The 57,671-nt window shown below is 56.4% G+C and carries 50 protein-coding genes, 1 tRNA gene and 1 other RNA gene (1 of these 52 running past the window's edge); 26 read left to right on the top strand and 26 right to left on the bottom strand.

What is annotated here, in order from left to right:
- From SM753_RS19885 to SM753_RS19875, 3 genes are all read right to left on the bottom strand, one after another.
- On the bottom strand, window positions 1-473 hold the 5' portion of the coding sequence (locus SM753_RS19885; RefSeq protein ID WP_138797166.1) for a DUF2110 family protein. The gene continues 202 nt to the left of window position 1, outside the view; 473 of the gene's 675 nt are visible here — the first part of the coding sequence; it begins with the start codon at window positions 471-473; its stop codon lies beyond the left edge, outside the window.
- A complete protein-coding gene (locus tag SM753_RS19880) occupies window positions 473-991 on the bottom strand; it encodes a transcription factor (RefSeq protein ID WP_135533220.1) in 519 nt (172 codons plus the stop codon). Before SM753_RS19880 ends, SM753_RS19885 begins: the two co-directional genes overlap by 1 nt.
- Before the next feature lie 101 nt (window positions 992-1,092).
- Window positions 1,093-1,629 carry a tRNA (cytidine(56)-2'-O)-methyltransferase gene (locus SM753_RS19875; RefSeq protein WP_135533221.1) on the bottom strand — a complete coding sequence of 179 codons (537 nt, stop codon included), beginning with the start codon at window positions 1,627-1,629 and terminating at the stop codon, window positions 1,093-1,095.
- Between the two features lie 237 nt (window positions 1,630-1,866).
- Between SM753_RS19875 and SM753_RS19870 the strand changes: the two genes are divergently transcribed.
- Complete coding sequence (locus tag SM753_RS19870; RefSeq protein ID WP_323192830.1) at window positions 1,867-2,796, top strand: NAD-dependent epimerase/dehydratase family protein; 930 nt, start codon at window positions 1,867-1,869, stop codon at window positions 2,794-2,796.
- A gap of 138 nt (window positions 2,797-2,934) precedes the next feature.
- On the opposite strand, the gene SM753_RS19865 is transcribed toward SM753_RS19870, so the two are convergent.
- The 3 genes from SM753_RS19865 to SM753_RS19855 all read right to left on the bottom strand — a co-directional run bounded on the left by SM753_RS19865 (window position 2,935) and on the right by SM753_RS19855 (window position 4,894).
- Window positions 2,935-3,231: a hypothetical protein gene (locus tag SM753_RS19865; protein ID WP_138797163.1), complete on the bottom strand. Its 297-nt coding sequence runs from the start codon at window positions 3,229-3,231 to the stop codon at window positions 2,935-2,937.
- A gap of 102 nt (window positions 3,232-3,333) precedes the next feature.
- Window positions 3,334-3,663 carry a BsuPI-related putative proteinase inhibitor gene (locus SM753_RS19860; RefSeq protein ID WP_323192829.1) on the bottom strand — a complete coding sequence of 110 codons (330 nt, stop codon included), beginning with the start codon at window positions 3,661-3,663 and terminating at the stop codon, window positions 3,334-3,336.
- A gap of 79 nt (window positions 3,664-3,742) precedes the next feature.
- Window positions 3,743-4,894, bottom strand: a complete 1,152-nt coding sequence (locus tag SM753_RS19855) for a S8 family peptidase (RefSeq protein ID WP_323192828.1) — start codon at window positions 4,892-4,894, stop codon at window positions 3,743-3,745.
- A gap of 239 nt (window positions 4,895-5,133) precedes the next feature.
- On the opposite strand from SM753_RS19855, the gene SM753_RS19850 reads away from it, so the two are divergent.
- The 3 genes from SM753_RS19850 to SM753_RS19840 all read left to right on the top strand — a co-directional run bounded on the left by SM753_RS19850 (window position 5,134) and on the right by SM753_RS19840 (window position 6,928).
- On the top strand, window positions 5,134-5,937 hold the full coding sequence (locus tag SM753_RS19850) for a DUF2797 domain-containing protein (protein WP_369335386.1): 804 nt from the start codon (window positions 5,134-5,136) through the stop codon (window positions 5,935-5,937).
- 56 nt (window positions 5,938-5,993) lie between these two features.
- Entirely contained in the window at window positions 5,994-6,449 is a 456-nt protein-coding gene (locus SM753_RS19845) for a hypothetical protein (protein WP_135533226.1), read from the top strand.
- Between the two features lie 233 nt (window positions 6,450-6,682).
- Entirely contained in the window at window positions 6,683-6,928 is a 246-nt protein-coding gene (locus SM753_RS19840; RefSeq protein WP_135533227.1) for a hypothetical protein, read from the top strand.
- On the opposite strand, the gene SM753_RS19835 is transcribed toward SM753_RS19840, so the two are convergent.
- Window positions 6,910-8,013, bottom strand: a complete 1,104-nt coding sequence (locus SM753_RS19835; RefSeq protein ID WP_323192826.1) for a glycosyltransferase family 4 protein — start codon at window positions 8,011-8,013, stop codon at window positions 6,910-6,912. The genes SM753_RS19840 and SM753_RS19835 overlap by 19 nt on opposite strands.
- 355 nt (window positions 8,014-8,368) lie before the next feature.
- Here SM753_RS19835 and SM753_RS19830 point away from each other — a divergent pair, with 355 nt between their 5' ends.
- Genes SM753_RS19830 through SM753_RS19820 form a run of 3 tightly spaced genes read left to right on the top strand, consistent with a single transcriptional unit; the run spans window position 8,369 to window position 9,822 of the window.
- Window positions 8,369-8,641 (top strand): ribonuclease P protein component 4, encoded by a 273-nt coding sequence (locus SM753_RS19830; protein WP_323192825.1) that lies wholly within the window; start codon window positions 8,369-8,371, stop codon window positions 8,639-8,641.
- A gap of 57 nt (window positions 8,642-8,698) precedes the next feature.
- Entirely contained in the window at window positions 8,699-8,944 is a 246-nt protein-coding gene (locus SM753_RS19825; protein ID WP_135533230.1) for a YhbY family RNA-binding protein, read from the top strand.
- A complete protein-coding gene (locus SM753_RS19820) occupies window positions 8,944-9,822 on the top strand; it encodes a mechanosensitive ion channel family protein (protein ID WP_323192824.1) in 879 nt (292 codons plus the stop codon). The genes SM753_RS19825 and SM753_RS19820 overlap by 1 nt, the downstream gene beginning before the upstream one ends.
- A 193-nt stretch (window positions 9,823-10,015) precedes the next feature.
- On the opposite strand, the gene ffs is transcribed toward SM753_RS19820, so the two are convergent.
- Window positions 10,016-10,327, bottom strand: an RNA gene (gene ffs, locus SM753_RS19815) — signal recognition particle sRNA.
- Window positions 10,328-10,402: 75 nt separating this feature from the next.
- The gene (locus SM753_RS19810) at window positions 10,403-10,822 is read right to left on the bottom strand and encodes a hypothetical protein (protein ID WP_323192823.1); all 420 of its coding nucleotides are present in this window, start codon (window positions 10,820-10,822) and stop codon (window positions 10,403-10,405) included.
- A gap of 83 nt (window positions 10,823-10,905) precedes the next feature.
- Between SM753_RS19810 and SM753_RS19805 the strand changes: the two genes are divergently transcribed.
- Both SM753_RS19805 and SM753_RS19800 read left to right on the top strand, forming a co-directional pair.
- Window positions 10,906-11,253, top strand: a complete 348-nt coding sequence (locus SM753_RS19805) for a DUF5798 family protein (protein WP_323192822.1) — start codon at window positions 10,906-10,908, stop codon at window positions 11,251-11,253.
- Window positions 11,254-11,362: 109 nt separating this feature from the next.
- On the top strand, window positions 11,363-12,343 hold the full coding sequence (locus tag SM753_RS19800) for a PLP-dependent cysteine synthase family protein (RefSeq protein ID WP_138797156.1): 981 nt from the start codon (window positions 11,363-11,365) through the stop codon (window positions 12,341-12,343).
- On the opposite strand, the gene SM753_RS19795 is transcribed toward SM753_RS19800, so the two are convergent.
- From SM753_RS19795 to SM753_RS19785, 3 genes are all read right to left on the bottom strand, one after another.
- The gene (locus SM753_RS19795) at window positions 12,340-12,747 is read right to left on the bottom strand and encodes a CoA-binding protein (protein ID WP_135533235.1); all 408 of its coding nucleotides are present in this window, start codon (window positions 12,745-12,747) and stop codon (window positions 12,340-12,342) included. The two genes, SM753_RS19800 and SM753_RS19795, sit on opposite strands and share 4 nt — an antisense overlap.
- A gap of 166 nt (window positions 12,748-12,913) precedes the next feature.
- Window positions 12,914-13,549, bottom strand: coding sequence for an ATPase domain-containing protein (locus SM753_RS19790; protein WP_323192821.1), 636 nt, complete (start codon window positions 13,547-13,549; stop codon window positions 12,914-12,916).
- A 161-nt stretch (window positions 13,550-13,710) separates the two neighbouring features.
- Window positions 13,711-14,547 carry a geranylgeranylglycerol-phosphate geranylgeranyltransferase gene (locus SM753_RS19785; protein WP_323192820.1) on the bottom strand — a complete coding sequence of 279 codons (837 nt, stop codon included), beginning with the start codon at window positions 14,545-14,547 and terminating at the stop codon, window positions 13,711-13,713.
- A gap of 95 nt (window positions 14,548-14,642) precedes the next feature.
- Here SM753_RS19785 and SM753_RS19780 point away from each other — a divergent pair.
- Both SM753_RS19780 and SM753_RS19775 read left to right on the top strand, forming a co-directional pair.
- Window positions 14,643-14,717, top strand: a tRNA-Arg gene (locus SM753_RS19780).
- Window positions 14,718-14,976: 259 nt separating this feature from the next.
- Window positions 14,977-15,171 (top strand): hypothetical protein, encoded by a 195-nt coding sequence (locus tag SM753_RS19775; RefSeq protein ID WP_323192819.1) that lies wholly within the window; start codon window positions 14,977-14,979, stop codon window positions 15,169-15,171.
- Between the two features lie 215 nt (window positions 15,172-15,386).
- Here SM753_RS19775 and SM753_RS19770 read toward each other — a convergent pair whose 3' ends face one another.
- Complete coding sequence (locus SM753_RS19770; protein WP_323192818.1) at window positions 15,387-16,826, bottom strand: site-specific integrase; 1,440 nt, start codon at window positions 16,824-16,826, stop codon at window positions 15,387-15,389.
- Window positions 16,827-17,013: 187 nt separating this feature from the next.
- Between SM753_RS19770 and SM753_RS19765 the strand changes: the two genes are divergently transcribed.
- Window positions 17,014-18,438, top strand: coding sequence for a hypothetical protein (locus SM753_RS19765; RefSeq protein WP_323192817.1), 1,425 nt, complete (start codon window positions 17,014-17,016; stop codon window positions 18,436-18,438).
- A gap of 62 nt (window positions 18,439-18,500) precedes the next feature.
- Here SM753_RS19765 and SM753_RS19760 read toward each other — a convergent pair whose 3' ends face one another.
- Complete coding sequence (locus tag SM753_RS19760) at window positions 18,501-18,863, bottom strand: hypothetical protein (protein WP_323192816.1); 363 nt, start codon at window positions 18,861-18,863, stop codon at window positions 18,501-18,503.
- 163 nt (window positions 18,864-19,026) lie between these two features.
- Between SM753_RS19760 and SM753_RS19755 the strand changes: the two genes are divergently transcribed.
- Window positions 19,027-19,848 (top strand): hypothetical protein, encoded by an 822-nt coding sequence (locus SM753_RS19755; RefSeq protein WP_323192815.1) that lies wholly within the window; start codon window positions 19,027-19,029, stop codon window positions 19,846-19,848.
- Between the two features lie 150 nt (window positions 19,849-19,998).
- Here the strand turns inward: SM753_RS19755 and SM753_RS19750 are convergent, their stop codons facing one another.
- Genes SM753_RS19750 through SM753_RS19740 form a run of 3 tightly spaced genes read right to left on the bottom strand, consistent with a single transcriptional unit; the run spans window position 19,999 to window position 25,662 of the window.
- Window positions 19,999-23,475 carry a UvrD-helicase domain-containing protein gene (locus SM753_RS19750; RefSeq protein ID WP_323192814.1) on the bottom strand — a complete coding sequence of 1,159 codons (3,477 nt, stop codon included), beginning with the start codon at window positions 23,473-23,475 and terminating at the stop codon, window positions 19,999-20,001.
- Window positions 23,468-24,706: a hypothetical protein gene (locus SM753_RS19745; RefSeq protein WP_323192813.1), complete on the bottom strand. Its 1,239-nt coding sequence runs from the start codon at window positions 24,704-24,706 to the stop codon at window positions 23,468-23,470. The genes SM753_RS19750 and SM753_RS19745 overlap by 8 nt, the downstream gene beginning before the upstream one ends.
- Window positions 24,703-25,662 carry a hypothetical protein gene (locus SM753_RS19740; protein WP_323192812.1) on the bottom strand — a complete coding sequence of 320 codons (960 nt, stop codon included), beginning with the start codon at window positions 25,660-25,662 and terminating at the stop codon, window positions 24,703-24,705. The genes SM753_RS19745 and SM753_RS19740 overlap by 4 nt, the downstream gene beginning before the upstream one ends.
- A gap of 1,366 nt (window positions 25,663-27,028) precedes the next feature.
- Here SM753_RS19740 and SM753_RS19735 point away from each other — a divergent pair.
- The gene (locus SM753_RS19735; protein WP_323192811.1) at window positions 27,029-27,298 is read left to right on the top strand and encodes a hypothetical protein; all 270 of its coding nucleotides are present in this window, start codon (window positions 27,029-27,031) and stop codon (window positions 27,296-27,298) included.
- A gap of 16 nt (window positions 27,299-27,314) precedes the next feature.
- Window positions 27,315-28,124: a hypothetical protein gene (locus SM753_RS19730; protein WP_323192810.1), complete on the top strand. Its 810-nt coding sequence runs from the start codon at window positions 27,315-27,317 to the stop codon at window positions 28,122-28,124.
- A 20-nt stretch (window positions 28,125-28,144) separates the two neighbouring features.
- Here SM753_RS19730 and SM753_RS19725 read toward each other — a convergent pair whose 3' ends face one another.
- Window positions 28,145-29,362: a hypothetical protein gene (locus SM753_RS19725; RefSeq protein WP_323192809.1), complete on the bottom strand. Its 1,218-nt coding sequence runs from the start codon at window positions 29,360-29,362 to the stop codon at window positions 28,145-28,147.
- A gap of 1,195 nt (window positions 29,363-30,557) precedes the next feature.
- On the opposite strand from SM753_RS19725, the gene SM753_RS19720 reads away from it, so the two are divergent.
- The 4 genes from SM753_RS19720 (at window position 30,558) to SM753_RS19705 (ending at window position 34,944) form a co-directional block, all read left to right on the top strand.
- Window positions 30,558-31,226 (top strand): recombinase family protein, encoded by a 669-nt coding sequence (locus tag SM753_RS19720; RefSeq protein WP_323192808.1) that lies wholly within the window; start codon window positions 30,558-30,560, stop codon window positions 31,224-31,226.
- Window positions 31,227-31,311: 85 nt separating this feature from the next.
- Window positions 31,312-32,541 carry an AAA family ATPase gene (locus SM753_RS19715; RefSeq protein WP_323192807.1) on the top strand — a complete coding sequence of 410 codons (1,230 nt, stop codon included), beginning with the start codon at window positions 31,312-31,314 and terminating at the stop codon, window positions 32,539-32,541.
- Window positions 32,541-34,298, top strand: coding sequence for a restriction endonuclease (locus SM753_RS19710; RefSeq protein WP_323192806.1), 1,758 nt, complete (start codon window positions 32,541-32,543; stop codon window positions 34,296-34,298). The genes SM753_RS19715 and SM753_RS19710 overlap by 1 nt, the downstream gene beginning before the upstream one ends.
- A 7-nt stretch (window positions 34,299-34,305) precedes the next feature.
- Window positions 34,306-34,944 (top strand): hypothetical protein, encoded by a 639-nt coding sequence (locus SM753_RS19705; protein WP_323192805.1) that lies wholly within the window; start codon window positions 34,306-34,308, stop codon window positions 34,942-34,944.
- A gap of 60 nt (window positions 34,945-35,004) precedes the next feature.
- Here the strand turns inward: SM753_RS19705 and SM753_RS19700 are convergent, their stop codons facing one another.
- Together SM753_RS19700 and SM753_RS19695 are read right to left on the bottom strand one after the other, a co-directional pair.
- On the bottom strand, window positions 35,005-35,388 hold the full coding sequence (locus SM753_RS19700) for a hypothetical protein (RefSeq protein ID WP_323192804.1): 384 nt from the start codon (window positions 35,386-35,388) through the stop codon (window positions 35,005-35,007).
- A 183-nt stretch (window positions 35,389-35,571) separates the two neighbouring features.
- Window positions 35,572-37,701 (bottom strand): DUF262 domain-containing protein, encoded by a 2,130-nt coding sequence (locus SM753_RS19695; RefSeq protein WP_323192803.1) that lies wholly within the window; start codon window positions 37,699-37,701, stop codon window positions 35,572-35,574.
- 103 nt (window positions 37,702-37,804) lie between these two features.
- Between SM753_RS19695 and SM753_RS19690 the strand changes: the two genes are divergently transcribed.
- Window positions 37,805-38,602 carry a hypothetical protein gene (locus SM753_RS19690; protein ID WP_323192802.1) on the top strand — a complete coding sequence of 266 codons (798 nt, stop codon included), beginning with the start codon at window positions 37,805-37,807 and terminating at the stop codon, window positions 38,600-38,602.
- A 991-nt stretch (window positions 38,603-39,593) separates the two neighbouring features.
- Here SM753_RS19690 and SM753_RS19685 read toward each other — a convergent pair.
- Both SM753_RS19685 and SM753_RS19680 read right to left on the bottom strand, forming a co-directional pair.
- The gene (locus SM753_RS19685; protein WP_323192801.1) at window positions 39,594-42,260 is read right to left on the bottom strand and encodes a DUF1156 domain-containing protein; all 2,667 of its coding nucleotides are present in this window, start codon (window positions 42,258-42,260) and stop codon (window positions 39,594-39,596) included.
- A gap of 120 nt (window positions 42,261-42,380) precedes the next feature.
- Window positions 42,381-42,659 carry a hypothetical protein gene (locus SM753_RS19680; RefSeq protein WP_323192800.1) on the bottom strand — a complete coding sequence of 93 codons (279 nt, stop codon included), beginning with the start codon at window positions 42,657-42,659 and terminating at the stop codon, window positions 42,381-42,383.
- Window positions 42,660-43,111: 452 nt separating this feature from the next.
- Here SM753_RS19680 and SM753_RS19675 point away from each other — a divergent pair, with 452 nt between their 5' ends.
- Together SM753_RS19675 and SM753_RS19670 are read left to right on the top strand one after the other, a co-directional pair.
- The gene (locus SM753_RS19675) at window positions 43,112-44,950 is read left to right on the top strand and encodes a DUF262 domain-containing HNH endonuclease family protein (protein WP_323192799.1); all 1,839 of its coding nucleotides are present in this window, start codon (window positions 43,112-43,114) and stop codon (window positions 44,948-44,950) included.
- Between the two features lie 83 nt (window positions 44,951-45,033).
- Entirely contained in the window at window positions 45,034-45,246 is a 213-nt protein-coding gene (locus SM753_RS19670) for a hypothetical protein (protein ID WP_135829422.1), read from the top strand.
- 11 nt (window positions 45,247-45,257) lie between these two features.
- Here the strand turns inward: SM753_RS19670 and SM753_RS19665 are convergent, their stop codons facing one another.
- Window positions 45,258-48,464 (bottom strand): DUF499 domain-containing protein, encoded by a 3,207-nt coding sequence (locus SM753_RS19665; protein WP_323192798.1) that lies wholly within the window; start codon window positions 48,462-48,464, stop codon window positions 45,258-45,260.
- 143 nt (window positions 48,465-48,607) lie between these two features.
- On the opposite strand from SM753_RS19665, the gene SM753_RS19660 reads away from it, so the two are divergent.
- Complete coding sequence (locus SM753_RS19660) at window positions 48,608-50,362, top strand: SNF2-related protein (RefSeq protein ID WP_323192797.1); 1,755 nt, start codon at window positions 48,608-48,610, stop codon at window positions 50,360-50,362.
- Window positions 50,355-51,521 carry a hypothetical protein gene (locus SM753_RS19655; protein WP_323192796.1) on the top strand — a complete coding sequence of 389 codons (1,167 nt, stop codon included), beginning with the start codon at window positions 50,355-50,357 and terminating at the stop codon, window positions 51,519-51,521. Before SM753_RS19660 ends, SM753_RS19655 begins: the two co-directional genes overlap by 8 nt.
- A 55-nt stretch (window positions 51,522-51,576) precedes the next feature.
- Here the strand turns inward: SM753_RS19655 and SM753_RS19650 are convergent, their stop codons facing one another.
- The 3 genes from SM753_RS19650 to SM753_RS19640 form a co-directional block, all read right to left on the bottom strand.
- Complete coding sequence (locus SM753_RS19650) at window positions 51,577-52,596, bottom strand: hypothetical protein (protein ID WP_323192795.1); 1,020 nt, start codon at window positions 52,594-52,596, stop codon at window positions 51,577-51,579.
- A 408-nt stretch (window positions 52,597-53,004) separates the two neighbouring features.
- Complete coding sequence (locus SM753_RS19645) at window positions 53,005-53,559, bottom strand: hypothetical protein (protein WP_323192794.1); 555 nt, start codon at window positions 53,557-53,559, stop codon at window positions 53,005-53,007.
- Between the two features lie 23 nt (window positions 53,560-53,582).
- Window positions 53,583-54,689 carry a site-specific integrase gene (locus tag SM753_RS19640; RefSeq protein ID WP_323192793.1) on the bottom strand — a complete coding sequence of 369 codons (1,107 nt, stop codon included), beginning with the start codon at window positions 54,687-54,689 and terminating at the stop codon, window positions 53,583-53,585.
- A 615-nt stretch (window positions 54,690-55,304) separates the two neighbouring features.
- On the opposite strand from SM753_RS19640, the gene SM753_RS19635 reads away from it, so the two are divergent.
- Window positions 55,305-55,886 (top strand): hypothetical protein, encoded by a 582-nt coding sequence (locus SM753_RS19635; RefSeq protein ID WP_323192792.1) that lies wholly within the window; start codon window positions 55,305-55,307, stop codon window positions 55,884-55,886.
- A gap of 147 nt (window positions 55,887-56,033) precedes the next feature.
- Window positions 56,034-57,221, top strand: coding sequence for a DUF5797 family protein (locus tag SM753_RS19630; protein ID WP_323192791.1), 1,188 nt, complete (start codon window positions 56,034-56,036; stop codon window positions 57,219-57,221).
- Window positions 57,222-57,671: the final 450 nt, after the last annotated feature.

The raw sequence follows: 57,671 nt of genomic DNA, 5'->3' as shown, positions 1-57,671 counted from the left end.
CCGGTCCCGCGAGTCCATTCGTACAGCCGGTCGCGCTCCTCGTCGGCGAGACGGTGAGGCTGGTCCTCGGTACCGTACACGAACGTCATCGGAAGGTGCTGGACCAGTCCGAACCGTTCGCGGACCTGGTCGGGCGACCCCGGTCCGAGGTCTATCTCGCTCGTCGGGATACGGATCGCTTCGCCGGCGTCGAGTACGAACCCGTCGTCGTCCCAGCGTTCGAGCGTCCCGACGTACGTCTCACCGGGTTCGAACTCGCCGGTGATCTCGCCCCACTCCTCGCGCAGCAGGTTTCGCGCGACAACGGCGTCGTCGCCCTCGACCGTGATAGACGGGAAGTCGTCGTGGCGGATCCCAACGTCGTACGTGACATCGAGGTCGCCGAGGGTGTTCCCTACGAGCGACCGGAGCGAGTCTAGCGACCGTTCGCGCGCGTCGCCCTCGACGTAGAGTTTTGTTGCGAGTACAACCATTATGCCTCGACGTTTAACTCGTCGCGAAGCGCATCGATGCGTTCGTCCATCGAGTCGACGAGCCGCGTGTTCTCCATCGCTTCCAGCGGCGACCCGCACTCGGGACACTCGAAGCCGAAGTCCATCGCCTCGCCGAACTCGAACCGGATGGAGTCGACCTCGCAGAGGTAGAACTCGTGGTTACGCTCGTACTCGCGGCGGTCGTCGAGCGCGTCGAGCAGGCGGTGCATCTCCTCTTCGAGGTTTTCCGGGATGTTCTCGTACTGGAACGTCCAGAGGTAGGTCAACCACCCCGAATCCTCGTCGCGGAGCCGTCGGTACGTCGCCAGGTCGTTCTCGTAGAGTATAAATAGCGCCCGGCGAACGTCGTTGAGTTCGAGGTCTAGCTCTTCTGACAGCTCCTCGTCCGTAACCTCGCCGTCCGGCGGGGCGGCCGCGACCGGCATCCCCTTCGGTCCGACGAGCTCGTGAAGGTACTTCTGGATGACGGGGTCTTCGAGTAGATCCTCAAAAGCCATTACCAAAGAATCGTAGCGTGAATCGTTTAAACCCTCCGGAATGCTCACTTCGTTCGCATTCCGAGGCTCGCAGACCTGCGGTCTGCTCACCACCGAATCCCTCACTCGTCGGTCGGTTCGACCTTCTTGCCGGTCTCCATCGGAATCACGCGCTGGTCGGCGTCCGCCCACTCTCGGTCTAATTCGCGGCCGTCGAACAGGCGGTCGAGGAAGACGGCCAGCCCCGCGACCTCGGAGTGTGGTTGGTTGGTGACGCCGACGTTCCAGTCCGCCGCCTCGTACACGTCGAACGATACCTTCTCCGCGCCGACGACGACGAGGACCGGTTCGTCGTCGTGCGCCGCCCGGACCTCGTCTTCGACGTCTTGGACGCGTTCGCCGTACATCGTCAGGTGGACGACCCGCCCGGGCCAGTCGCGGATCGTCGCCTTCGGCGAGTCGGTCAGTTCGGCCTCGAACGGACCGCCGAAGCGGTCGGTGATGTCCCGGATCGTCTCCCGGGCCTGCGACGACCGAGTGAGAACGACGCGGTCGGCACCGAGCGCGCGAGCCGTCAGTCCAACGTGCGTTGTCATCCGTTCGTCGCGTCCTGGCCGGTGGCCGAGCCGCAAAACGGCGACCTCGGGTTCCCCCTGCATGGTCGGACAGTGTCGGAGCGAGGGTTAGGGGGTTTCGCTTCCGCGACGCTCCGGAGCGCTGCGACTGTCTTGTTTGCTCGTGATCCGCTGGGCCGGTCCAATGGATCGGCTCACTGATCGATGGACGACAGTATAGCACTCGGGTGCATCGGAAAACCCCCGAGTCGCCGACACGGGTAGCCTACCAGCGGGAGTAGGGACCACAAACTAATGTCCCCGAGCGGTCAAAGGCGAGGCATGGACCTCTCCGGACAGCGAGTTCTCGTCACGGGCGGTGCCGGCCTCGTCGGCTCACACATGGCTGCGCGACTGGTCGACGACAACGACGTCCTCGTCGCGGACGACCTCTCGAACGGTCACGTCGAGTGGGTCCCCGACGCCGCATCGTTCGCGGAAGTCGACCTCACCGACCCCGAACAGGTCGCCGAAGTCCTGACGCCCGACGTCGACGTGGTCTTTCACTTCGCGGCGTCGAAAAACGTCAACACCGACCGCCCTCGCGCGCAGTTCGAGTCCAACAACGCGATGACGTACAACCTCCTCGAACGGATGGACCAGGTCGGCGTCGACAGCATCGCGTTCACGTCCTCCTCGACGGTGTACGGCGAGGCTCCCCGCCCGACGCCGGAGGACTACGCCCCCCTCGAACCGATCAGCATCTACGGCGCGAGCAAACTCGCCGAGGAGGGCCTCCTCTCCACGTACGCTACCGCCCACGGTCTGACGGTCTGGACGTTCCGTTTCGCAAACATCCCCGGCCCGGCGTTCGACGGGTCTGTCATCCCGGACTTCGTCGAGAAACTCGACGCGAACCCCGAGAAACTCACAATTCTCGGCGACGGACGACAGGAGAAGTCGTACCTCCACGTCGAGGAGTGCGTCGACGCTATTCGCCACGCCGTCGAACACGCCGACGACGCGCACAACGTGTACAACCTGGGCACGCGGACGACGACGTCCGTCAACCGAATCGCTGACATCGTCGCCGACGAAATGGGCGTCGACCCGGAGTACGAGTACACCGGCGGCGACCGCGGATGGACCGGCGACGTGCCGAAGATGCGACTCTCCGTCGAGAAACTCTCCGCGCTCGGGTGGGAGCCGCCGCTCTCCAGCGACGAATCGGTCCGGAAGGCCGCGCAGCAACTGGTCGACCAGTTGGACTGAGACTGTCGGCTGTACTCCCATGAAGAATTTCGGCCCCGGGATCCGAGTATCGTTCCGAAATTACAGCCGACAGTGTGAGATGCCGTTACTTTGAATCGTCACTGCGCCCGGTTCGGCGTTCACTCCTGATTCGACGCTTCACCACACGTTGATAACGACGAAAGCGACGGTCAGCACCGCGGCGAGGGCGACTGACGTGACCGTCAGGGTGCGACGGTCACCGTCAGAGAGACCGAAGCGCCGACCGGCCCAAACGGTGTTGAAGATGCCCGCAAGCGCGAATGCGACTCCTATGGCGGCGATCCAGGCCCCGCCGAGTAGCGATTGCGGAACGAGCAGGAGTCCGTAGCCGACCACGAACAGTCCGATGAGGACGGCGGTGACGGAGACGTATCCGAACGACCGGTCAGATTGGGTGCTAGAAGCGGTATCCATACGAACAGGTACGCGCTGCATAAATATAGCCGTAGTGTGACCAGTGATACACCGTGTTCCGGTCCCGGACGGCGATTCCATATGAAGGGCGAACACCGACCGTTACACCGAAAACTCCGCCCGGGCCTCGCACTCCGTCTCGTTCGCTTCGAGCGTCGCTACTGCCGTGTACGACCCCGAGTCCGGGTCGTCCCACGTCGCCTCGTAGGTGGCGGCACCGCCGGGGTCTAACGTCTCCGATCCGAGCATTTGAGCGAACATACGGCCCTCGCTGAAGCGCCAACGCTCCGACCCGTCGTCGAGGACGGCGAAGTCCGCTTCGAGCGCGTCGGAAAAGGAAAGGTCGACGGGGTCAGCGCCAGAGTTAGTGACGGTGAAGGTGAACTGAACGTCCCGATCCGTACTCACGTCGAGGGAACTGTCGAGTGGCATACGGCGTGGTACCGAGTGGGAGAGTATAGACTTTCTGCAGCGAGAGAACAGGGGAACCGACAGCGGCGGCCGGCGGTCGTCAGTCGTCGCTGGAGTCGAGCCCCAGCGCGGCGGCAACGTCGAGCAGGCCGGCACCCTGCTCGTTGTCGCCGAGGCCGATGTCCTCCGCAGTGTCTCGCAGGCGCTGTCGGGCCTCGTCGTTCGTGTAGCCGTTGGCCATTAGCTGTCCGCCGGCACCGGCCACGTGGGGACAGGCCATCGACGTGCCGGAGAACGTGTCGTACCCCCCGGGTATCGACGAGTAGACGTCCTCGCCGGGGGCGGCGAGTTCCACTTCGGCCCCCGTCGATGAGAAGTTCGCCAGCGAGTCGTCCTCGGACGTGGCGCTGACGGCGACGACGGTGTCGTACCCCGCGGGATACCCCACGCAATCCGTACAGGGGCCGTCGTTGCCCGCCGCCGCGACCAGCAGGACGCCTCTGTCGGTGGCGTACTGGCAGGCGTCACGGACAGTACTGGAGGCGGACCCGCCGAGGCTCATGCTCCCCACGTCGTACCCCTGGTCGGCGGTCCACTCGATCGCAGCGGCGATGTCGGAGTAGGACCCGCTCCCGTTCTTGTCGAGAACCTTGGCCGCGTGTAGTGTCGCTTCCGTGCTGACGCCGACTACGCCTTCGTCGTTGTTCAGCGCGTCGGCGATGCCGGCACAGTGCGTCCCGTGGTCATTGTCGTCGTCCCACGGTTGGCGACACATCCTCGGGTTCCCCCGACACTTGACGAAGGCTTTTCCCTCCCCGAGATTCGCCTGCAGGTCAGGGTGGTCGGAGTCGATACCCGTGTCGATGATCGCGATGTCCGCACCCGCGCCTGTTTCGCCGTTCGCGTGCGCGACATCGGCGTCGACGCGGTCGATTCCCCACGGCGTCGTCTGGGAGAACGCCTCCCACTCACCGTTCACCTCGACGTATCGCACGTCGGGGCGGTTCTCCAGGGCCTTCGCGGCCCGTGCCGGGATGCGGATCGTCATCGCGTCGAACGCGAACTCGCGCTCCACGGAATCAGCGGCGTTGTGCGCCGCTTGATGACCGCTGTCCCCGGCGAACCCGACGTTTACTTCGACGAAGTCGTCGGGGTCCGCGCTGGCGAGGCCGCTCACCCCGACGACGGCGAGCGCACCGGTACTTTTCTTGAGAACGCTACGACGGCTGAAATGTGAGTTACCATCTGACATGGCAACTTTCGGCGACTATCTGGATCATTATTAATCATTGTGGTAGTTCCAGTTGAGGTAATTACAAGAACCCGACAATCTAGTTAATATAATAACAAGAGGCGAGGTTTGCATTTGTTTTCTCGCCGTATTCGATGGCTCAGAGAGAACTCGGATGCCGGAACCGCGGTCGCGTGTCGCATCGTCGGACGCCAAGCAGTACGCCTTTATTCGGCTGTCGCCTACGGCGAGCCGTGCAGATCGTCGGGTACGACACGGGTGCACCGCCGGACGGGACAGCAGACGCCGAGGGACGGCACCCAGCGTTGCTCGTCGCGACGGACGGAACGGTCCAGCGCGTTGCGCTGACCTCCGGATCGACGCTCGCGTACGCCCTCGGAACCCGCCAGTGCGCCGGCGCAGTCGACGGTACGACCCACTACGCCTGCGAGAACGACGGAGCGCCGTACTGCGACCAGCACGCGAGTACCTGGGTGTGCGCCCGCTGTACCGGTACCTGTCTCAAAGACGAGATGGACTGTTACGAGGAGCACGCGGTGTATCTGGCTGCGTTCGCCCCGGCGACGTTCAAGGTCGGCGTCACTCGCTCCTGGCGGCTAGACACCCGCCTTCGAGAACAGGGGGCGGACCGCGCTGCGCACGTCCACACCGTTTCGAACGGGCGGATCGCACGCGAACTGGAGGCAGAGATAGCGAGCGGCGAAGAGGTCTCGGGGCTGGCTGTCGACCTGACCGACCGGGTGCGGGTCCCCCGGAAGGTAAACGGCCTCCACCGGTCAGTCGACGATACGGCCTGGGAGCGCCTCCTCGACGAGTTCGACGCGTTGGACAGGTTCGATTTCGACTACGGCCTCGACCTGGACGCGCGGCCGGTCGTCGAGACGCTGGCCTCGGGGGAGGTCGTCGGCGTCAAGGGGCGCGTCCTGTTGCTGACGAACGCCGGGACGACCTACGCAGTCGACCTGCGCGATCTCGTGGGCTACCACGTCCGTGCGGAGACGGCCGACCGGGATCTCCAGTCTAACCTCGGCGCGTTTACCTGACGATAGTTCGAGACGCTTACCGAACTCTTTTCGGCCCGGCGACGGAAACCCGAGGTATGTCGGACGACGAATCCACCGACCGCGAGGAACCGGGTGCAGAAGGCAACGGCGAGGAGTCGGCGGCTGAAAACAACGGCGGCGAGGAAGAAGAGAAGTCCTTCCGCGAACGCGTCGAGGAGATCCGCGAGAAACGCGCCGAGGAAGGTGAGGGCGGCGAAGGCGGTGAGGGCGGCTCGCGCGAGGAGCGCATGCAGGAGATGATGGGCGGCGGCGGCGGTCCCGGCGGGATGGGTGGCGGCGGCGGCGGGAACCCCTTCGCACAGATGATGAGCGGCATGATGGGCGGCGGCCCGGGTGCCGGTCCGGGCGGTCGCGGCCCCGGCGGTCAGGGCCCCGGCGGTCAGGAGGCCGGAAACGAGGAACTCGTCCGCGAGGTCCGCCAGCTACGCGACGAAGTTCGCGACGCGACGCGGCAGCTTCAGCGGATCGCCGACGCCCTCGAAGACGACTGAGACGCCCCGTTTTTGGCTCCCCGCACGTTTTACCGGATAGCTCCGTCGGCCGTGTCGGTTCTATCGGGTCGATGAAACTGCTGTACGTCTTCGGACCTGAGAACGGCGCTCCGAAGGGCCTCGCGTGCGGCGAAACGGCACGTGTACTCGGGCCGTCAGTATCCTTTTTCTGGGACGGAAACCGCTGAAACGGGCCGTCAATTATAAACCTTTTGCACGTTTGGCTCAACTTGATGTCGCTGACAGCGGTGTTAGTTGCCAAACTGCTCCACGACCTGCCCCGCCGGCACCAGCGAACGGCGCTCAGCCTCGCTCCGTTCGCGTTACTCGGCTACGTGAGCGTCTCGCCCGTCTACGAGACGTCTCCCTGGATGGGCGTCCTGTTGCTCGTCGCGGCGACGCTGCTCGCGACCGGGGTCGTGGTCGCCGTCATGACGGGTCTCGGCGAGTCGTTGCGGTCCTACAACACGCTGTCGTAAACGTCCGCGAGGCGTTCAACCGCCCGGTCTACGCTCACCGTTTCTCGCCGTTCCAAACAGTTCTCCCCGAGGCGCTCACGGTCCGCGAGCGCATCCTCGATCTTCTCTCGGAACGCCGCGACGTTTCCGGGTGTGAAGTGGTAGCCGGTGACGCCGTCGTCGATAGTCTCCGACAGTGCGCCGCTGTCGACGGCGACGACTGCCGTTCCGCAAGCGTTGGCCTCCAGCGCGACCAGTCCTTGCGTCTCGACTGGACTGGGAAAGGCGAACACGTCGAGCGCAGAGTAGAACGCGGGCATCTCATCGCGGTCGAGGAAACCGAGAAATCGAACGTCGACGTCGGCCCGTTCTGCTTGCGCCTCCAGGTCTGCCCTCGCCGGGCCGTCGCCGCCCAGCACGACCGTGATATCGAGTCCCTCGGCCGCTTCGAGCAGGTCCGAGAGTCGCTTCTCGTACCCGTGCCGGCCGGTGTATCCGACGAGAGTCTCTCCTTCAAGCCCGTACTTCTCCCGGAAGGCCGCCGGATCGGTCGGTCGAAACCGCTCAGTGTCTATCCCGTTCGAGACGACTTCTACGTGCGAGTCGATGCCGACGGTATCAAGCAGGTGGTCCCGGATCGGTGCAGTGGGAACCAACACGGCGTCCGCACGGTTGAAAAACCAGCGTTCGTACCCTTCGACGAACCCTTCGAGACCGCTCGCGATGCCGTCAGTCGGTGCGAGATAGTCAGTGTACTCTCCGCCGGGAGTGTGATAGGAGGCGACGAGCGGTGCGTCCGTCCGCCGGGAGAGACGCATCGCACCCAACCCGAGTGCATACGGGGTGTGTGCGTGGACGACATCGACGTTCGAAACCGCAGCGGGGACCTTCGGTGTGCCGAGGCGATACCCGTCGTACCAGGGGAACGCGACACTCCTGACGGGATGTTCCCTGGGGCCGGCGGTGTGGCCGTCTGCCCGGGGGTACACTACATCCATTCGTCCCCCGTTGCGGTTCCACCGCTCGCTCCAGGTCTTTATCGTGTAGGTCACGCCGTTTACCGTCGGGAGGTACGTATCGGTAAAGGCCGCGACCTGATGATCCATTACTTGAGATTTGGTTGGGCAGTGGTTAAAAATCCCGTCATTCAGCGACAGGCGACAGTTTACCGATCACGATCCCATCTTCGTTTTGCAGAATTACGTAGCAACACGTCGCCCTCTCCAGCGGGTCGTTTCTCCCGTATCGTCAGTTCAGCCGTGACGCCGTCAGAACAGAATTTGGAGTTCGTTCCGCGCCCTATATAAGATATAATAAATTATGATTGATACAGGGGAACATTACAGAGTAGAAACAAAAAATATTTCCATTCCACCCCCAGTACATCTCAATGGGGCATTTCAGGATAACACTCTCTCTTGTCCTGATTCGCCCCGGAATCCCCCCCACCCCCCATTTCCGATGACGATACCCGAAGAGCGCATTGAGCGCCTCCACTCACTTGCCTACGAGGCGGCGATAGCGTCGAACCAGGACCGAGCACGGGAGTACGTTCGTCTGGCCAGACGCATCGCGGAACGGAACCGCGTCGACCTCCCCCGACGATTCAAGCGGTTCACATGCGACCGCTGCGATAGCTACCTCCGCCCCGGGTCGAACGGGCGCGTTCGACTGCAGGACGGTCACGTCGTCGTCACGTGCGACTGCGGCGAACAGGCGAGGTATCCGTACTGACCGCGACGGGACGACCGTTCAACAACGTTGATACGGCTTCCCCATCTAACTGCTTACATGACCGACGAGGAACTCCGAAAGCGAGCACACGACCTCGACGTTACTCTCTGGGTCGGGAAAAGCGGTATCGGCGCGGTAACTGACGAACTCGACGACCAACTGAAAAACCGCGACCTGGTGAAGGTGAAGTTCCTTCGCGCGGCCCGCGGCGGAACAAGCACGGAAGAACTCGCCGACGAACTGGCCGACGCGGTCGACGCCGACCTGATAGAAACCCGCGGTAACACGGCGGTTCTTCACTGATGGCGTTCGTCGACGACCTCCTCCGGAACGCCGGCCTGCAGGATGCGTACGCGGATCCACTCGGGGCCGTTATCGAGTTCGTCGTCGCGTTCGCCGCCGTCTACGTCGTCGGAAAAACCGTCATCTACCCGCTCGTCAAACGAGTACTAAACCAGCGGGGGATGGACGCCCACGCGCGCAAGCCCCTGATGAAAGTCACGCAGATACTCGTCCTGTTTCTTGCGCTGTCGGCCGCGTTTGCCTTCGCTGGGTTCGGTAGTCTCCTCCAGTCGCTCGCGACTGTCGCGGCCGCCGCGACGCTCGCTATCGGCTTCGCGCTGCAGGACGTGATCAAGAACTTCGTCGCCGGGATCTTCATCTTCACTGACAAGCCGTTCCGAATCGGCGACTGGATCGAGTGGGACGGTAACTCCGGGGTCGTCGAAGACATCAGCCTGCGAGTCACTCGCGTGCGAACGTTCGACAACGAACTCCTGACCGTGCCGAACTCCAACCTGACCGACGACGTGATCAAAAACCCCGTCGCCAAGGACAAACTCCGCCTCAAATTCCTGTTCGGCATCGGCTACGGCGACGATATTCAGGCGGCCACAGACATCATCGTCGAGGAAGCCGAGAAGCATCCTGACATCCTCGACGACCCCGCGCCGTCCGTCCGTCTGACGGAACTCGGCGACTCCTCGGTCGGCCTCCAGTCCCGCATCTGGATCGCCGACCCCAGTCGCGCCGACTACGTGGGGATCCGCGGCGATTACGTCACGAACGTCAAACAGCGGTTCGATGAGGAAGGGATCGACATCCCATACCCGAACCGAACTATCGAGGGCGGACTCGAACTGACGAACGTCGCGGACGTGGTGGAGCCAGCGGACGACTGAGAGGGACTGCTGTAAGTCACTATGAGCGGGGCAGTCGCGGTTCGGAGAAGGGTATCGCGAATACAGTGAGCGTTTCACCGCGGGCCCAGCGTCGCTCGGGGGTTTGCGCCAGGATTTTCCTCCGAACTTTTGTAGACTCGACTCCGCGCTACGAGCGCACCGCTCGTCGAAAAAGGTCACCGCGTATGAATAGGAACGGACGGCCGGGGTTGCCCGGCGTTCCGGACGGGGGAATCCCGGTTGCCTCCTCCACCCCGCGACCCAGCGAGCGACAGCTATCCGACGGTCCGCTGCTCGCTTCCGCGCCTGGCGGAGTGCCGCCGGTTAACCACGGCGGGACATCCCTGCGGATGACCGCCGTGGACTGCTATCCCCGATGGACGAGGCTTCCACGTTGGCTCCCGGGGCCCCGTCCGGTCAGACCGGACGAACCCGGAATTCGGTCCCCGCTAAAGGCCATAGTGCGGGTGGAGAGCAGGGCCTAACTGCCCGACCTAGTCCATCCTACGATAGCCGACCCGGTCTTAAGGTCTTTTCGCATCAGTCGGGGACGGCGGTGAGACGCCAGCGGGAGAAGCGATCAGATCAGACGCAGTTTGCGGGCGTACCAGGCGGCGCTGGCCGGAACGACGAGCGTCGCAGCGAGGAGGAGCCAGCGGTGGTGTTCGAGCCACTCCGCCGTTCCGAGTTGCAGGACGACCGACCTGTCGACTGCAAGCGCCCACTGGAACGCGAGCAGAGCCATCACCACTCCGAGGCCCAGCGTCACCCCAGCGGCCGTCTCCCCCGGCGTCCGGTCCTGTCGACCGGCGGCGAAGACGACGGCAGCGACCACCGCTATCAGGGAAACGCCCCACGGTCCGACGAAGCCGAATCCGTAGTAGACGCCCAGCCCGGAACTCTCCGTCTGCGGGAGTGCAACGAACGGCGCACCAGCGAGGACAATGACGGCCAGCGTCCCGAGCAGTCCGACCGTCGGAGGGACTCTCTCGTCAACCATACGGGAGTGCTGGTCGCGCCCGGAGCATAAGCGCGGCGTTCGAGTCCGAAAAGTCAACACCCCGGGTCGCCTTATCTCGGTCCATGGGACTAGGCAGCACCGCAAAGAAGATCCAGACGGTAGCTGACCGCGCCGAACAGCTGTACAAGCAACTCGTAGACGTCCGAAAACGGGTGATGGAACTCGAAGAGACGACCACCGACACCGGTGACCGCGTTCGAGATATCGAGACGGAACTGGAGAAACAGCGCGCCGTCCTCGACGCGCTAGCCGAGGAACGTGACATCGACGTCGATCAGGTTCTGGCCGACGCAGCCATCGAAGACGTGGAGCCGTCAGACGCCGCTACTGACGGAGACACACCGAACACGAACGACGAGACGGCCGCCGCGTCCGCGGAAACCGACGATGCATCCGACGAGAGTGCCTGAGTTGCGCCGTCGTGATACCGACCGACGAGCGGCCGGCGACGTGGATCACTGCCGACCGCGTAACGGGAACCAATAAAATATAACGGGCACGGCAACTATTGCCTACCAGATGACTTCCCACCGGGAGCCGTTCGATTCGGTGTTAGACACCGTTGGACAGACGCCACTAGTGCGCGTACAGGCGTCGCCCGACGAGGTCTCCGTGTACGCCAAACTGGAAACGTTCAATCCGGGTGCGAGCGTGAAAGACCGCATCGGCAAGTACATGCTCGAACGCATGGTCGAAGAGGGTGACGTGCCGCCCGGCGGAACGGTTATCGAACCGACCGCCGGCAACACCGGCATCGGTTTCGCTATCGCCGCCGAGCAACTCGGTCTCGACGCTATCTTCGTCGTCCCGGAGCGGTTCAGCGTCGAGAAACAGCAGCTCATGCAGGCACTGGGGGCGGAGATTATCAACACTCCCACCGAGAAGGGGATGGACGGAGCTATCGAGCGCGCACACCAGTTAGCGGACGAGCTAGACGACGCAGTAGTCCCCCAGCAGTTCGCGAACCCCCTCAACGCCGAGGCCCACTACGAAACCACCGGCCCGGAGATATACGAGGCCCTAGACGGCGAGGTCGGCGCTATCGTCGCCGGCTGTGGCACGGCGGGAACCCTGATGGGGATCGCGCGGTACGCCAGAGAGCAAAACCCCGATACGCACGTCGCCGCTGTCGAACCCGACGGCTCCATGTACGGCACGTTGTTCGGCGATGACAGGGAGGAAGACGAGTACAAAATGGAAGGGATCGGCACGCACGACCCCACGACGAACGAGCTGTTCGACCCCGAGCTAGTCGACGAGGTGATCGACGTTACCGACCGCTCCGCACAGGACGAACTCAAGCGATTAGCGCGCGACGAGGGACACCTCGTCGCGTCGAGCGCCGGCGCAGCGAGCGTCGCGGCACAGCGCGTCGCCGCTGATATCCGCGACGGCGAGATAGAGACGCCATACGACTCCGTCGTCACGGTGTTTCCCGACTCCAGCGAACGCTACTTGTCGAAGGGAATCTACCGGTCGTTTGAGGAGTGGGACGGCTAACAGAGCCGCTGGTGTTCGACTTTCATGCACCGATCCTGAACGACGTGGCGACCGTCCGCTTCCGCGCGTCGCGCGGCCCCGTCGTCGCGGATGCCCAGTTGGGTCCAGATCACTTTCACGTCCTCGCGTTCCAGCGCCTCGTCGACGATCCCGGCGACCTCTTCGCTCGGACGGAACACGTTGACGACATCTATCGTTTCGTCAACATCGGAGAGGGAGTCGTACGCCGTCTCGCCGAGGATTTCTTCCTCGAACGGGTTGACCGGGATCACCTCGTATCCGTTGTCTTGTAGGTATCTCGGTATCGCGTGCGCGTCTTTCTCGGGCGTGGACGAACAGCCGACGACCGCGATCCGTCGCAGGCCCAGCAACTCACGTAGCTCCGCGTCGCTCTCGACGGGCATTGAGTATCGGTGATGAGACGCGTCCGCTAAAGCCTACTGGTCAGTCCCGGTTACGGATCGATCTGTTCCGGAGGGTGTGGACGACGGCTCGCCGGACCGGATTCCGGTATCCAGCGCTTCCGAGTATCCAGCACTTCCGAGTCACGAGACCGAGACGACAGGGACGTTAGTTCGACGCCGTCGACACGCCGACGGTCCGAACAGACTGAGTCCCGTCTTCCTCCTTGACCTCGATAACGCCGTCGAACAGCTGTTTGAGTGTGTTGAGTGTCTGCTGTTCGTGCGCCGTTGAATCGATGACGTACAGACCGAGCCCGTCGGCGCTCTGGACGCGCCCCGTAAAGACGTGCAGGAACCGAAACACCGTCTGGACGTTCGAATACATCAACAGCGTCGATACCGAGTGGAGCAAGACCCGGTTCTGTTTGATGTTTCTGGCCTCGTAGAAGTCCTGCAGGAACTCCGAAAGCTGGATCCCGATACCCGTCATATCGACGGGCGAGGAGGCGTATTTGATTCTCGACGAGTCTTCGGCGTTGCCGACGCCGCGCTGTTTCGTCACACAGTCAACGATACCGAACGGCGCGTCGTCGATAGCTGGAACGAGCTGTTCGTACTCCGTGACGAGTTTATCCGCGCTGTCCTTCGTCGTGACGACGATCGCTCCTTCGCCCTGTCGCGTTCCGTTTGCGAGGATCTCTAGGGCGATCCGCCGTTTACCGGTGAGTGGCGGCCCCGATATCAGGAGATTCGTTCCTGGGGAGAGTTCGACGTCCGATAGGACATCAGCCAAGTCATACATGCCGGATCCTCTGTGGGAACAGACGGGAGATTCCGTGCTGTTGTCTGCCCTATCGCGTTCGTATGTTATAAAGATGGCCAAGCGACCTTATACCGTTTCTGATTGATCTACCGGGTCAGATCTCTGGATTCGGCGGGGAAAGCGGGGAGTGAACTCAGCGGTTACATCGCCAGCCGCCCTACGACGAACGCAACGGCGGCCAGAAACATGCCGTACTTGATCCGGGATTGGCCCGCAGTGGGGTCGTCGAAGCTCTCGACCATCGCGTACACCATGATGAAGTCGGCTGGCCCCACTACTGTGAGATACACCGCGCCGAACGTTCCCAGGAAATACGGGACAGGACTCGCCAGCACGGCCAACGCGAGGAATCCGGCGGCGACGTACAGCGCTCGTTCCGCGCCGATAGCGATCGGAAGAGTGTTCAACCCCTCCTCGCGGTCGCCGTCGATGTCTTCGACGTCCTTGATGATCTCTCGGGTCACCGTCGACAGCGCGGCGAGTACAAATAGAACGACTGTCGCCCGTGGCCGGCCGACCGCGGCACCGCCGAACAGGAACGTGCTCCCGCCAAGGAAGCCGACGACGACGTTTCCGACCCCCGGCAAGCCCTTGAACAGTTCAGTGTAGGCGATCAGCGCCAGCAGATTCACCGCGGCGATACCGATAGCCAACGGCGGGAGAGTCGCCGCCAGTACCACCGCGCCAGCGAACAGCGCCAGGCTAAACACGAGCGCTCCGCGCGGACTGACTGCATCGCGCGGTATCGGCCGGGCCGGTTGGTTGATCGCGTCTATCTCCCGGTCAAAGTAGTCGTTGAGAGCGTTGCCGGCACCGACAGCCAGAGTCGTCGCTCCCGCCGCGACCAGCGTCTGGACTGACGATGCTCCACTCCCGACGGCGACGAACGCTCCGATGAACGTTAGCGCGCCCGCTGCAACGGCGTTGCCCGGCCGCGTCAGTTCGACCAGGCCGCGAACGCGCTCTCCGACACTCATACCGCTCAGTCCCGATGGCTGGCGTATAAATGACGCGGACTCCGGACGTGGAAATCAGTGGGTTTAAACAGTCCCGTCGCTCTATTTTCGGCCGAGGGCGCTTAGCTCAGTCTGGACAGAGTACTTGGCTTCGGACCAAGCTGCCGCGGGTTCAAATCCTGCAGCGCCCATCCGTTTTCCGAACGATCTAGATTCAACAGACGGCGTAGACTTCCTTTTAAAGAAGTCGCTCTTCGCGCGAAAGAGTCCGTTCCGGTTCATCACGGGGGTCGTCGCCGTCATGCGATTCGCTAGCGCTAAAGTATCGGCGTACCCACAAAAAGGTGGGTGGTCCTCGTCATTGATCAGCACAGGGACGAAACGCTCAACGAAAGGAAGATGCTCTGATCGGGCGCGGGGGTTTTGTCAGTTGACGAAATATGATTCGATATGGCTGACGGTCGCCCGCTGACCAGCGAGGAACTTCGCCGCTACATCGCCAGTCTCAATCAATTAAAACGGATGTGTAGACGTCCAACCGACAGCCGCGCCGAAGACGGATTCACTGAACAGGTGGACGATGATGACCTCGAACGCGAACTTGATGCACTGGAAGAGGAACTTCGGGGAGATCGATCACCCTGAACGGTATGCGGTTCACCCGTCTGGATCTCGTTCGTCGCCAGCATTTGACGTCGATACACGATAACTCGTTTTCCATCTGTGATTCCCATATGTAGACTAAGATAATTCAAGGATGCAGTGCGCCATATCGTACACCCCGCACCGTTCGGAACGTCCTCACGGAAATGTTTTTCGCTGACGCGGGCCGGGCGCGCGCCCGGCCAGCGCGTCTACTGCTACTGAAAGAGAAGAGAGAGATCCACAGCCAATGGACCCACAACCAGCACGAGGTACGCAGCCATCCCTTTCGCCAGTCGTTCCGCACTTGGAACAGCGCCCTCATCAGCCGTCCAGTACTCAGTCCACTCCTGACCAAGCCGCGACCACACGGCCCCAACCGAAAACGCGGCTGCGCCCGTGATCGTCGCCGCCGCCATTCTGTTGCTGTCGTGGTCATCGTCGTGATAGTCCGACAGTCGTGTGTCAACCGTTTCCGCCCGGTACTCTTCCGGTGGCGCATGCTCGCTTGGATCTACGCGGTGTGGGTCTTCGGTATCTGCAATCGTTGTCGCAGTCGTCACGGGCTGGCCGTCCTCAAACTGGACGCGGTCGGAATCCCGCTTTATCTTACCAGGGAGATCGTGTTTCCGGGGGTCGTAACTCAACTCGTCCGCGTCAGGGAAGCCAGCATAGTTAAAAGGGAGCGACGCCTCGCGCGGATGGACAAGCAGAATCGGGGTGTTACGTTGCTCGTGATGGCGGGTAAGCCGAACATCCCGGTCAAACCGAATTCCGTCTGGCGTAATTGGCGAGAACGGCTCTCCGTCGAACGGGATCGGATTCATCACGACTGGAAACTGATACTCAGGCTCGGCTGGCACGACCGGAGGCGCTTCGTTTTCCTTCCCCAGCAACGAGTACACCTTGTGGCTGGTAATACGACCACTCTGCCGCAGGTACCGGGTGGCAGTCTGAATATCCTGCCAACCCGCTAGGTCACACAGCATCTTCGGATCAACCGAGATATCCGCAAGAAACGTGAGACCAGTCGCCCGGAGCGGATGGGGAGACAACTCATCAGGTTCCAAGCCGTTCGCGTTTTCTGCAGCTTTCTTAATTAGTCGGCTCACCGGGAACCGCTGGTGTTGAAGACAGTCATTGTGGTCGAAGAAGGTCATGAGGCACGCAGTGATGCGCTCAGACCAACCGAATGGAACAGTACGTGCTGACCGGTCGTATTTCGGCTCCCAACGCTCACTATAGAGTATGTCTTCAAGCGTCTCCGGGCGACAGTAACTCGCCTTCTCAACGACGGTATCGCGGGCGTCTGCATTCAGGTCTCGCCACTTAACGTCGTCAGCCCATCCTCCTTTTTCTTGGAGCTCTGATAGGCCGCGGCGACCCCAGATGTCGCGGGCAGTGATCCAACACTGCTTGCAGCCGCATGGGTCGTAGCTTGGGATTTTGATTTCGCCGCGCCGCCAATCGATCCACTCCTCACGGAGATGTTGGATCTCTTGGAGACGGAAACCAAGTCGTCCAGCGAGTAGGATGATGTAGCAGGCGGCGAGTCGCGCACTGGGATTCTTGATCTTGAGCGCGCCCTGATAGAGTCGGAAGTAAGCGTCCGTGTTGAGGGCTTTATCGGCCGATGGAAGGGCATTTGGGTTCGTCATGCACACCTCATATGAGCGAATGCGGGAAAAAGGTAAGCCGTGAGATAGGCGCGTTTTAGCCGGTCTGGTAGGTGCTGGACAATTCAACTTATGACAGTCGCCGATTTTAGACCGGAACCAGTTTTGTACTCATCTCTCGGAATACTGGTCTGGACATTTATGATATATGCGTAACTAAGTTGCAGTAATGAGACAGCTATCCCTTGTTGCTGTTCTTATTATTTGTGGGCTTCTTGCTGCACCTCTTGTCCCTTCTGATCAAGGTACTGCCACGGCACAATCCACAGGTGACTCGTGTCTCGATCCCCAGTCAGATATCGCGCTCCAGAATGGTATCTCGGTGCCACGTAGTGAAGCGAACGTTACTGGTCATCTGATCTATGATCAGAGTACACAGACGCTCACGATTACCTATCGCAATCTTTCGGCCACCAGTGAGTTCTGGGTTGATCTCACGACCACGCATTATAATCGTGGAGTTCGGGTCGTAAACATGACCGGCTTCGCTAATCTGTCGTCCGATATCGGCTACTCCTTCCGGTGGGACGGCCGAACACAACACCCGAGCCTCACACTATCCATAATCGATCAGCAGGCATCTCAAGGTGAGAATCATGAATACGCGGCAACTCCACACTGGGGGTTCTTCCCGGTTCCAAGCCATGCACCGGCTACGAATCTCAGCTTCGACGGTGAGGGGTTTGTCGGCGATCAATTCATCCTCGCCGGCCCGAACAGCGTGTATACGGCTTCATCAGGCTGCCAAAACATTCGTCTCATTGTGCCACAAACCGCTAATTTATCTGAATCACCGAGTAGCATTGTCAACTCGCTTGCTTCGGCTTCCCGTCAGTTCGATGTCGGGCCGCAGTACTCTTATGTCAACGCGTATGCTGTCACGGATCCGATTCGCCGTGGCGGAGCAGCTGAAACGCATGAGTTCTGGGTACATGATTCGGCTACCTTTGATTTTGGCTCTGAGTATTGGGGCGGCGTAATCCCGGCCAATACCTGGCTACACGAATACACGCATACGCGCCAGCTGTTCACCGTCAATTCGTCTGTACAGCTCGGCGACCAGATGTGGTGGTTCACGGAGGCGAGTGCGTCATACTATGCTGTTGATCTTACCACGCGCCAGCAGTACGCTGGTCCGTGCGAGTACACCCACTACTTCTGGAATGTGAGTCGGACACGGATGGGCACCGTTGTGCTCAGCAACCAGAGTCAGTGGGGGCCAAACGATCAGGGCCAGTATCGGAAAGGTGCTGTAGTCCTGTCAGCACTGGATCAGCGGATTCGAAACGAGACTAATGGACGGCGAACCCTCGATGACGTCGTCTATCGAATGAACACGCACAACGGGACGGTTACCTACGCCGATTTCAAACAGATCGTCGAACAGGTTGCCGGCACCTCACTCGATGCTTGGCTTGATACACAGATCACCACCAGCACGTACCCCGAACCGGGGCTCCGTGAAAGCGCCTGCCGCTGGCACTTAACCATCCAGCAACTCATCTATACGAACAAAGGCCGGGCAGTGCTCGCTATGGCTGCCCTCATCGTCATCGCCGCTGGTTACAGGATCTATCAGTGGCAACAAAACTGAGGGTTATCGGTGCCCCTGTCCAATATTACAGTAGCACTGTTAATATCAGGAGAAATACCCAATCACAGCGAATGATTTAGTTCGCCGGCGTAGTCCGATTCGATATCCTCAAGTCGAGAGTCAAACTCACGGTGATACCGGTTGTTGTCCACAATCTTAGCCTCGAAGGTGTCTTTGTGGCACTTCTGCTGAACCGTCTGTAGATCCTCGACGTCTGGTAACAAGCCGGTCACAATCTTCTGTGCTTGCTTCCGCCGCTCCTTGATCTCCATCGTCTCAGGAAGCACCAGAAAAACTGCAGCAACCAACCGGATTTGCCGGCGGCGCTTGTCAGCCTGTCGCCACGCAAGGGGAAGGTGTTCATCGAGCAACTGCTCAAACGGGGTTAGAGGTGGACGTGCCGGAACTATATCCTTCAGCGCCATACACCCCTGTTGGAGGCCGTGGGAAATAACGAGTAGGAATAAGGCCGGTTCTAGCACCGTGAGTAGTCCTAGTACGGCTAGCTGGCATTTCGAAGCTAGCGAGATGACGGCTAGAACGATTGTCTATCAGTATCTAAGTACCTGCCTCTGTGAGAATCTGGTGATGAAGGAAGTGACCCTCTTGGATCCATCAGATCTTGATCGACTATATGGACATGTTGATCCAGCCAATAGACCGGACGCCGTTGACGAATTGAAGACGATGTACGAGCAACTGGAGCAGTTACCGGGACAACAGTACCGAGACTTGCTAAACGATGTCAGCCGGTCAAAACACATGCTAGACGATAATCACACTGAACTTTTGAACGCAATCGACCATTTCGAGAACAACCCAGATACCTGGCTAGTCAACGAAGAGAATCGCATGCAAAATGCCTTACTGGAGTTCGCGCGGAACCTACATAATTATCTGGCAATGTGCCTCTCACTTCGGGATCATACATACCGCATGAAGGAGAAACTAGACCGTGACGATCTTGACGATCAATACTCAGCTAAGATGGCTGAGCTAGACTTGATTCCGCTTGCATCTTTTATTATTGATCTGCGAATCTATATGCAGCATCGGCGTATTCCTGTTGTTACTGGACGTACCAGTACTCACGTCATTAGTGATGCACCCACAGAACGAACAGCAAAGATTCTCTTTGATAAAACGGAACTGGTTGGTTGGGAGGAATGGAAGGACCAATCTCACGAAGTGCTTAATGATCTTGATGACGAATTTCAAATCCGGAGTGTTATCGAAGACTACCACGAGATACTCTCCGAGTTCTATGAGTGGCTCTTCAACTATATCAGCGAACTCTATGCTGACGAGATCGAGGAACGGGATGAACTAATCATCGAGATGGCCGAAAAGCAGGAAGAGCTGTATCCAGGTCTCAACGAAGACTTCCTAGACGATGAACAAACTAAGTAGTTCTCTGTTTGCGCACTGTATTTATCACTACTACTGATATCAACCACTGGTTGAGGGTTCAATAAGGTCGGATCCTCGAATGATATGTATCTGTGTCGAACACGATACCGGACATGTGTAAAGCGAAACCGCTTCTATCCTGACTTACGGCTACTGTCGAACCAGAGCCGCGAGTCTCCGTTCAACGATGTCGGACGGCCATGAGGACTCGATTGTATCTCGTTCGACGCCAAATGTTTCTACTGCCCGATTCACTGGGTCTTCGGAACTCTCCTGCTGTTCGAAGAGGTACGAGTAGGCCGTCACTTGGAGTTCGTACCGACGTCGCGTCTCCGGTGTTTGATCCGTCAGCGTGATCTTCAGATCGGCCACGTGCTGTTCGCCGGAGGGTAATTCGACGACGAAATCGCTCGTGCCGTGTATCTCGATCTCGACGTCGTCAATCGTGACGAGACCATCGATAGGTCTCTCAACGGTAACCCGTTCGGCTCGTTGGATATCTCCCCATAAGTCGGACGCGAAGAAGTCGTCCAATACCTCCTCCCCGAAGAAGGTAAATAATCCGTCGCGTTCGTCGTCGTCGATTCGCGTAGCGTGGCCGTCAACGACTTTGTCGAACACGCGGCGAACTTCGCCACCCCGCGATCGAAGTGTATGTTCCGGAACCTCGCGTTCGACGAGCGTGGTCAACACCTCGTGTAAGCAAGAGCCGACGTCGTCTGGGCCTAACCGGTCGAATTGCAGGGGGACGTCGTCGGGAACGTCGTTAGCATCTGTGTGCAGGGCATTGCCGAGGAGGTGGTCAAGTACCTGTTCGTCGGGATCGTCCGTGAGTGGATACAGTGTACTCGGGTGGGCGAACCGTGGAACCCATGGATCGAGATCGGTGTGTCGTGGTGGATTGACGGCGACGTCGTCGTCACCAGACGTGACCGTGTTTGTCCATGTTGCGCGAAGTGCGACATCGTTGACGCCGACGTCGAACGACCCGGTGTCCGTATCGACTGTGTACGACCCAGTTTGCTCACCAGTAAAGTTGAGTCCGTTCCGAATCGTGTCGAGCCACCGGTCACGAGGGCGTGGCTCACCAGAAAACGAACGTGGGAGTGGAACGACGAGGTGATCTCTCGCCCGCGTGAGCGCGACGTATAGAAGCCGCCACGCTTCGGCTCGTTCATTCGCCGCAACCCGTTTGAGACGGTCGGGCCCGACCAGCGATGTTGCGTCGGCGGACTCAGCGACATCGTCGCACCATTGGCCCGTGGCCCACCGCAACCCGACATCCCGGTCCCGCGTGTCTTCTGGATCGTAGAGCCCGTTGACGAACGGTGGGAGCGCAATATCTGATGGGATATCGGTGTTCGTTGGCGGGGCGAGTCCGGCGATGCTCCCCTGAGTGAGGAACCGTTGGGCCTGCGGCCCGTGCTTCCAGAGACAGAATCCGGGATTTGCAACGGCGACGACGTCGTCTTGGTCGCCCTTAGCGTCATGAACCGTCCGGAATTCGACGTCGTGACTCGTGTCGGCGGTACTCGGCTGGTTCGGTCCCATATACGGGTTCTCTCGGAACGGTTCGACCAGCTCGGTGAGTTCGCGTGGAGTGAAATGTTCGTCCGCTTCCCACTCCTCCAGGGTCTTTACGAGTGCATCGAGGTTGGCGACCCGTTGTGCAGGATCGACGTCGAAGCACCCATAGGAATCTGCGCGAAGGGCGAGTGTCTCGATGATGTCCTCGGCGTAGGTGCCAGCGGGGCGGGAGAGGAAGTTATCACGTTGGTCGCGGAGTTCGGAGAGGCCATCGAGTACGTGCTGGTGTGCGTCCGTGAGGTCGCAGTCATCGAGAACCGCGTCGATGTCCCAGTGGTGGGCCTCAAAGTTGTCTGCAAGTGGTTCGAGACCGAGATTCGACTCGGTGACGAGCGCGCGGGTTCTTTCGGGGTCGGCAGGTGCGACTAGCCACTCACAGACGTCAAGGACTATATTGACGACTGAGCACTCGAAGAGATCTTCACTCGCGTTCCGAACACTGATCCCCATTTCCTCGAACGCCTCTTCATACACATCCATCTTCGACGCCCATCGGAACAACACGGTGACCCCGAGAGGGTCATCGTTCTCGTCAGCAAACGTCCCATCCGCGAGCCCCTTCGAGAGGAGCGTCGCCAGCGTCGTTGCTTCCCCACGACCTTCGACAGGATTGACCCAGGCGTACGAATCAGGGTCTGAAGCTATCGGATCGAAGGCTGCGATATGAACATTCGACTCATCGGTCGAACCACGATCAGCTTCGAGCCCAGGGTATCGGACGTCCAGTTCTCCGAGGTTACCACGTGTTGGATCCGTGAGCGCCGCTTCGGAGATTTCGTTGATCGCACTGGCGACGTCGGGGACGCACCGGTACGTCGTCTTCGCAGTCCGGTGCTCGTGGACGTCCCAGTCGATCCCGAGATACTCTCCATCGACCGTTGCGGTCTCGAAGAGCGTTGGTTCAGCGTGCCTCCACAGGTAAACGCTCTGGAGCAGGTCGCCCGCACCGAACACTCGCGCACTGGGGGTGACCAAGTGAGAGAGTGCCGCATGCTGTATCGACGACACGTCTTGGGCCTCGTCAATGATCAGGCTCTGGATTCGTGTCTGGTACCGCTGTCTGATTCTGGTCCGGTGGGTGTCATCGACATCGTTGAGTCGGTCGTCGAAGTATGCGTCCACGAGGTACGCGACGTCTGTATGTGAGACAACGCCACGGTCGCGGATGGTCTGCCGATACGTACATCGATACTCTTCGAGTACTGCACAGAAGTCATCGATACGGGCACACCAGTCGTCGTGAAGTCTCGAATCTGCGTCACAGATTCTGTCTCGTTCGTCGTCGCCGATGTCGTTGTAGGTACTCTTGTCGATATCTGACCCGACACAGTGTTCGACCGCGGCGACGACGTCGCTGAATGATCCTGGGCGTCCCTCTGCATAGACATCTTCAACAGTCTGTTCAAGGTTGGAGTGGAACCTCTCCGTAGAGATACGGCGATCTCGGCAGTAGGTGACGGCGGTCTCAAGCATCTCGCTCACGTCGTCGTCGTACTCGCCAGTGGGATACGCCTCCTCCAACCGCTCTACTCGCTGCGCCAAGTCCGAATCCTCCTGAACGGCCCGGTAACAGGCTTTATGCAGATTTTTCTGCCGAGCCGTGTTGCCAACAACCGGCATCTCCTCAAATCCGACATCGGAGGCGATCTCACTCAGCACATCCCGAAGAATACTGTCGATGGTACCGACGAACGGTGCTTGTCTGATCCGTTGGATCAGATATTCTACCTCTGAATCTGAGACTTTGCTTGCAGCGGGGACAAGATCGTGTTCGACAATCTCCCGAAGGCGGTCACAGATATCCGGAATGATGCTCTCCGCCTCACTACGGTTGAACGAGATGGCTGCGACTCGCTGTTCGGGCGTCGGGTCTCCAGCAACGTAGCGACGGAGAATGTCCTCTGCGGAGATATGGTCAGTGACCTCGGATTTCCCTGCACCTGGGACGCAGTTGAGAGTATACAATCCCGAATCGTGGTCGAAGTACGCGTCCCGAATGTCTCGTTGCGCGTTCTGGAGGCGGATCGGATCGTCACTCACTGTTGGCCACCTCGTGGTTAAGCATCGCTCGAACGTCGTTCGGGAGTTCTCGTTCTTCGCTCATCAGCTGTCGGCGCTCGTCGGGAGGAACAAGGTCGGTGTCCAGATGGTCTAGCAGTGGAGATGGACGGCGTTCTTCTCCAGAAGTGGATTCTGTGTGGCGAGTCACAATCAGTCCATTTCCAGCGGCCCGCAACGTGTCGTCAAACTGGTCACGGTCTCGGCCCGTTGTCCACGCTGTTCGTGGTGCGAGCGTTCCAACACGCCCGTCACCACGGAGGATTGCTTCTTGGAGTTCCGGGGGGACGACACTCTCTGTTTGCTGAGGCCACTCACCGTCGATCAACCCGACAGCGAGGACGTACGGCACGTTCAACAGCCAGATGTCGTTCGCTTCAACGATGTCGATAGCACGTGCGTTTGAGTGTTCCCGTCGGCCTGGGCGCTGGGTAGCGATTAGCTGACTTAACTCTGCGACGCTACTCCACGACCGGTCAAGTGTTCCTTCATCGAGTCGATCTGCGTACTTGTGGCGCAGCTGTTGGACGAGAGTTTTCACACGAACGGTTGCTCGGGCGTCACGCTCTGTTTCGATAAGCGAGGGGGAATCATTCTCCTTCGTTACCGGGAGCCCGAGTTCCTCGTACGTATCGACGACGTCGGTAAGGACGTTCGTCACGGCTTCTGGGGTCGGTTCGGGGCAGTCACCGAGCCACTCGGCATACGTCACGAAGCGTTCGTCGATCCCCGGATTCGCTTCGAGTTCGTCGTGCCACTCACTGAGGGTTCGTGATTCGTCCGGTAACGCCTGCATCGACACCTGGACCGTCTTGGGATCGATTGGCCACTCCGACGACATCGCCGACGGAGGGGCCCAACGGTGTTCGAGCGGGCGACATAGGATTTCCCGAGATGGGTTATCAGAGGCGAGGACGCCGCATACCGACCCGATGAGTGCGAATGGGCGTGTCTGTGTTACCCTGAGCTGGACCCAAAACACGGGCGTTAGTCCATAGTGAACGGAAGCACGGTACAACGGTTCCTCGTAGTTGTCGAGGTCGCGTACTACTACGGCAATATCCCGGGTTGGGACACCGTGGTCTCGGAGACTTGCTACGGTAGCCATCACACTTCTCGCCTCCGCTCGCCGTGTCCTCGCTTTGATCTCAGCAATAGGCACGTCAGGGGGTTCAAGTGGTTTCGAAAGGCTGAGGCGATCTTCAGCGGTCACGACTCGAACACCACCGTACCAGGCTCGGTAACATTGAGAAGTTCAGGGAGACGACGCGAAAGGTATGATCCGGTTCCACGACGGAAATGGATGTGAACCGGAACCTGTGTTGCTTCCAGAATTGCGTGCAGTAAATCGACGTGTGCTGCAGGGAGACTACTGACTCCAACAAGCGAGATTCGTTCGACATCCGGAAACGCGGCTTCCAGACAGGTCCCACTAGTCCGAAGAAGATTCTGTGAGGCACGTCGAACAAATTCCACGTCAGAAACCACCTTCTCGGTATCCTGACGGAGGGCGCGCTCGACTGCTACAGCCGCCTCCAGGATCTCAGTGGAATCAACATCAATTGGAGATGGGAGTTCCTCCGCAATTCCGCTAAATGTCTCAAGGCGTTCTGGGTGAAAGCCCGTTACACTCTCAACTACCGTTCTAATCTGCTCAATCTCTTGCGGAGCAGACGGTATCGTTGGTTCAGAGATATCCAACCTATTATTCTCTTCTGAGAGCGACTGAATCATCGATAATCGATCGATACGGTCAATCGAATCTCTCGACTGCTGGCCGTCTGGAAGGAGTTGCTTTCCAACTTCTGGTGGATCTGCGAAATGGAGGCGATCTTTGGGGAGTTGAGCTTCACGAAGTCGGCGCTGTATGTTTCTTCGGTGTAACTCGACTGGTGCGAGAACTAACTCCGTTCTATTGGTTGAGTGCCGCACACGCTCCAGGAGCGTCTCTTCATGACCGACATGAAGCATTAGGTTCCGTGGGAGCTGGGTTTGGAGGGTTTGATCCATCGATTGGTCAGAGTCTGCCAGTGTAGGGAGAGTGAGATGCAGGATCTCATCGTCAGCAGATTGTTCTTCCCGGATAGTTACATTAATCATAGCCACATCTACTATCTGTTTCTTCTGGTTTCCCTGACCGTTCAGCAACGGCACGGTAGCAGGTTCCACTTGATTCTTCAATGGATGCCTGTCGAAGCCACAACTCATCTCCGCGATCAACGGCGCTCAGTCGTGCGGTCGCTACTACATCTAAGCCATCAGGCTTCGGATTCAGAGGCAGGTTGCAAGAGTCACAAGCGAGAGTACCGATGTACCAGTTGAGCAAACCAGCAGGACGACGTCCACGGATCTGTATGGGACTCCCCTCAGACAAGGTTCGACCACAGTGGTCACACTCTGCTGTACTCTTGGGAAAAGACTGGCCCGTTAACACCTGCTTTGCAGCCCTCTCTACGTCTCCATGGGAGTACGCCTCTACGATACAAGCAAATGGGTCATCTCCGTCTGTGGACAACCCTTGGAGCAACTCTTGGAGTCGGTTCAGTTGGTAGCCAAGTTTCTGCTGGACTACTTCATCATCAGAGATGATGCGTGCTTCTTCCGGAGTCATACAGATTCCTCCGTGGGTTTGTAACACGCAGTCGAAATCTGGCGAATGTGCGTGGCCAAGGGGTCCGTTGCTTCCGTCGGTGCAACCTGCTTGGATCGGCTATCGTATACCGCAGCACCCGTTTCGTCAAGCGTTTCCAGGTGAGATTGGATAAGTGAGATATATACGCGTGTGCGCTGCTTCGAGGTTACCTCACTTGGGTCGGTGAGGTTCTCGATTGCCGCAATTTCGACGGCGAGGTCCGATACAGAGAGAACATCATCACTTTGCGCTAACGACAGAATGACGCTCCGGCGACGGCTGTTCGAGATTGCGCGGAACGCATCGTCTGGATCCATCGGGATCGCACGGCAGGAGCTAGTCTGCTCCATTCGCCACCTCCCGAAGCCGGTCGATTACTTGGAAAGTGACCTGTACATCTCGGTTCTGTTTCCCGTGCCGTGGAGGAATCAGTCCCTCAATCGCGTGAGAGACAGAGTTATCACTCACGACACGAGTAGTGTCTTTTGCTGTCATAGCTGGCAGCATCTGCCCGGTGCTTCTACCACCGGGCGGCGGTTTCACGCCGTCATAAGGTAATGAACGGAGTATAAAAACTATTTGTATAGTTAGTGAGCAGTCAACGATTTTGATGATCTCCGGCCATAGAAGGTGGGTGAGGCTACGCAGTTAGCAGAAACCTAGTTCGGATCATATGCTCTCATTGAAGTTTTATTAATTCACTATCCTCTGTGGTGGAAATCAGTAAGTAGGATTGCGAACTTCACTTTTCGAACTGCTCATATGATGAGAGGGCTTGCCGTAGCACCCCTATCTCATCAGAATCATTCTTCCCTGGAATGGAAAATGTATTTTGCTTCACACCCCTAATAGTCTCCGGGTGGGTGGAGTACCCTTTTGATGGTGGCCTGTCGGGTATAGCATATGGAAGAAACACACGAAGGGCTACTAACTGGTCACAACTTTTCGAACGGAGAGCACTACTACACTGTCACAGTTCCTCGTCAAGGTAAAACGGATAAGCCAGTCTTCCACTTGGAGGAGGAAGAAGAGTCGATGCAAGCAATCCTACAGTACAACGCGTATTCAGACCTGACCGAACTTCTTAATGACCGACTATCGAACACGGAAATATTAGTCAAAGAAGTAGATAGTCAGTATGAGGTTGCAGTCGAAGAAATGAATCAGGCGTGATTCTGGAGGGGATCATATGAGTGACGATGCCCTCCAAACCCTCTTGTCTCAATTTTCGTATTTTATCGTAGAGCAGAATTTCGACCATCAAGACTGGGAGCGGATTACAACTGAGCAAGGAGCGGTTGACACTGCGAGCAAGATAGACCGTTTCTTTCGAAGCTGGAAATGGGGTGACGAAGACCGCGCACATAACACACTACGTTTTTTAAAGGTGCTTTGCGACCGTGGCGACGAGGATACCGCTCTTGCCATTATGGGTCAGGCTTACGATTTAGTTGGGGGCGCTGATGCGGAAGAGATTGAGGAATACCCGGCACTACAGGCCCTCGAAGATGAACAAATACCACACGCAGATAGCGTTCCGTTGTTCACACACACTTCTGAATCTTTCATCGATATTGAGAAAACAACGGATGACTTCTACGACGACCTCATAGAGAATCTCAACAAGTGCTATCGGATTGGTGTGTACGATGGGACATTCGTCCTAACTCGAAAACTGTTAGAAAATCTTGTCATTGACTTACTCCGAAAGGAGTACCCGAAATCGTATTTGCGGATGTACTATATCCCCGAATACGGTCGTTTCAGGAACTTCAGCGAACTTCTAGAGGTTTTTGAGTATCGTCTCAAAGACTACCAGTCCTACTCGAATGGGATGAATAGAGAGCTCATTTTGGACATCAACCGATTCCGTGAATCTGCGAATTCAGATGCTCATTCGATAGTTCGGAACCCAGAGCAGGAAGAAATCAAAGACCTCGGTGAAGACGCCGAACACGCAGCCAAGGTGATGTTCCGGGCTCTCCGTAATATGGATTGAACAAATCCCGTGTCACTTGATTATCTCAGGTTGAAAACTTTGACAGCGACCTTGACCGATGTACCTGAGTCAATATTGAATCGGTTCACGTCGTGATCATCGTAACCCGGTAACTCTGTCTCAAACTGCTCGTGACTCTTCGTCGCCCTCTCCGCCTTCTCACGCACCTCGTCGAATCTCGTTCTCCTAGAAAACATCATCAAACACGCGTGCGAATCCCGGACCGTTAGATTCCCTATGAGCTGATCCATAGCGTCTACAAACTGAGCCTGTCCAGACCAGAACTTACACTCCGCAACGAACAGATTTCGATTCTCATACGGAAGCAAAATATCCGTCTTCCCACCTCGGTTGAAAGACTCGCCCTGTGCGATCCCAGCGTAGTGAGAGTTGATCCCTGCGAGAAAAATATCACGGAGAGACTCCTCATCCAGATCACGAATCCGTTCCGCAGATCGTTCGATATTCACGCCAAGATCATCAATAATCCCGAGAACCTCTGAATAATGGTTATCTGGAAGGATATCCGGAGAACTGCTGTCCTCAGGTTTCGGAAGCTCAATACTCCGCTTCTTCTCAGGGACTACGAACCCCTGGCTTCCTGAACCGCCTGTATCGACACCGAGATCCTCCATAACCTTTGTCTTGGTTTCAACCTCACCTCGACGTCTTTCAATCGCCGAACAGGCCTTGTTTTCAAATTTCTCCCGCATCTGTCTGATGTCGGAGTTGAGGTTTTCAACCCACCACCGGACATTATCCTTCCAATCCTCGATATCAGAGCGAAGGTTCTCTTTCACCTCTTCCGCATCCCGGTTCCGCGTCCGAAAATCGAAGTACCTCACAACCTCAGTACTCCTGAGCTTGTCGTACAATGGTGGACTGAGGTTGAAACTGCTAGGCTTGTAGCGGAATAGCTCCTTATCGCCGTCAAACTGGAACTTTACTTTCAGCCTCTCGTATTTCCTAGTCGGTGTGCCTCGACCACGGCTTGGAATCCCAGTCCGGTTTTGAACTTCTTTCTCAACCTGCCCACCGTCCTTTTTGATAACATCGTGAAGTTCGATCTGAGAAGGAGTATATTTTGAAGAGAAGATAATCGCTAGAGAGTCTGTACTGTTCTCATCCAGTTCTTCCGTGGTAAGCGATGAGATCTCGTCCTTCATCTCTTCCTGCTTCTCTCTTTTTAGGTCGAGGAAATTGGAATCACAGAATAAAGAACTTCTATTCCTTGTCATCACCAGGATAGTCTTCGGTCCAACATATTGGTACTTTCCCCACGCTATGGACTGGTGGTCGATATCGTGGATTAGTCACCCCATGTGCTTACTAACGCACACGAGATCTATTACGAGTCGAAGTTTTCAACAGAACCAGCCAGCTCTCCTTACCGGTTGAAGTACGATTGATCCCCAGAGTTCCCTAGGATCCCGCACCGGCTTTATGGAATATTCGACAAACAGCTGATTCACCGAGATGACGATTATTCACGTGATATCTTGAGTCTCGACTTGCGAAGTGATATACGACTGTTTATGTGGCTTTCTACACTGTGTTTAGTTGCCGTGAGAGTCAACACACGGCACTCACGAGAAAGAATGTGTTCCCTGAAAATGCCGGACTATCGTGTGTGGCGTGGTGGCTACCACGATGGTCGTACCGGCATCAACTCGAAGCGCAATCCTGCTTAGTAGGACAATTCGCCCCATCGGATCAAATCACCGTTTATTCGAGTAGATCAGGTCTGGTACAGTGACGTGATGTAATCCAGACCCCAGAGTGGCAGATACCCTTAGGAACTGTGTCACTGATCATACTGCCATTGTTCGAGAAACCCCGGTTTCTCGAAGACACGGAATAGTACTAAATATAGGCCTATCTAAAGGCCTATACAGAGATGCCAAAAACAAGAGTCAGCCAGGGGGCGAATGGACAGTACAAGGTCACTGTTCCAAAGGGTATCGCGGAAGCGATGGCCTTGGATGGCCAACGACTAGAATGGAAAGTCAAGTCGGGGAACACATTGGAGGTGACTGTTGTCGATGAGTGATGTTGCCGTGCTTGAATGGAATACCGAATGCTGGAAATGTGAACGGGAGACACCCGTTGTTTGGCCAGAGGAGAGTCACCTGAATAGTGACGTAGGTGAGAAGCTAGCGAAAGCAGGTGAGTACCCAGTCCAAAAGGTGTACAGTAAGACCCAGGGGAGAGAGGTTTGGGGGAATATCTGTGAACATTGCGACTCATACCAAGGAAATCACTATATCGAGCAGGAGGCTCTTGAGCAGGATCCCCCGTTGGTAGAGTGTAACGTCTGTGGAGAGATGCACGAATGGTATCCCGACAGTGGGATGGGAGGCGCATTCGGACAAGGTTGGATTGATTGTCCCGAATATGGCGCGGTCCCGGTCGGTGACCCCCGAGGTGAAGACGATGGCTAAGGTAATCGGATACACCCGCCTCTCACAGGACTCAGATGCCTCTATTGAGCGCCAAAAGCGTCATATCCGGGAATACACCGATGAACACGGGATGCCACTCGAACGTATCTACGACGACGGCGAGCGAACGTCGGGTTGGGATGAGAGCAGGGAACAGTACCAACAGGCCCGGAGTCGTGTCCAATCTGGAGATATTGATGCGGTTGTCATCAACGATAAACGCCGTCTCGCACGCGACTTCGACGAAACGATGAGACTCATTTTGGATCTCCGTGAATACGGTGTTGAAGCCCATACCTTCGAAGAGGGCGAGCTTGACCTCTCTGACCCGGTCCAGGCTGCCGTCGAAGTCCTCCAAGCAGCCAGCGAACATGAGGCTAAGAAGAAGGAAATTGAGCGCGCACGCGAGGCTGTCCAAGAGCGGGTGGACAAAGGATACGATCACGGTCGCCCTCCAATCGGATTTCGATTCGATAACGAGGGGAAACAATGGGTGCCTGATCGGAACGGACAATTTGAGATCGTCCTCGAAGCCATCCATATGGTTGAGGCCGGATCGACCTACCGTGAGGTGGAGGACGAACTGGATATTGCCCCAGCAACGATGTCCGGTATAATGGACAGGAGAGATCAGTATCTCAATGCCAGTAAAAACGGTTAGATGAATATAGGCACCTGCGGGCCAATAGGAATCTGCTTGGCTCTTGAACGGGATTTTATATACTCAGAACTACCTGTATCTGGTAATGAGCGATTCGTCGGACGACTATACGCTTGAGGATGCGCAAGACGAAGTCGGAATTCTTCGCCGTGTGACCGACGACGTCGTCGAAGCAATCCAGAGCGCGGAGAACGAGGAGGTACTGGAGTTCCTGATTGAGGACGAAAAACTCGACGTGATCCACGACGGCGAGCGGGGGTTGGGGCAGGTCCGACGTGCCGTACTTGAATCTCCATTGGCGTCAGATCGACTCAAGCGTGTCGTGAGTCTCCGCGGTGACGAAACGCCTAAAGAGATACTCGTTCCGAACGACGTTGAGCGGAACGCGAAGGTCGCGCTGGAAGCGGGCAAGCCAGTCGTCCTGTATGGGCCGACCGGGACAGGGAAGACAACGTTTGCTAAGCAACTCGCTCGTGAAACCGGAATCGGATACACCCTCAACACTGCCACTCCCTCGTGGACACCGTCGGACATCATCGGCGGCATCAGTCCGGACTACACCGGCGACTCGCTAAGCTACCGGACGAAACTTGGCTGCGTGTCCGAAGCCGTTCAGCGTGCTCGCCGGTTCGACGTCGAATACGGCGTCATCCTCGATGAAATCACTCGGGCAGACATCTCGAAGATCTTCGGCCCGCTGTACACCGCCATCGAGAACCCCCATCAGACCATCTTCGAGACCGATGAGGGCGAGACCATCGAACTGGACGAACGGGTGAACATCATCTGTACGATGAACATGTCCGACCGGACGGTGAACGAACTCGACAACGCGATCACCCGCCGGTTCGCCATGATCGAGTTGGACGAATACGAGGAAGACAAGCGCAGACAGTTGTTCAAAGACTGGATCACCACGCACGTCACCGACCACACGGACCTCGGCGAAATCGAGATCCTCCGCCTGTTCGAGCGGGACTACCAGGGGATCAATCACGGTCACGAATCGACGTCGCAGGGTTCGATTATGCGGTTTGGTCCGATGCACTACCGCGACGTTGCCGTCTTCCTTGGCGTCGGCTGCCGGGAAGGCGGCGAGTACGAGTACGATCAGACCGACGCGGTTGGACAGGCGTTCCGGACGTACATCGTCCCGCGGCTCCTGAACGCAGCCGCATTCCCGCAAATCGAGCGCATCGCGGAACACTACCGCGCGATGAACGGCGAGTTCGAGGAGTTCGATCTCGCGCCGGCAGCTGAACTCGCCGAACGGGAACTCGAACAGGAACGACGCCAGATGGGCTCCTACGAGTAATGAGTACGGTTGACGAAGTTTACGAGTACGGGCAGGACACCTTCAACGTCCCCGAACGCGGGGAGATCCGGATAGAGGGCTGTCCGTCGTCCATCGGGGATCAACTTCGTCGCGCGTCCTTCACACAGGAGAGCCCCGGCGTCTTCACGAAGAGTCAGGCGGCACTCGATGGCGAGCAAGAGTACGAAGTTGTCACGGTCACCGTAGACGGCGACGAAAACGAGGTACTCCACGTTGAGGCGACGGACATCATCGGCGTCGTGAGCCTCACGCCGTCGTCGAAGGTGCAGGTCGATCCGAAGATCGACTGGGAACACATCTTCGACATGCTCCTGGCCGTCTACGACCAGAACCGGTCTATCGAGTATCACGGAATCCCGCTGCAGGACTTCCTCTCCGACGACATCCATCTTGACGACGTGTTCGTGGTGCTGGCGATCAACTACCTGGATGGCTTGGAGACGATCCACCGGCAGGGGTACATCCGCGACTTGGTCATCCGCCGCCTCGACAGTCTTGACGGACGGGGGGAGATCGACGTCGAACAAACGCTGTTGAACCACGGGCGCGGGACGTTGGAGCCACACTGGATCCGCAACGAGACCGAGTATGACAACGCTGCGAACTCGCTACTCCACTTCGCTGGAAAGACGCTCCTTCGACTCTTCCGACAGAACACCCACGAAAACGACCACCCTGCATACGATCGAATCTTCTCGGAAGTACACCGCGAGGTGGAGCGTCTGGAGAGTATGGGTGTCAGTAGCGGGTTGGACCGGATGGACGAGTATCGACGCCTCTCACTCAGCGACCTTCCAAAGCAGCGACGGTACTACCAGAAGGCGTTCGATGTTGCCAAGGCAGTGATGTCGTCGTCACTCGGTCAGCAACTCCGTGACGGCCCACGGGAGCTGGTCGTGGACTACGTCCTGAATATGGAGTCGCTGTTCGAGCAGTACTCGCAGGTCGTCATCGAGCGCGAACTCTCGTACATCAAGTCCTACGACCACCTCGGAGACCTCGACGACGTGACACCCGTCCGGTCACCATCGGTGAACCCGTTCGAGGGTGAAGGGCAGATATACCACGAACCGGACCACGCCCTGCAGGAAGGTGACGAGACACTGGCTGTACTGGACTCGAAATACTACGCAGAGGGTCACGATCCAGTGAAGGAATCTCCGTCCAGATCACGGCTCTTCAGTTACGCGTATCTGCTTCACTCCGATCGACTCGCGTTCCTGTGCCCACTCCTCGAACCGAAGCGACGGCGAGTCACCCAAACAGGTGCCGAACTGCAAATCGTTTCGCCCGAGCAAGAGTTCACGTTGGGCGGATACGGCGACGTCGTTCACGACTATCTGCACGACGTACTCGTCCGCAAATCCGCTGAACTCGAAGCCTTCCGCGCCGTTGCGGAGAACCGACTGTGCCTGGATGGCGTCGAAGAGACGGATCTGAGCAACGCGAAGTCGATGAGCGGTCCGTTCACGTTCAAGGATGCTCGGGATTTCTCCTTGCGTGTTCTCAAGGCTGCCGCCGACGAACACTCCTGGGAGGTCCGAAACCGGTACGACTTAGAGCAAGATGGCGACTGGACACGAGAGCAGATCGAAACGCGGTGTGAGCAGCGCTACGAGCATACGACGACATGCGTACCGGTGTTCTGTCGTGACCAGGGGCAAGAGTGGATCGACCTCTACTTCCTAGGCGGAGGGGGGGACGTTGAGAAGGAGGGCCCATTGAAGCTCTTATAGAGATAGTATGTACCAAACACCGTACCAGTGGACGACCAACGAAGGAACGACACACGTCTTCTACGACAATAATCTGCCTCCGAGCGAAGGATTCGGCTGGGATAGTCTCTGTGACAAAGAGAGAATTCCCATTGAAGGAGAGCACTTCGAACTCCAAGAGGATGTTACAGAGGAGTCGATAACGTGCGAACGTTGCCGTGACCAGCTCGGCAAATCGTATGTATGTCTTGGTGACGATGATATCGCAGGTATTCGAAGTTGCTTGGTTAGAATTCGCCGGGATGGTGAGGGGGTACTAATCGGGGCTCGTCGTCTCTGTCGGGGGAGACCTCTCCACAATGAAATCTCGTTCGAGCCTACGTCCTTTACGGGGGATCTTCAGACAGAGATGGACGAGGTTTGCGAAGACTGCTGGCAGAACTACGTTGATCGCCAGTGGAGCGGCGACGTCGAAGGAGGAGAGCTTCAAGTCGAATGCTGGGTAGATGGTGAGAAAGAAACGTACTATGCAGCATCCGTTGAAGCAGTTAATACGGGCCCGAAAGCGAAGCTTCGACTGACCAGTGAGAACGGTCTCAAACAGGAACTTGCCAGAGAGGAGATCGACTCAATCACACTAACGCCAGCACAAATCGTGGACTACTGATTCCGTCAGTGGAGCAGTTTCTTCAGAGAGGCTATTGATTCCTTGGTTCAGAGCTTCTGGTCAGAACGGGGCCACGAGCCACTTGCCATCCTCTTTCCGTTCAAGCTGGGGGCCGAAAACCTGCTGGAGAGAGTGAAGTTCGTCCTCGTACCGGAGATCGTACGTTTTTCCACTTCGATGGAACGAACCTTCGACGATGAACTGTACTGTCGGACTTTGGTACTCTAAATCGTTTGCACATCGATCCATCTCATGGGCCAACTCATTCGCCAGATCCTCATCCGCCAAGGCATCTGCGAGACCAACAACACTCACACTATCCGGAACATCGTCGTCTTGGAGTCGCTGTACAAACTCTTCCACAGGAATCTGATGCTCGAAGGTCTCATACGCACCTTCGATAACGAGATTGTAGCGTCCGGGTATCTGTCCGGGGCCTGCCATTACGCATACAACGTCTCCGAAGGGACAAAAATGGATACGGTAGCGTGGTCACGTATCTCGCCAGAACTTCTAACCCTGTCAAGATGGGATTGTAACCCTCTAAGGAATTGTCCCGCATTTAGTCCACAGGCACCAAGGAAAACTCGGGGGTGCGAGGTTTAGACGGATCGCGGAAACCGAACGTTAGGTAGGAACTTCCACGGTAAGAGCATCGTCGGTGGGCGACCAGGTATGCTTGTTCTGCTCAGCGAGACCAACGTTCTGGAGGCGACTCAGAATCGAACCCACCTTGTTTCGTTCTGTACCGTTCGAATTTGGTTCTTTGAACGGTGAATCGGGAAGTTCGCACACATCGCCGTGGATAACGCGGCGAACCGCGCCGCCGGTGTTCTGGCGAAGTGCCTTGAGGACGAACTGTTCCTCCTTCGTAAGCCGGTCAATGGCGTCTGAAGGTTCTTCAACACCGCCAAGACGTGTCTCAGGCGTCGCCCACTCTTTGAGAACGAACTCGATTATCGCCTCCTCGCGGTCCTGGATATTTTCGACAGACCACTCGTCGTAGTTGTCCTGGATGTCCCACTGAACCCAGAGCTTCGACTCTACGTACCCTTCGTCGCGCTTTGTCTCGAACGCAGCGTTCCCCCATTTCGAGTTCCACGATCTGCTCGCCAACGTGAGATTCCCGAGACGGTGAACATATGCATCATACCGAGCTTCGGGACTTGGATACTCGTCGGCATCCTGGATAGGGAGTTCGTCAGGACTCTGTGGCCAGATGTGTTCGACCGTGTATTCGTTGCTCATTGCTTCCGAGAGCGTTGGTCCCCCACGCTCACCCTTCTCGTCAGCTCGATGTTCGTTGTAGAAGTAGAAGAGGTACCGGAGATCCTGTGAGCTTGCTTTCGAGTAGAGGTCAGAAGCGGACAATGATCGCCGGAACTGGGAGTCGTCCTCGTATCGGTTCATCAGGGAGACAACTTTGCTCACCCAGACATCCGCAGGGCTGTCCTTGCTGAGGTTCCGTGTACGGACGTAGAGACTGGACTCACCAGTGTGGCTTCGATGGTTGCCAATGGAGTAGACGCGGAATATGTACGTCTCAATGGCGTTCAGGAGCTCCTGTCTCCCATCCTCATCGAGGTTCGGCCACGCTTTGAGGAGCAACGGGTAGAACTTCGTCGCATGACGCAGGCGATGTATCCGATGGACGAGAGTCGAAATTTCGTCATCACCGGTACAGTCGAGTACTTTCGCTAACGCGTTGAATCCTCGCTCCAAGCTGTTGGTGTAGTCTTGGATGTATTCCAGGCACGCCTGGGGATCCTCCCTTCGAAGCGTACGAACGTGTTCTTTCAATTCGCTGAGGAAGGCAGGATCGCTGTACTCGTCAGAGTTCGACCAGTCGAAGTACGAGATGAAGTGGTACCGCTGGACTGCATCATCACTGATGTCGGTGATGTACGGTGACTCCAACATCGTTTGGTGGTCATTGTACATCTCCCCGAAGGACTGCCGAATGCGGCGAATGGTCGCTTGGGCCTCGCCTTCGTCGTCCGCAGCGAGGTAGGCCATCCGCATCAGGAAGGACTTCGTCTTGTCGAACGTTGAGAGTGATCGACCACGATCATTGACGCTGTCGAAGATGAGCGTCGCCTTCTCGGGGTTGGCTGCGTCAACGACGTACACCATCAGTTCAAGTTCGAGGATGGTTTCCCAGAGTTGCTTGAGTTTGGTGGCGACGTCTACGGGATTAACATCAGGGGACGCAGTGAGATCATCGAGTTGCTCGTCGAAGTATTCCTTCGCCTCGATCATCTTCCGCTGGGATGGGCGCTCCGGTTCGTGAAGGTCGTGCCCAGTAAGCAGCCATTCGAGATACTTGTTGTCCTCCTCGTCAAGTAATTGGAGCTGGTAGATGTTGTCCTCAATGAGAAGTGTCTCGCGCATTTCTTCGACGTCGCCGAGTATCTCGGCCTCGTGATCCGTCTCCGGTGCGATATCTTCCAGGCACTCCGTCATCGATCGCACCAACAGCGCAAGCGAGGTGAGGCGCTGTTGGCCATCGATGAGGAGGTTGATCGGTTTCTCTCTGGAAGAGCCGTATCCACCAGTACTCCTGCCGCTTTCCGTTTCATCCGTCTTCTGGATGATGATCGTCCCGAAGTAGTGCTGCTTGTCCGGAGGTAGCGTATAGAGGTCAGTCCAGAGGTCGTCCCACTCCGGTTCGGTCCACGAGTAGTACCGCTGGTACTCCGGAACGTGGAACACCCCTGCTGTCGTCAGTTCTTCTAACGATTTCTTTCCCGATTCCATACACCTGATTGCTCAGAGAAGGCAGAAAGTTCCTGTGGGAATCACGCTGCTGGAGTTGAAGCATCCTCAACAGATTTTTCGGCAGTGCATAAGACGGATGCATATGGCTCAGGTCGAATGGACGTTCTCGGACGAGGAGATCGACAACGTTCTTGAAATAATCTCCGACCAAGAAGACGACCCGTTCGTGCAGAAACGACGGGAACAGAACGTGAACGAAGCCGAGATCGAAATCACTCCGGATCAGTTCTGGAATGCGCATCTCGCAGCACTACTTACCTCCCAGCAGCGCTCGGGACCGGACAGTCATGTGTCCATATTCCTGAAGAACGAGATTCAGACGGTGAGTCTCGATCAGTGTCGGGATGTCGATGACGTCAGCGGATTCGTCTCCAAGACGCTCGAAGAACACGGAGGGATTCGGTACTACAACAACATCGGCGATGCCTGTGAGACGAATCTTGAACGACTGGACTCTGGAGGGTGGGACGAACTGTGGAGTGAACTAGAGCTGTTACGGGAGGCACGAACGCGAGAGCCGAAAGCCGGCGATCCGGGGACGGAGCGGGAAGTAGCGACTTACTTGTCCGAGCGGCTCGCTGGTGATGGACTCCACAGAGTGGGATCGAAGCAAGCGCGGAACATCCTTCAGATTCTCGGTCTAACGAGGTTCGAGATCCCACTTGACTCTCGTATCACGAAGTGGCTAAACGCGAACTTCGATCTCCCCTACCACGTCTCCGGATCAGGACTCAGCAACCCGGAGTATTACCACTTCCTCATGGACATCGTGCAGGATGGCTGCTCAACAGCCGAGGTGCTACCCTGTGTCTTCGACGCCGCGGTGTTCTCAAGCTACGATACGAACTGGACAGAAAGTGATGCCGACGAAATCTTCTAAGAAGATTCAATCAGAAATCAGCTAGTCCACATCTGCTGGTCGGATTCGTCAGATGTCGGTGTCTGTTGATCTGAATCAGCAAAATTCGACAAGAGCGTCTGTTTCTTGTTTCTTGGAGGGAATACAGCGGAATCGTTGATCATGATCTCTGTTGCTGGTGCAACTGTCGGATCAGTCTCCTGTAACAGTCGGTAGGCATGCGACGTAGTGAGTACCGTCATACATTCACCACAGACCAACTCCGGATCTGAATCATCGAGATGAATCTGATACCGGGCGGGTTCGTCACACCAACGACACTCTGACCTTCCGCGCTTTAATTGTTCCATCAGTTTCTCTGACCTCATCCACCGTTTGGCGATCTCTTTCAGTTGGCTATGTTCTCTTCTCTCCAAGTTGATTGTCAAACTTTGCCGATGGAGAGTGTTGCGTAGGTGTTGCAACCACGGACTCACCTGAGAGATGTCGTCGCTCTGAGATTGGAACTCAATCTTATCATCTATATCATGTAGGATTTCCTGTCGTTCTTCCCATGTGATCGAGATTGTACTGAATGCCTCTATCTCTTCTACGATCAGGACTCTACGCTCCGTTGCTGCCACCAGCACCACCTCTCATTATATAGGAACTCACTGGTCGAACTCTTCGTGGTTGGTGGATGGTGTCGGTAGACAGCCACCGAACCAGATTTTGAATCATCGGGTCGGGATGTTTCATCGCTATCATACTCCGGAATTGGTCAAATAACCAGGTGCGTAAAAACCTCTGGCCTGAGAACACCGTGATATCGCCCCTATAGAGCCTATACGGCCAATATTCGGATTGAGAGTCTGGGGAGTAGACTCACAGCACGACCATATCGCCGACTCACCTTAGACAGGTCATCAAACACTGGGTACGGCAAGCAACAGAAGCACTCCCGGCGAGAGTCTCGAAATGGTTTATCGAAAAGCGCCACCGGGAGTTGTCTTCGCGTCCAGCTTCGGGGTTCCTATTCGCCGTAGCTCGTGATGTCTCGATCCCCGAGCACACGCGTGTACGTGTCGTCGCCGGTTACGTCGGCGAGCCGACCGGCGAGTTCGCGCAGGTCGTCATCGACGTCCCACTTTTCGACGTAGTTCTGGACCGCCTGTCCCTTCTCGTAGCGATACCGCAGGAACTGGAGCTTATCGAGATTCGAGAGGTGTTCGCCGCCGTCACCGTTGGCGCGCTCCTGGATGTAGGCCTGGCGCTTCTCGTTGTCCCAGGTGCCGAGTTCGAAGCCGTCGTCCTGGTTGTATAGGTGCGTCTCTTTCAGGTCCTCCGGCGTGGCGTTCGTCCCACGGCAGAGCTTGTTGACGTCGTCGAAGGAGGGGTTCGACGTGTCGAGCAGGTCGATGAACACGTCTTCGACGCCGATGTCGCTGGCTTCCTGGATGATACCGTATATCTCCTGGACGACCTCCTTCGCGTTCATAATCTCGCCGTCGCGTTGCACCTTCCCGTGGTGCTTAGAGTACTCGCGGAAACACGCCCCCATCTCCATCACGCCGATGTCTCCGCGCGAGAGGTCACGGTTCTCTTCGAGTTGTTGGCGGGTACGGCGAGCCGTACGGTAGATGTCGCGGCGGAGGGAGTTCCACGAAGCGGGTTCCGTATCGTCAATAGGGCGAGCGACGACGACAATATCGAAGGAAACTGCTTCCCCTCCGATAAATTTGTTAATGTCCGCTGTGATTGGGTATGTCGCTGTTACCTCGAAACCAACATTACAGAGCGATTCAAGCAGTTCACCCCACGACTCAGAGTCACTGTGGTGATAGGTAAACGTAAGCGAGCCGTCGTCCTTGAGCGCTTTCTTGATAGCTGAGAATGCCTGACCAAGTTCAGACTCGAAGTCTTCAGCGGTCTTGTCTAAATAGGGGTTTGTGACGATTGATTCTTCTCGGGGAGTTTTATCTTGGTCGAATCCGGGATATTTGTCTTCAAGAAGAATCTTCTGCCAGACATAGAAGTAGTCAGCGACCTCAGAATACATGACATTATCATAGTACGGTGGATCAGTAATGACTGCATCAAATTCATCGACAGAATCAATTGAACGAACATCCCCTTGGGTCACTTCGAAGTCACCACCAATTGAATGATTAAACGGTTCTGTCTCTTTCGTTTCTCCATTCTGAATGTGCCTCTCGGTAGGTGAGTTAGCATATTCTACGCCCTTGATAACTCCCTTAACGGTAGAACGGAACGATCCTAAACCGTACTCCGTCCCCCAAACATTCCCTTCGGTCGGCTTCAGTGGTGGATCAAATGAGTTCGTTTTAAAAATATCGTGAATGTGGTTCCGTGTGTGGTGGTAACCCACCATGAAATTAGTATATCTTAGAGAACCACTCAGTGCTAACAGAAGGTATTCTGCCGCTTGTTCGTCTTCTAATTTGTCAATTGATTCCAGAATCTTGGCAAGACAAAGTAACTGACGTGAGGTGAACATATCCTGCCATTCTTCATAACCATGCTCAAAGACAGGATTTCGTTCAGAGGTCATATGGCCGGGAGGGATATCTTCGTCGGGGAGGAATTCGTGAAGTTCCTCATTGTCATCCAGCATTTTTTCCGCTTCCTGAGCAAGTTGTCTATCTGCCTGCTCAGCTGCTTTGTACCCTTTCACCTCTGCTTTGTCACAACCGTTGTCATCGCACTCCGCACAGTAGTATTCGACGCCATAGAAGTGAATATCGTAACCACCCTGCTCTTGGACAGCCTCTTTAATTCCGTACTTTTGCCCACATTCAGGACAGTTATATTTTCCACCCCGAGAGACGTTTCCCTCTTTGGGAATAAAACTGTAGCTACAGTCATTACAGACACATTCTGACTGCCAATCATCTACACGCGTAACCGCACCACAGTCTGGGCAGAGAACGTTGTACTTGTCATCATTCTCGTAGCGACCCTTCGCCACGCGGTAGTCCTTGAACAACGGAACCGTGTGCCCGCAGGAGACGCAATCTAACTCCTTCACCCAGAAGTTGTACATTACATCGGCTTTGTGGTCGCCGTTCGGACAAGGCGTCTTATAGTACTGCGTAATCTCGTCGGAGATGTCCTCCTTCACCTGCTCGAAGGCCTCTTCAATCTTTTCGACATCGGTCTCACCGGCTTCGAGTTCCTTCTTCGTAACAAACCACGCTACGGGATTTAGATCGTTACCGACGACCTCTGCACCGAAGCGCGACGCCTCTACGAGCGACGTGCCGCCACCCATGAACGGGTCGAGAATCTTCTTGTCCTCGACGCGGACGTCCTTCGGGTAGAGTTCCCAGAGGCTCTCCGGATCGGACATATCTACACGTTCGAGCAACGAGGCGATGTCAAGGTCGGACTCGCCGTCAACGTCGTCACCATAGGCCGCGAGTGTGCTCCCCTCGTGACCCGGTTCGAACACCGAGACCTTCTCCGGGTCGTCCAGCAACGTGTAGAGTGAGATGGCGCGGAAGACACAGCCCAGGCGTCGCGCCCACCACTTGTGCATCGCGTAGGTCGGGCGGTAGTACATTTGTGCCCGGCCCTCCTTCTCGGCGATCTCGTTCACGCGCTCGATGGGGAACCCGCGTTCGATGGGGAGTTCGGTCCGCTCCTGCCGATCCTGTGAAGATCCAGATTGTTCAGACATTATTCAGTATGTAGAAGCGATACGCCACGAGCCACATAAGTGTGCGTTCTTCGCAGTAACATCTCAGTGAAGCGAGCTTCGTTGGTATCTCGAAAGGAGACGGAACGTCGAAGAAGTTGCCTACTCGTCGTCAGAGACGAGTGTTTCGAGGTCAGTCACGTTCTGGATGGCGTCGGATGCCAAGTCATCGTGACCCGTCTCGATGGCGAAGCCGGCTGCCTCAGTCATTGCCTGGACCATCTGTTCTACGAACATTGAGTCACTCATGACGTACTCTCCAGCCACCTGTAGTGCTCGCCGACTCTCTGTCAGCGGTACTCCGACCACGTCTTCGATCTTAGTGATGATCTCTAGCGATTCGTCGATCTTCTTCGCGCGGTTGATCGTTTCTGTCTGCATAGTGGGTTGGACCCGAACAACTACAACCGCCAGTCATTTTTAAAGGTAAGCCAGAGGGTGCGGAGGTGATTGATTTGGTACTCGCTCCCGAATCGCTACGATTCGGTAATCTCCGGAAATACGTTGTTTTGAGAGGTTAGAACGACTGTGCGTGACAAAAGAGGCGGACGAGAATTACTCACAGAGTTCCGAAATGGCCCAGACCTATAACAGCGGTGCGAAGTGGTTCGACGCCAGAAACTGATGAGCTCTCAATGAATTGTTTGTGAATACACGACGGAGCGGAGGTTCGGCCCAAAGACGTACCAACATAGGGGAAACCCCGGGTTCGTTGGGAAATCTATAAACTCACTCGCGCGATGGTGACATCTTCCCGCCCTCACCTTCGGATTCGGGTGATGAGTTAGTCTTGGAACCATTTATACAACTCTCCACGGAACATTCGGTCATCGATGAAAGCAGACACCCTCGATCTAAAGGATATCTTTCGGAAGGACACTCGGTACGTCGTTCCACGGTTTCAGCGGCCGTACGTGTGGAAGGAGGAAGAACACTGGAAGCCGCTCTGGGAGGATCTCCAACTTGTCGTGGATGAACTGATGAATCGACAAGCAGGGGCGAGTAACCAAATCGAACGACAGGAAGCGCAACAGGACACCTCCCCGCACTTCCTGGGAGCCATCGTCCTCGATCAGCAATCGACGCCGACGCAGAAGTTGGAGACGCGCGAGATTATCGACGGCCAACAGCGCTTGATCACACTCCAAGTTCTGCTGTCCGCCGTGCATTCTGTGGCGACTGATCTCGCTCACGAGGAGTCGGCGTCGTTGGTGGAGAAGCTGATGTACAACGACACGGATCTGACCACCACCGATACGGATCGGCTGAAGGTCTGGCCGATCGAAGCCGATCAGGACGCGTTCATCGACGTGCTGACCTTCTCTGACCCGGAGTCAGAGCACTCCAAACTCGATGGCGACGACAACTTGGAGGAGTGCTTCCGGTACTTCAGAGACGAAATTCGGGAGTGGGCAGAATCTGGAGACGAACCCACCGAAGAACATCTCGATGCGCTTGTCACGACGATGTGGCACCTGCTCCGTGTCGTCGTCATCGACCTCGAATCTAACGACGACGCACAGGTGATCTTCGAGACGCTGAACGCCCGCGGAACACCGCTACTCGCCGCCGACCTGATCAAGAACTATCTCTTCCGGGAGGCGACGATCCAGCAGGACGATCCTGGCGACCTCCACGACAAGTATTGGAAGCAGTTCGACGAAGACGAATGGCGCGTCGATGTCTCGCAGGGACGGCTCGACCGCCCGAAAATAGACGTATTCATCATGCACTGGCTCACGATGGAAATGAGCCAGCAGGTCCGCGCGAAGAAGCTCTTCCCGGCGTTCCGGAAGTACCTCGATAGGACCGACAACTCGGTCGAAGAGATCGTGAAGGACATCGACTACTACGCGTCCATCTACGAGATCATCTCTGAACCCGACCGTGGGTCTCGGGAGGGGATCTTCTTCCACCGACTGGATATCCTCGATACGACGACGCCGTACCCGGTTCTCCTCTGGATCTTCGGCCACGAGGACATCCCGAAGGAACAGCGGGTGAAAGCCGTCGAAGCAATCGAGAGTTGGCTGATGCGTCGGATGCTCTCCCGACTGACGTCGAAGAACTACAACAAGATATTCATCGAGTTGCTGGACGAACTCAAGGAGCGGGACAACGAGCACGTCGGCGACGTCGTCGTCGAATTCTTCCGGAGTAAAGAAGGTGAGAGCGACTACTGGCCTGGTGACGACAAGCTGACGGACTCGATGGTGAACATGGAGTACTGGGCCGTCATCAATCAGCGACGCCTCAAAATGGTGTTCGCGGCCATCGAACGCGAGTTGCGTAACACCGGGTACAGCGAGACGGTAGAGTTCACGCAGGATCTGGAGATTGAGCATATTCTCCCGCAGAAGTGGTCCACCCACTGGTCGCTCCCAGGAGACCGACCCGCTGAAGTCGAACGGATGGAACGTGACGATGCAAAGGACCGAATCGGGAACCTGACCATCCTCACTGATAAGCTAAACCCCTCTATTTCGAATGCAGCGTGGGACGATAAACGAGAGGCGGTTCAAGAGCACACTGTCCTACGGCTGAACAAGCACTTGGTTACGAATTGGCCTGACGAATGGAACGAAGACACGATTGCTGAGCGTGGCGAGTGGCTCGCAAAGCAAGCGAGTGAGGTCTGGCCCGAACCGGGTTCAGAGTACTGGGACAGATAGAAGCACACTAACACTGTTCCCCATCGATTGTTGAGTTAGGCGGCAATCGAACAGGCTATCCAGCGTGCTGAGGATGGTTCGATATGGCCGATTTGCTGGAAGTACGAGAAGATGGAGACTCCGTGATTTCTGGAACAGTAAGCAGAGATGAGCTTGAAGCGGAACTAACACCGCTGAACCCACGCAGTTTGTTCGATAGACGACTGAAGACCGTTCTGAGGGATATGCTGGATGAGGCGGACGGTGACGAAATCGTCGTCGAAGCCTTAGTCAGAAACGCGGACGCCGACCAGTAGAAGAAGCGGAACTACTTCTGGAAGGTGATCTCAATCTTCAGGCTTGACGCCTCCTCGGGCATCCGCTCGAACAGGTCCTGGACCTTCGTGTAGTCCTGTCCGGATCGCAGCGTCAGGCTGACTTGCGTCCGCTCAACGTCGGCGGTCCCCTGAAGAGCGCCGGGAACACCCTCGCGGTCGGGCAGCATGAACGTGACGTCCCCGTAATCGACACTTCCCGTCTGGTGGTTGTTCCGCCACTTGCTCCGCATCGCAGCGACGTCGTCGCCGTTGTACTCGAAGCGCCACGTGGGTATCTCCGTGTCGGCCTTCCGGAACGGGTACCCGGGGACCCAGTCGGAGGCTTTCTCCGAGCCGGTCGTGTTGACGACGTACTCGGGTTCTTCGTCCTTTCCGATGTTCTCCAGCAGGTACGTCCGCACCATGTACTCGGTAACACTGCTGTCGAACCGGTCGCCGACCTTGTTCACCGTGAACTGGTCTCCGGGTTCCAGGTCCTCGATGTACTCCAGGATCTGGTCGCCGATCCGCTCGGGAACGGTCGGGACGATCTTTACCGTCGTCGGGTCACGGTCTCCCAGCGATCCGAGGTACCGACCACCGGCTTCCAGGACGTAGTCGTCTACGAGGAATTCGTTGACTGCCTCGCGGGCGACGGACTCGGTTTCGTCCGGCGGGAGGAAGACCGACTCCTCGGCACGGATTTCGCCGATGATCGTGTTGAGGTTCGCGTAGCCGTCGTCGTCGATGTGCGTCTCGATGCGATCTACGAGCGACGACGCACCGACGACCTCCGCGCCGCCGACGTCGCGGATCGTCGCGTCGGATTGGGGCTTATCGAGAATCTCGTTCCCTTTGACGATGACGTACTGTTCCTCACGAGCGAGCCGACCGATGGCCCGCATCACGACGTCGTGGCTGTCGCCGTCAATCCAGATCTCACCATCTTCGACGAGTTCCAGTTCGAAGTCACCGATATCGAGGGCGGTCGTTCCGCTCCCGAACCGTTGACGAAGCTCTTGTTCGACGTCATCGACGCCCCACACGTCCACATCGTCTTGCTGGACGAGGACGGTGTCCAGCGAACTCCCGGAGAGATCATCGCGGAACCCTCCAGTGTCACGGGCGAGTACCGGTTTGTCCGAGAGCGCTTTGACAGTCGCATTTAGCACGTCATTCGCACTGCCGGGGATCGGAAGGTCCGGGTCGCGGAGGAATTGCTCGTAGATGTCCTCAACCGAGATCTCCCCGCGTCGTTCTAAGAGATCTTCAGCGATATCCCAGACGTGCGACTGGAGGTCGAATGGGTCTGCGGACGCTGAGTCCGCGATGTTCGAGGCATTCAGCTCTGCCTCGTCGTGAACGTACACGTCAAGTTCCATCGGCGTCATCTGCCCCCAGTCATTGAGAAGGTCGTTCCCGTCAAGCACCTCTCCGTACAGGAGTTGGAGTTCTTCGCGGAGTTCGTTCTCCTCCTGCTCCCTCATGCCCTGAATCGACGTCCGGATTTCGTCATCGAGGGATTCGTCGGCGAGTACCTGCCGTGCGCCCTCGATGTACCGCGCCTTATCGATGTACCGTGTCCCCGACTCGATGGCCTTGTCGCCCGAGGGTTGGACGAACACGAGCGTGTTACGCCACTCGCGGCCACGCCCGTCGTTCGTGATGACTTTCTCGACCTCCTCGTTCGTCCACTGGTCGTCTTTCACGACGACCTTGACCTCGCGGTCGTCCGGGATGTCCCGCATATCGTTCGTCCGGAATCCGACCGGGTGTGCGTTCGACCCGAAGATATCGGTAATGAAGTCCGCGACTTCAGCCTTCGCCGACGTCTCGGAGACGTCTACGGCCGCGTTCCGGATGAGCGCGTTCGGGTTCTGCCGGTCGCGGATCGCGTACTTTCCGTTCAGCTTGTGGAGATGCCACGCGACACCGTGGAGACGTTCGAGGTTGAGGACAACGTCTGAGACGAGATCGCCTGTCTGGTAGGCACCCATGACGATCTCCGAGACCTCCGCGCCCTCGCCCTCGCTCGGCTTCAGCGAGTACAGGAGGATCGTGTTCAGAATACGTCGGCCGTGGGGAACATCGTCTTCATCGATGCGGCTTTTGATGTCGCCCGTCGCCGCGTTCAACCGCTCGTAGTTGATCTTCGCCAACTCGTCCTCGAACTCGATAGCGTCGATATCACCGTGCGTGATCAGATCCGTCTGATCCTGCATCTCCAAGAGAACCTTCGAGAAGAGGTAGATCATCCCCCGCGTGTTCTGGTTATCTTCGTCAGCGTAGTACCGCGTCTCAAGCGCGTCCAAAAGCACGGGATGGAACGGATACAGATCGTGCATCTCCGACAGCAGATCATCGGGAATGGTGACATGATCGGACTGGTCATACGCGTCGTAGTACCCGTTGACGATTTCGCGGGCGGAGTTCTCGTTCACTGAATCGATCAGGCGGTGACGAAGGACCTCACGTTTGTCCACCTGGTTGTTCATGTTGACCTCGACCGCCTGTTCCCGGTTCAGGATGTCGTGGACCTCGGAGCCCTCACGCAGAACAGAGACGATAGTGTAGAGTTCGAGATCAGAGAGCGCCGTTGATTCGAGCAGCGACTGGAGGAAAGCTTTGTTCGCACTTTTCCGGTCGCCTTGGAGTGTATCGAACCAGTCCTCCAGTTCGTCCACGAAGAATGCGACTGTGTCGTCGCCGACGGCCTCCTGAATCGTCTGCATATCGGGATAACCGCCTGAATTGAACGTTCCAGGATCGTAATCGAGTGCCTCGAAGAACGGCTCCCAGAGATACTCGTACTGCTCGTTCTGCATAGCGACTGTGACCGGCGTCGCCGACTCGGGAAGTGCCGTGTCGAAGCCTTCGACCGAGTCGCTTGCCCACGTACCTGCTGCGTCGGGATCGTCGAAGCAGTGGTACAGCGCCACCATCTGGTGGGACTTCCCACTGCCGTACGGACCGTAGAGGATGTGCGTCCCGCGCGGGTCATCGCCCGTGAGCGAATCACGGAGAATCGAAAGCGCCTCACGGAGCCCCTGGGTCATCAGGGTTCGCTCGAAGAAGAGTTCCGCGTCTGACTCGAACTCGTCATCGTCATCCACGTTGTAGAGCTTCACTTGGCCATCGATCTGCCCCTCTTCCCGAAGCTCACGGCTGAGAGTTACCGTGTCTTCGAGGGTGTTCGACAAGGATCCTGTCTGTGCCATCTTGATACTTAAACACACCTCTTGGACACCCAATAAACACTATGGTCCTGCGAACATCCTCGCTTCTTAGGACCAATCAGACGTGCTCGCCTGCTTCGGTCGGTCACAAAACGTATTTCACGCGAACCTGTCTCTACGAGACTATGGGAAGTTACGACCTCGTTGATGTTGAGGTCACACACGAGTCTGCGGACGATCTTCTCGATTCATTGTCTGAGGATGGTGCAGAGGAGGATCATTTACAGAGCATCCAAGCTGTTCGTCTCCAAGCAGGCCAGCCGGACTCCGAACTTCGCTCGCTGAAAGAGTTGGACGAAAACTCCGTCAAGCTACTGGAACATCAGGTGGACGCAGCCTATCGGGCCCTCTTCGAAATGGACGGGAAGGCCCTTCTCGCTGACGAGGTCGGGCTCGGGAAGACCATCGAAGTTGGGATGATTCTCAAGGAGATGCACTTTCGAGAGACGGACGAGTCGGTCCTCATTCTCACGCCTGCGCAGCTGGCGAAACAGTGGCAGGCTGAACTCCGTGAGAAGTTCGGCCTTGAATTCGTCTGCAACTACGACGATGAATTCGAGGACTTCGACGCGCATGACTACATCATTGCGAGCATCGACACCGCGAAGAGTGAGAGACACCGCCAGACGGTTCTCGACCGTGACTGGGACGTTCTGGTTCTTGACGAGGCGCACTACGTCAAGAACGAAGAGACGGATCGATACGACTTGATCGACCGACTTTCGTATAATTACGCGTTCTTCCTCACGGCGACGCCGATCCAGAACGAACTGACGGACCTGTATAACGTCGTCTCGCTTCTCCGTCCCGGACTGTTCGGCACACGCGACGTCTTCCACCAGTACTTCGTGAATAGCAATCAGGAGACGTTGGTGAACCGGGACGAGCTACAGGACCGGTTGAACAAGGTGATGATTCGGAACCGGCGAGAGGATACGGATATCGACTTCACGGACCGAACCATCGATACACGGACATTCGATCCGACTCCGAAGGAACGTGAACTCTACCAGGCAGTCTCTGACTACGTCAAGGGTGCCTACAGCCAGGATCAGGGTCAGAAGCTCGTGTTGATGCTCCTTCAGAAGGAAGTCGTTAGCAGTCCCGTAGCGCTCAAGGAAACAATCGAGAAACGACTCCATGAGCAGTCTGAACTCACCCACGCGGACGAACTGGAGTCAATTCTGGATCTGATCGAAGAGATTGATACAGTAACGAAACAGGAGCGCCTTCTGGATATCGTCGAAGAAGCTCGTGACACCGTCGAAATGGGACGTGTGATCGTCTTCACCCAGTTTCGGGCGACTCAACGCCAAGTACTTGATCGCCTCGCTTCGGAAGGGTATACCGTCCACGCGTTCCACGGTGGACACTCCAGTAGTGAAAAGGAACAGATCGTGGAGGACTTCGAGGAAGAAGGTGGAATCCTTGTTTCAACCGATGCAATGAGTGAAGGTCGTAACCTTCAATTTTGTAACATAATGGTGAACCTGGATTTACCGTGGAATCCAATGCGCGTCGAACAGCGAATTGGACGTGTTCACCGGATCGGACAGAAACGAAACGTCTTCATTTTCAACATGGCGCTAAAGGACACTGTTGAAGAATACGTACTGGAGCGGCTCTACCACAAAATCGACCTGTTCCAACAGAGCGTGGGCGAGCTAAGTTCAATTTTGAGTCGGTTAGAAGAGTCCGGTACGAGCTTTGAAGATCAGATTTTCGACCGACTGGTTAATGCTGGTTCAGAGGTCGATCTGGAGAACGATTTCGATGCGATGGCCGTTGATCTGCAGGAACAACGTGAACTTGCGGACAAATTGGAGGAGTTCAACAACGGAGTCTTCGAAGGATTCGACCTGGGGGAAAGCGATGACTGAGGCAGCACTCGCGGTCACGCAGTCTCTCGTTGAGGAATTCACCGAGGGCTACTTGGAGTCACTCGGTGGCACCATTGAGAAACGAGGGGACACCTGGGAAGTTACGATCCCAGACAATGAGGATACGGAATTGCCGGCGGGAAGCCTATCGTTGCTTTGTGGCGCAGACAGAGACGAAGATGCTACTGGAGAGTCTCTTCATCCAGAGAGTGAGTTTTTTCAGCGGATCCTCAGAGAGGCAACTGAGCGTCGCCCTACCGGGAAACTATCGATAGAAGCCGATCAGGATGACGTGGAAATCCCACAGTGGATCAAAGAAGGCGACGTCGAAGCCAGGGAGGCACAGTTCACTCCGTATTACGACCGCACAGCGATTGTGGTCCTCTTCGAGGTGAGTATTGAAACCGTCAGTGAGTACCAACAAGAGCTCCTTCGCGCCATCGCTATCGACCATCGCTCGGAACAGAGACTTCCAGCGTTGGAAGAGACGTTCCTTCATATGACGTCGATAACCACGAACGGCTCTCCCACTACCACGCAATCGTCATTGGCGGAGACAGACGCACGATCACTGCTTAACACAGCCCAGGATCAGCTGATGAAGGGCATCGAGAACGAGATTGAGGAGGTCCATAATGAGGCATCCAGAGCAGCGGACGCAGAGGTCGAAGAGTACCGCCAACTGCAACAACAACGGATCCAAGAGCTGGAGGAGGAACGTTCTAAGCTGTCCTCGAAGATCGATGAGCTGAGTGAAGCGATCAATGGCAGTGATCAGGACGATCGCGTGGCGAGACTGAAGAAGCGGAAAGAGGCAAAATCTGAGTATGAAGAGGTCGATTCGGAATTGAGTACTCTGCACGAACGACGAGACCAGGGGTTTCCCCAGAAGCAGGAAGAGATACGAAAGCGGCATGCGTTGGATATTCGGGTGACTCCCCTCACGGTAACACAGGTAGAGTACGAACGGGGAGAGATCGATATCGAACTGGCTGAGCAAGGAGTTTCCCGAAAGGTGACGCTCGGATATGGGAGCGGGATCGGAACTATGGACACCGTCCAGTGTTCTTCATGTGATAGTGTGTTGAGCATAGAGAATCCACTGAATACCATCAAAGACTCTCTTCGATGTAGAGCCTGCAGTTCTTCTAATGATTAGGTCGGTACAGCAAAATCATCGAATTCATCGACAAACGGAGACCTCTCAGCGAATCTTAAGCATCGTCTCCCATGAGAATTAACTCATCACCCTCGATCTTTAGTAGGTCCTCATTCTCCAGATCGTGGCGTTTCACCCTTTTCACATCAACTCCCAGTGTTTCCCGATCTTGGTTGTATTCGTATCCTGGTGAGGACTCAGCGATTTCTCGCATCAATTGCCGGATCGTACTTTTCCGTATTTGACCTTTGAATAGGTCAACTGCATCGGGAATGCTGAAGGCCGCTTTTATTGAGGTGTTATCATCGGAGCGGTACGCAGCAACCTTGATAGCTAGCCGCTTGTCATCTCGATCCATAAGCATCAACGGCTTTTTAGTCGGATCTCGTGGATCCGTGAGGTCTAACCCTTCCGGATTAACGTATAACTTCGAGTTATTCGGATGCCACGTGAAATCCAATTCATCAAGCACTCTGGGGAGATACTGCTTCTGAGTGTAGTCGCTAGCACTGATACCTTTGGCAGCCTCGATGGCCTGATCGAGATCATCGAGTGAGAATCCTCCCTCTCTAGATCGTCCGAGTTCGTTAACGATCGTGTTGGTACGACGTTCTTTCGCCCCCATCGAATTATCGATGTCCGGTTGAGACTCCTCTGAGATCCTCTGAAGTTTCTGTGTTACCCGTTCGATTACGCTACCGTCGGTGATGTATCCGTACATAATCGCCTCTGCTAGTTCACCGGCGGAACGATAATCCTCTTGAGAAGCCGATATCAGGGCTGTGCGAACGTTTTCTGCGATTCGGTGGGAAGCAACGACTGTCTCTCCTCGATTAACCTCACGAGTTTTTTCTTTGCTTTCTGAACCACCCAAGGTGTCCGTGAGGTCATCAACTGCGTCTTGCAGATCTGCGAGTTCTCCCTGGTTGAGGAAGTATCGGAACTCCCGTTCCAACTCGATACCGGCATATGGCCGGCACTTTCCGAACTTGGCCTTGATTGCGTTGTTGAAATTCCGTTTCACGTCTTCGTCGATACGGAGATTCAATCTCACGCGATTGGTCTCACCGCTCACACAGACCACCCCGCATCAAACTGCGGGAACCAACTGACGATTATCTGATAGATACGGTGATGATGTATGCAATTGGTTACAGACAGTAGTAGTGTCTGTAGTACTTCGGCAACGTGGTCGGTCAGTTGCTCTCGTAGATCGGCGTCATGAGTGGTTCTAGCAGTCCGACGCGACTGCCGAATGCTCCCCCCCTGTAGAGGGATCCCTGATCGGCGCAAAAAAGAAATTCTGCGAGCGGATTTGACAAGTCTCTCTTCGAGAATGAGTTGTTCTAATTCGATACCTCTCCGGTCGTGTCTTCCAACTAGTGTCATGGAGGAAAGCCTCCACCTGCCCATGTCTGGGCGAACCCCTGCGGCCGGAATTTGGAATTGAAGCTGTGAAGACGGAGCAGTAGCCTAATTCGATTTATCCCTCCATCTCTCGGTAAAGCTGGTTGAGGGCTGGATTCTGTCCCGCTCCAAGAGCCTGGATTGCGTCCCGTGTTTGTTGTTTCACCGTACGTAGGAGCTCCCCCTTCTTTTTCGGGAGGCGACTGTGATCCCCATCTTGATATCCCTTATCGGCAGCAAGGAACAGGGCAATCCGGGATCGTAACAAACTATGATTGTGCTCCTCACCAGCGATCAGGACGTAGGTTGCGATATATAGCGAAGCATCCTTCTTATACGGTACCAGATCAACAGCATTCTCGCGGAACCACCGATACACGTCGTACATCAGATCGTCTACTTCTTCCGGCGAATCTGGGAAATCCCCTTCTGCGAAGATGAGGCTCGCTTCTTCGGAGCAACCATCCGACTGGCATTCCAAGAAGGCTTCGTACGCCGTCAGGCCATCGATGCACAAGAGTTGTCGTCGATCCACCTCCTGATGTTCATGAGAGTAGATCTCTGGGCCCGATGGGAGGACGTGTGTATTACTATCAGTGCCGATGCTATCTGCGTCGTGGAACTCTGTCATGTCTATGAATTCGAAAACCGGGGTTAGTTAGCGAGCTGCTCTGCAATTGCCTGACTTCGGGCTTCCATGCGCTCGGACTCACTACGACCATCGTAGTGCGTCCGAATCACGGATGGGCTGACATCACAACGATCGGAGACGTAGTCGATTGGGACGTCCTCCCGGAGGAGATACGTGATCACACCGGCACGAACCATGTGCGGACAGGCGTTGTTCCCGCATCGCCACGCGTCAGAAGACGTCATCGAATCATCGTGATCACACTCGTCTCCGAGCGCCTGTGGGCAACTCCACCGATAAACGGACTTCCGGATCGTTGATCTAGCAACTCTTCCGTTGCGGGTCGTGAGCAAGGGCTCACGACCGTACTCATCAGTGGCTGAGACGCGCTGATCATCGATGTACGCCTGAATGGCTTCGACCGTCCCGTCTCGGATCAACCCAACGAGCCGCTCGCTCCCACGGTCGTTCTTGAGCGATGTCTCCGATTCTGGCCGATAACGGAGTCGAAGCGTCCGATTGTCTGGATCGAAGTCCTGAACGTCCAATGAGTGGAGAGCGCCAATCCGGAATCCTGATTCGGCGAGCAGCGTCCAGATGATATGATCCCTGGATGCGTAGTGATACGTCTCCAAGTAATTGTGAATCTCCGAGATCCGCCCCATATCCAGCATCTCGTCGCGGACTTCGTCAGCTTCCTTGACGCGGAACGGGAGGATCTGCTCATGGAGCCCGACCCGGACAGCATCGATCGTTTCGCAGTACTCAACGAATTTCCGAGTGATGTCGATCTGCGTCTTCTCTGACTTAGGAGCTAAGTGATCAACACTCGTTGGAGCTTCTTCGGCACGCCAAGTGAGGTAGCGCTGGATCGCACGACCATCTAGCTCGTTGAGGTTTTCGATGCCGACTTGCTCTGTCCACTTCGTGAAATGGCGGAGACTGGAACGATGTGTCTTCAATGACGAAGAGGCGAGTTCATTACGACGTCGGTGAAGATACCATTCAACGGCCTCTGCTGGCGAGATCGGCTTCAGATTGGTTGATCTGGGATCTCCACGAGTACTGTTCGACCTGTTGGGATCCGAACCGACTCGTCGATCATTCGGATCGTCATCCTTGCTGCTCATCGCTTATCACCTCGCTGGCTACGGTCTCTCTCGATCACTCGGTGAGAACACTGCTGAGGGTGAGCGGGGAGATATCTGGTTCGAGGATTGTGCTGTTCTTCAAAGGCGATTCCTTCGTGGATTTGATTTCCTGTTCTGGGCATTGTGTTGCCCTCATGCGCACCTACGGGCAACACGCAGAGCGGCCAGGCATTCCGTAGATCCGTACAACGACGGCCTGAACAGCCGCTACACTCTCAACCGGTATGGTGATCGACGATTGGGCGGCCAGCGCAATCAGCGCGGGCCGCCCATACGGTGACGGAGCTGGCGGAGCGTGAGCTGATCACTCCCTGGCTGTGGATTCCGTAAAACAGAGAGGCTCCCTTCGCTGGATCTGAATGCCAATTCCAATCGAAGCTAGAGGAGGAGTGTTCTACTGATCAGGAAGCCAGGAGGTTAGATGTGGAGAGCAGGCCCCTCTAACCAATAATCATAGACTTAGGTTGTCTTATCGATGGTAGTAGGTCAAATGTACGCTGGATTGAAAGGGTTAGCATGGTAGGTAGTGACAAATGACTATCCCCTGAACCGTCCAATACAAAGCGGCTGACGGGAAAGGACAAACTAGAGCCAATGGTTACGTACGATCTATCGAGAATGGACGTAGGGTTGATTGCAGAGATGATTGCAGGGCGACACGGCGGGTTTCCGGAGCCGCTTGAGGAGACAATTACGGCACACGCGACAGACCAACCTGAGAATGAGGAGTATAGCAAAGACGACATCCGAATTCATTCGAAGAGTCGGAGTCTGACAAAGGAAACTCACTTAGGGGTATTGGAGGGTGTTACGTTGCCAGAAGACGGTGACTGGGGGTATTCGCAAGGCTGGATACCTGACGATATCCTAGTGGCGAAGGCACTGACTCCAGTGGAGGGCGCGCCGAGTCCGTCACGTTCGAGAGAGGGGTTGGATCCGACGACAGATCTGCTGGCGTACTACGCGGTGGAGGTGAAGGCGGTATCGAGCGGAAATCGAGTTCGGTTGACGGAAAATCAGCAGGAGATGTTAGCGATCGTGAGCGAGGAGGTGGAACAAGTCTATCCTATCATCGTAATGGTGGACGTGGGCGGTCTGCCGGAGTCGGCGGAGGTGGTGGTTGATATTTATGAGGAATCGGTTTGGGCGGACGGTCAGATGTCAAAGACCATCTAACTAATGTTGTGTTTTTCGAGAATACCCTGCGTTCTATACTTGGTTCTGGCCCGTTGGCGAGGGGTCAATCGGTAAATATCGTCCTTGAGAGATGAGCTCCTTTTCGATAAGGGAAATGGATTTCTTGTCAGACTCGCATTTGTGCGTATGCCCAATCCGTACGATGTCCTCGGAATAACAAGAAATGCGAGTGAGATCGTGGTCGAAGCTGCATATCGAGCACTGGTAAAGGAACATCACCCAGATCAGGGCGGGAGCCAAGAGCGTTTTCAAGAGATCCAAGATGCGTACGAGCAGATCCAGAACGGTGATCCAACTGCTGGTTCCACGGACGGTACCAGTACGTTCAGCGGATTTGCCCGTGGACTTGCGGCACTCGGCACACCTGTGAGTGCAGCGTCGATAGAGGGCACGCTCGCGGATGGTTTAACAATCGAGAAGGGGCCACTGCGCGTTTCCCTTGTCGGACTGTTCCGAACCGACATCGAACCACTTGCTTGGCCACACGAGGTTGATTCTATCCAGACTGAGAACCGATTTCTCTGTGTAACTCGAATCGAGAACACCTCCGAGTACGTACAGAAGTGGAATGGAATCAGTAAAACGAAATTCGTCGGGAGTGACGGGCAAACGTATTCACCGACTCATGATTTGGCATCGACAGAGACCGATATCCCACCCAACGTAGACCCGCGTGACACGAAACTGTCTCCACAGTTTTCGACCAACTACACTGAACTCGAACCAAAATCATGGACGCTCGGGATCACGGTCGCCCCAAACCTTCCAGGAGAGGTGGATCTTCAGCGGATGTCCTATACCCATAGTGTGTTTGAGGGTCATCAGACCGATGGGGTTGTGAAGGAAAAGATTCGATATGAGTTCTCGGTTACGCCAGAGAGACGGCAGCAGATGCTTTCACTTATTGCGCAGGAACTGATGGACGAGATCCCAGACGGAACACCGTTGCAAGCGCTGGCGTCTACAGAGGACACTTCGGCGCAGGCCATGGGCAGCAGTTCACAATCTACGCAGGATGGTTCTAAGTCACAGGAGACTTCGACATCAACGACTGATGGAGCAACGGATGATGACACTAGCTTAGTGAATTCGGAATCTCCGGTAGGAGGTGAGCTCTCGGAGCAGGAACGGGAGCGAGTAGCAGATATCATCCGGTTGGCACCGACGTCGAATGGAGACCTCGCTTCAGAGTGGGGGTTCGAGACTGGGAAAGAGGCGTGGCAATACCTTTCACAATACCTGGACGATTACTACCGTCGGAACGAAAACAGTCGTATTGAACCGACGGAAGAAGCGATACAGATAGTTGGATAACGGATCTCTCTTACTGACCTGCGCCAGAATTCTTAGTAGGAGAGATCGGCTGACTTGGATTGTCGGAGTGAAATTACCACTCTTCCTCTAACTGGATCACGTGAATGTCGTCTTGAACGTGAAGTAGTGTCGTACCATCTTTTGCCAGAAGGATTTCGCCGTCGCCATCCCATCTGTATAGATCAGCGGAGTGTTTTCCGCGGTTTGGTTCGACAGTCACGTAGTCCTTTGCTACAACTCGTTCAATCGCGTTCCGCACCCCTTTCTTGCTGGGATCTTCCTTTAACCGGTCATCTTCATCGATCAGCTCGTGGATTTTCGTGATCGACCGTAGCGCTCGGTCTGGATTGTCCTCCTGTTGAAATACCTCGAATGGCTCTGGTGAATCGCCAGAAGGCGTTTGATTTCACTGTTTCACGGCTCGCTTGATGTTGTAGACCGTACACATCA

The sequence above is a fragment of the Halostella sp. PRR32 genome (assembly GCF_034808085.1).
GTDB classification, from domain to species: domain Archaea; phylum Halobacteriota; class Halobacteria; order Halobacteriales; family Natronoarchaeaceae; genus Halostella; species Halostella pelagica.
The sequence above is the reverse complement of the archived record's forward strand: the minus strand, read 5'-3'. Positions and strand labels throughout refer to the sequence as shown.

Coding starts and splice junctions, on each gene's coding strand:
- SM753_RS19880 (WP_135533220.1), bottom strand. CDS start 991: ATGGCTTTTGAGGATCTACTCGAAGACCCCGTCATCCAGAAGTACCTT.
- SM753_RS19875 (WP_135533221.1), bottom strand. CDS start 1,629: ATGCAGGGGGAACCCGAGGTCGCCGTTTTGCGGCTCGGCCACCGGCCA.
- SM753_RS19870 (WP_323192830.1), top strand. CDS start 1,867: ATGGACCTCTCCGGACAGCGAGTTCTCGTCACGGGCGGTGCCGGCCTC.
- SM753_RS19865 (WP_138797163.1), bottom strand. CDS start 3,231: ATGGATACCGCTTCTAGCACCCAATCTGACCGGTCGTTCGGATACGTC.
- SM753_RS19860 (WP_323192829.1), bottom strand. CDS start 3,663: ATGCCACTCGACAGTTCCCTCGACGTGAGTACGGATCGGGACGTTCAG.
- SM753_RS19855 (WP_323192828.1), bottom strand. CDS start 4,894: ATGTCAGATGGTAACTCACATTTCAGCCGTCGTAGCGTTCTCAAGAAA.
- SM753_RS19845 (WP_135533226.1), top strand. CDS start 5,994: ATGTCGGACGACGAATCCACCGACCGCGAGGAACCGGGTGCAGAAGGC.
- SM753_RS19840 (WP_135533227.1), top strand. CDS start 6,683: ATGTCGCTGACAGCGGTGTTAGTTGCCAAACTGCTCCACGACCTGCCC.
- SM753_RS19835 (WP_323192826.1), bottom strand. CDS start 8,013: ATGGATCATCAGGTCGCGGCCTTTACCGATACGTACCTCCCGACGGTA.
- SM753_RS19830 (WP_323192825.1), top strand. CDS start 8,369: ATGACGATACCCGAAGAGCGCATTGAGCGCCTCCACTCACTTGCCTAC.
- SM753_RS19825 (WP_135533230.1), top strand. CDS start 8,699: ATGACCGACGAGGAACTCCGAAAGCGAGCACACGACCTCGACGTTACT.
- SM753_RS19820 (WP_323192824.1), top strand. CDS start 8,944: ATGGCGTTCGTCGACGACCTCCTCCGGAACGCCGGCCTGCAGGATGCG.
- SM753_RS19810 (WP_323192823.1), bottom strand. CDS start 10,822: ATGGTTGACGAGAGAGTCCCTCCGACGGTCGGACTGCTCGGGACGCTG.
- SM753_RS19805 (WP_323192822.1), top strand. CDS start 10,906: ATGGGACTAGGCAGCACCGCAAAGAAGATCCAGACGGTAGCTGACCGC.
- SM753_RS19800 (WP_138797156.1), top strand. CDS start 11,363: ATGACTTCCCACCGGGAGCCGTTCGATTCGGTGTTAGACACCGTTGGA.
- SM753_RS19795 (WP_135533235.1), bottom strand. CDS start 12,747: ATGCCCGTCGAGAGCGACGCGGAGCTACGTGAGTTGCTGGGCCTGCGA.
- SM753_RS19790 (WP_323192821.1), bottom strand. CDS start 13,549: ATGTATGACTTGGCTGATGTCCTATCGGACGTCGAACTCTCCCCAGGA.
- SM753_RS19785 (WP_323192820.1), bottom strand. CDS start 14,547: ATGAGTGTCGGAGAGCGCGTTCGCGGCCTGGTCGAACTGACGCGGCCG.
- SM753_RS19775 (WP_323192819.1), top strand. CDS start 14,977: ATGGCTGACGGTCGCCCGCTGACCAGCGAGGAACTTCGCCGCTACATC.
- SM753_RS19770 (WP_323192818.1), bottom strand. CDS start 16,826: ATGACGAACCCAAATGCCCTTCCATCGGCCGATAAAGCCCTCAACACG.
- SM753_RS19765 (WP_323192817.1), top strand. CDS start 17,014: ATGAGACAGCTATCCCTTGTTGCTGTTCTTATTATTTGTGGGCTTCTT.
- SM753_RS19760 (WP_323192816.1), bottom strand. CDS start 18,863: ATGGCGCTGAAGGATATAGTTCCGGCACGTCCACCTCTAACCCCGTTT.
- SM753_RS19755 (WP_323192815.1), top strand. CDS start 19,027: ATGAAGGAAGTGACCCTCTTGGATCCATCAGATCTTGATCGACTATAT.
- SM753_RS19735 (WP_323192811.1), top strand. CDS start 27,029: ATGGAAGAAACACACGAAGGGCTACTAACTGGTCACAACTTTTCGAAC.
- SM753_RS19730 (WP_323192810.1), top strand. CDS start 27,315: ATGAGTGACGATGCCCTCCAAACCCTCTTGTCTCAATTTTCGTATTTT.
- SM753_RS19725 (WP_323192809.1), bottom strand. CDS start 29,362: ATGACAAGGAATAGAAGTTCTTTATTCTGTGATTCCAATTTCCTCGAC.
- SM753_RS19720 (WP_323192808.1), top strand. CDS start 30,558: ATGGCTAAGGTAATCGGATACACCCGCCTCTCACAGGACTCAGATGCC.
- SM753_RS19715 (WP_323192807.1), top strand. CDS start 31,312: ATGAGCGATTCGTCGGACGACTATACGCTTGAGGATGCGCAAGACGAA.
- SM753_RS19710 (WP_323192806.1), top strand. CDS start 32,541: ATGAGTACGGTTGACGAAGTTTACGAGTACGGGCAGGACACCTTCAAC.
- SM753_RS19705 (WP_323192805.1), top strand. CDS start 34,306: ATGTACCAAACACCGTACCAGTGGACGACCAACGAAGGAACGACACAC.
- SM753_RS19700 (WP_323192804.1), bottom strand. CDS start 35,388: ATGGCAGGCCCCGGACAGATACCCGGACGCTACAATCTCGTTATCGAA.
- SM753_RS19695 (WP_323192803.1), bottom strand. CDS start 37,701: ATGGAATCGGGAAAGAAATCGTTAGAAGAACTGACGACAGCAGGGGTG.
- SM753_RS19690 (WP_323192802.1), top strand. CDS start 37,805: ATGGCTCAGGTCGAATGGACGTTCTCGGACGAGGAGATCGACAACGTT.
- SM753_RS19685 (WP_323192801.1), bottom strand. CDS start 42,260: ATGTCTGAACAATCTGGATCTTCACAGGATCGGCAGGAGCGGACCGAA.
- SM753_RS19680 (WP_323192800.1), bottom strand. CDS start 42,659: ATGCAGACAGAAACGATCAACCGCGCGAAGAAGATCGACGAATCGCTA.
- SM753_RS19675 (WP_323192799.1), top strand. CDS start 43,112: ATGAAAGCAGACACCCTCGATCTAAAGGATATCTTTCGGAAGGACACT.
- SM753_RS19670 (WP_135829422.1), top strand. CDS start 45,034: ATGGCCGATTTGCTGGAAGTACGAGAAGATGGAGACTCCGTGATTTCT.
- SM753_RS19665 (WP_323192798.1), bottom strand. CDS start 48,464: ATGGCACAGACAGGATCCTTGTCGAACACCCTCGAAGACACGGTAACT.
- SM753_RS19660 (WP_323192797.1), top strand. CDS start 48,608: ATGGGAAGTTACGACCTCGTTGATGTTGAGGTCACACACGAGTCTGCG.
- SM753_RS19655 (WP_323192796.1), top strand. CDS start 50,355: ATGACTGAGGCAGCACTCGCGGTCACGCAGTCTCTCGTTGAGGAATTC.
- SM753_RS19645 (WP_323192794.1), bottom strand. CDS start 53,559: ATGACAGAGTTCCACGACGCAGATAGCATCGGCACTGATAGTAATACA.
- SM753_RS19640 (WP_323192793.1), bottom strand. CDS start 54,689: ATGAGCAGCAAGGATGACGATCCGAATGATCGACGAGTCGGTTCGGAT.
- SM753_RS19635 (WP_323192792.1), top strand. CDS start 55,305: ATGGTTACGTACGATCTATCGAGAATGGACGTAGGGTTGATTGCAGAG.
- SM753_RS19630 (WP_323192791.1), top strand. CDS start 56,034: ATGCCCAATCCGTACGATGTCCTCGGAATAACAAGAAATGCGAGTGAG.